Consider the following 57,671-nt stretch of genomic DNA (forward strand, 5'->3'; position numbering starts at 1 on the left):
GGCAGGGTGATGCGGTAGGTGGTGGACTGCTCGCCGACGGTTTTGGTCAGCGACGGTTCGGGGGAAGGTGCGGGGCGTTCGGGCTCAGGGCGCGGTTCGAGTTTGGCTGCAAAGCGCAGTTGGCTGACGGTGGCCACCGACGCCAGCTGCGCATAGTGCTCATCAGATCCGGTGGCGGCGTGTTGGGCGATCACCCCGACCTGATCGGCCGACAACTGTCCCTGGCGTAGTTGTTCGGTGCAGCGGGGAAACTCCTCGATGCGATGCGCGATGGCGGTGATCGTTTTGGCGGTGGTATCGGACAGGCCCAGCTTCCAGGCCACCAACGCTTTGACCGAGCGCGCACCGGTAGCCCCCCACGCCCCCTCCCGCTCGATCTGGGCGACGATGTCCACGATGCGCCCATCGATGGCGTTGCGTTGACCCGCCAACTCCTCCAGCGCAGCGAACTGCGCGCCCAGCCGCTCATCGGGCGACAACTCCTGGGCCTGCCCGGGTGCGGTCAACGTCATAACCGCATCATGACACCACCCACCGACAAATCTCGCCGCCCACCGTCCACCCAGCCAAGATTGGGTCTCGAATGCCGAAAACTTCCGCCACCGACCCGATTCCGGCAAAGCCGTACGCGCCGATGCGGATCTAGCTTGCGGCGCTCAACCCGGCGAGCTTCTGGATGAAACGGATCTCGTTGTCGTCGTGCGCCCGACCGTCGGGGTGGATCAGATCGCTGAACCACGTCTCCGGAAGCGTCGTGTACGGATCGTTCCAGGAGTCCCACGGAAGGTACGTCTGCGTCCGCCCCGCGACGAAGCCCCAGTTGTAGGCACCGACGTTGCGTCGCTTGGCAATCGGCAGGATGCCCTCGACCGTGCTGCCAAGGTTGCGGGCGAGGTACTCGGTGCACAGGATCGGCCGGCCCAGCGGGGCGAGCTCGTCGATGCGGTCCTCGAACTCGGACGGTTCAGCGTAGCTATGGAAGCTGATGATGTCGGAAAGCTCGAGCTGCAGGCTGGCGATCTCACTGCGGCTGCCGGGGTCGCGCCAATGGCCCTGCCACACGCCACTGGTCAACGGCTGAATCGGCTTGACCGCTCGCACCCACTGGAACACGTGCGGCAGGAACGCCGTGACCAGCTTCAGCTTGTCCGCGTGCTCGACCTTGCGGTAGTCCTTCGCGGGGTTGTCCGGCTCGTTCCACACGTCCCACCCGAGAACACGCGGATCGTTGCGGAACTGGCCGACCACGCCGGTGACATAGCTCTGCAGCACGCGGGTGTAGGCCGGGTCCTCCAGGCGGTGAGCGCCGGGGCTTTGCACCCAGCCCGAGTTGTGCACTCCCTTGATCGGCGCGCGTTGGGGGCCGGCCTTGGGCAACGGATCCCAGCACGAGTCGAACAGCACGAACAGCGGTTTGATGTTGTGGCTTGCCGCGATGGAGACGAACTGGGACAGCCGCTGGCTGAATCCGGCTCGGTCCGCCGCCCACAGCTGGTCGTGCAGGAACACCCGCATGGTGTTCATCCCGATCCGCCTGGCCACGCTGAGCTCACCGGCGATACGGCGCGGATCGTAGGTGCCCGCCTGGAACATCTCGAGCTGGTTGACTGCATTCGAAGTGACATAGTTGGCGCCCAGCAGCCAGCCCTGCTCCCCATACCAGGCGTTGGCGCGGTCAGCCGACCACCGCCCCGTCTCGGCCGCAGCGGCGGACGGCAGCTTGGTCAGCGCCGCGGCGGCTGCGAGGTACAGCGGGAGTTTGAGGGCGGTTCGCCGGCGCACCTTGTGAACATAGTGTTCACACCCGAGCTGTTCGGTCCTCGTGTCTCATCTTGCAACGCAACAGGTTTCGAATCGTTATCAATCAGGTGACGCAAGTCACCCTGACGAGACAGGCTCAGACGGTCAGCCCGTCGGCAACCCGTGGCACCCGCTCGGCCTCCGCGCCGTCGAGCACCATCGCCGCGACCCGGTCCCTGTGCTCCTCGGTGCTGCCCAGCAGAACCGCGTTCGTCGCGGCGCGCTTGTAATAGAGATGGGCTTGGTGTTCCCAGGTGAACCCGATGCCACCGTGCACCTGAATGGTGTCGTTGGCGACGTGGGTCAGGGCGCCCGAGCAGACCGCCTGGGCGATGCTGGTGGCCAGTGCAGGATCGTCGGATCCGTCCGCCAGCGCCCAGATCGCATGATAGGCAGCCGACCTCGCGTGCTCGACGTCGACGAGCAGGTTCGCGAGCCGGTGCTTGACCGCTTGGAACGACCCGATCGGCCTGCCGAACTGCAACCGCGACTTCGCATAATCCACTGACAGGTCGAGCAGATGCTGAGCCGCGCCCACCTGCTCCACGGCAAGCAGCGCCGCACCGACCTGCAGCGCATGGTCGATGACCCGGGTGGCTTCCTCGGCCCCGGCGATCACGCGGGCAGGCGCATCGGTGAACGCTACGTTCGCCTCGGAGCGGGTGAGGTCGAGCGTGGCCAGCGGTGTGCGCTGCACTCCGTCGGCGGTGCCGTCGACGGCATACAAGGCGACGGCGTCACCGTCACGCGCGGCGACCAACAGGACGTCGGCGATGCCGCCGTCGACGACCTGAGTCACCGTGCCTGTCAACGCATCTCCGGAAGCCGACACCGAGACGGCGTCCGGATCGAACGTGCCGGCGCGGTCCACCACGGCGAACGCCGCTGTGCGCCGACCCTCGACGAGGTCGCCGAGCAGCTCGTCGCGCACCGGCCCTGACGAGGCGGCCACGAGGGCCGGGATCGCCAGGTACACCGTGCCGAACAGCGGCCCACACGCCAACCGTGCCCCGAGCTCCTCGATGGCCACGGCCTGATCGATGAGCGTTCCGCCGACTCCTCCGTCGGCCTCGGGCACCGACAGACCGAGCACGCCGAGCTCGCCGCCGAGTCGGGCCCAGACCTTGGGATCGAACGGCGGGTCGGACTCCATCAACCCGCGGACGGTCTCTTCGGAGAAGTGTTCGGCGCTGAACTTGCGCACCGCATCGCGTAATTGGCCCTGTTCTTCGGTGAATTTGTACTCGGCCTGCGAGGCTGGGCTGTCAACCACGGGGAATCTCCTTCCATGGCATGCCGGCGTCGGCACGCAGGTCGCCGGGCAGTCCAAGGATGCGTTCCCCGAGGATGTTCCGCATCACCTCAGACGTACCGCCTTCGATGGTGTTGGCCCTGCTTCGCAGGTACCGCTGCTGGATGGGCCCCTGCCAGTCACTGTCCCTTTTTGCGACCGTGTGCCCGCTACCCTGCTGATAGCCGTGGTACAAAATCCCCTCGGGGCCAAGGAAATCCATGCACCACTGGTAGATGTCCTGGTTGAGCTCGGCGCCGACCAACTTGCCGACCGACCCCTCCGGGCCGGGTCCGCCGACCGTCGCGGCCGCGCGTGAGCGTTCGGAGGTGAGCCGTTGCGCCTCCGAGCGCAGCCACAGCTGTGTGAGCCGGTCCCGCAGCACCGGGGTGTGGCGCTCGGGTCGCGATGCCCACAGCCCGGTCGCATCGGCGATGGTGCCTGCGCCGCGCCTGCTGCCACTGCCGCCGAGTGCGGTGCGTTCGTTCATCAGCGTCGTCATCGCGACGGCCCAGCCGTTGTCGACCTCGCCGAGGCGGTGCTTGTCCGGGATGCGGGCGTCGCTGAAGTAGACCTCGTTGAACTCGGCCTGGCCCGTCATCTGGCGTAGCGGTCGCGTCTCGACGCCGGCCCCGTGCATGTCGATGACGAAGTACGTCAGGCCCTTGTGCTTGGGCACATCGGGATTGGTGCGCGCGAGCAGCAGTCCCCAGCGCGCTCGGTGCGCGAGGCTGGTCCACACCTTCTGACCGTTGATGACCCAGTCGTCTCCGTCACGCACGGCCGATGTCGCAAGCCCGGCCAAGTCGGAGCCTGCGCCCGGCTCGGAGAACAACTGGCACCACAGGTCGTCGGTGGTTGCCAACGGGCGCAACCAATTTCGTTTGACGTCCTCGGTCTGGGCGTGTTCGCGGATGGTCGGCGCGGCCATGCCGTAGCCCATCGGGTTGAGCCCGAGGGGCACCGGGCCGCCCGCGCCCTGCAGGATGCGGTCGGCGACGGCCTGCAGACCGCGGGACACCCCGAGCCCACCGAGGCCTTCGGGAAAGTGCACCCAGGTCAGACCGGCGTCATAGCACGCGCCGAGGAATTCGGGAATCGGCACGCTCTTCGGGTCGTGGTCGGCGACGACCCCGCGCGCCAGTTCGGCGACCCGACCGGCATCAGCGTCATTGCTCATGCAGTCACGATAGAAACTCGACGCGCGTCGAGTATCGGCGGGCTCCTCAATTCGGGCTCTGCTTGGGCGCTTGGCGTGTGCGAGCGACCGCCTTTGTACCTCTCGTTACGGCGTGTCGCCGTGCAGACGCGGTCGCTCGCGCTGACTTAGCCGTGCTGACTTAGCCGCGGTACTTGGCGATCTTGTCCGCGTAGTCGTCGAGCAGCCGCAGCGACTCATCGTGCGGTTTGGTGGGTAGCAGCAGGTTTGCCTGCCGGTAGCCGAGGTCCTCGAGCGCGCGCCAATAATCCGGATTCGCAGGCGTCCCGAAGGTCGTCAACGGGACGTCGTGGCCCGCACCCTCGCGCATCTGGTCGATGCGTTTGGCGAGCCTCTCGACCGGCAGTGGATTGGAGATCCAGCCGGCTCCATGACGGATCACCCGCTTGACCGTTGCATCGGAGTCGCCGCCGACCACGATGGGTGGATGCGGTTTCTGCACCGGTTTGGGACGCAGGAATGAGGAGTCGAAGTCGACGAAGCGTCCGTGATACTCGGCGGGTTCATTGGTCCACAGCGTTTTGATCGCCTCGATGCGTTCATCCAGCAGCGCACCGCGGGTCTTGGGGTCGGTGCCGTGGTGGCGCAGCTCCTCGATGTTCCACCCCGCGCCCACACCGAACACGAACCGGCCGTCCGAGATCACGTCGATGCTGGCCGCCTCCTTGGCGGTGGTGATCGGATCGCGCTGGATCAGCAGCGCAATCCCGGTGACCAGTTGGATCTTCGTCGTCACCGCGGCTGCCGCGGCCAGCGTCACGAACGGATCCAGGGTCCGGTAGTAGACCTTCGGCAGGTCCCCGCCCATCGGATACGGCGACTGTCTGCTGGCCGGTATGTGGGTGTGCTCGGCGACCACGAGTGCGTGAAAGCCCCGCTCCTCGATGGCGCGGGCCAACGACACAGTGTCGATGGTGTCGTCATTGACGAATGTCGAAATCCCGAAGTCCATGCCGCTCTCGCTTCCGTCGATGCGCATGCCAACACCGGCGAACGACGCGGCTATTCCTCAGGCCAGCGGTTCACCGAACTTGGTAAGCACATGCCATTCCCCGCCGAACATGTCGAGACCCTGCCCGTTGGCGTCCCTGTCGGTCTGATCGCCCGCATAGCGATAGAGGGGATGGCCGCGGTACGTCACCTGCTCGCGGCCGTCGCGACGCGGCACCGTCCTGGCCGACGCCACGTCGATGCCGACGCCGCCGGCCGGATCGGCGTCCGCCAACAGTGGCAGCCAGGTGTCGGCGCATTCGCCGTAGCACGTCGGTTCGTTCGGAGCGTCCTGCGAGAAGACGTACAGCGTGCGCCCGGTGCTGTCGACGATGATCTGCCCGAGGTCGCCGCGGTTGTCGATCCCAAGCGAGACATCGCCGATCGGCAGCTTGCGCTCGACCGACGGGGGTGGATTCGGTGCCGGGGTGCGCGGCTCGGTGCGCGGAGCGGCCAACGGCGTCTGGATGCCGGACTCTGCCGTCGCCGTACTGTGGGTCTCCTTGTTCTCGAGCGCGGCGCATCCGGACAGCACCATCAGGCTGACCATCAGGATCGAGGCGCACGTCGGCAACGTTCGTGGCGAGGGCATGATCAATCCATTTCCTTCGTTGTCAGCGCTCAAACGTGTCAGCGGCCCGCGTTGCGCGCCAACTCGATCACGTACTGGTTGACGAAATCACCGGCGGGCGGGTCACCCTTGCCGCATGTCCCGTCGGATTCGCCGGGCCGCTTGACCCACAGATAGGCGTCGGCGTGCGGACCCGCAGTGGCCGTAGTGGGCGCGACGCCCAGAGCCCGTCCGCTGGGATTGCACCAATAGAGCTCGCCCTCCGCCGGACCGTTCCCATTGCGGGACGTGTCGATCACGTAGTGCTTACCGTTCGTCAGGCCCGAGATCGCTTCGCCGTAACCGATTTCATCTTCGGTGGTGAAGAAGTTCGCAACGTTGAGGCTGAATCCCCGCGCGCCGGCGACGCCGGCCTGGTTGAGCCGAGACGCCATCTCCTCCGGGCTGTGCCAGCGCAGGTGGCCCGCGTCGACGTACACCGCGGTCGACGGGTTACGGGTCAAGGTGTCCACGGCGTAGCGGATCAGGTCGAAGCGTTCCTGACGCTGATCCCCGGACAGACAGTCGGCCATGGCGAGCGCGTCGGGTTCGACGATGACCGCCGCGGGCACCGGGCCGATGTCGGCGGCAATGCCGTCGATCCACTGCCGATACGCCTCACCGGATCCGTGGCCTCCCGCGGCGAAACTTCCGCAGTCGCGGTGGGGAATCCCGTAGATGGCGAACACCGGTAGGGCACCGGCGGCCTGCGCATCGCCCGCATACTTCGCCACCGTCGACGCCGACGAGCCCGGCACCAGCCAATAGGCCTGCGGTGTGTTGGCGACCGCGGACAGCTCGGGGCTGGGCGGGTCCGCAGCTTGCGCGGCGCGCATCGCCTTGGACGTCGGGTTGACGTAGAAGGGCTTACCCGCCAAGGGGTTGCCCTCGCTGGCCAAGCGCACCGTCGGCGCCGGGCCCTGCGACACCGGGCCGGCGAGAAGCCCCGCGGAGGCGACGACCGCCAGGGTGAGCACGGGTGCGGTCAATCGCGAGACGGCGCGAACAGCTGAGGACATCACCCCAGGGAAATTAATGGCTCTTGATCGGCCTCGCCAATCCGGCCCTGGTAACCGACTGTGCAGCCTGCGGCCATGCTCGCGAGGGTTCGAGGTTTGCGCGCGTTAGTGTGCTGGGGTCGGCCTTACCGACAAACCGGCAGAAAAGATGAGCAGATCTATGACCGCAGCACCTGAAACGTCGGCTATCGAAGCGCGGATCGGCCATTGGTACCGGATGGCCGACCCCTATCTCATCGGCCGCGAGAAGGTGCGCGAATACGCCCGCGCTGTGCAGGACTACCACCCCGCGCACTGGGACGTCGAAGCGGCCGCTGAGCTGGGATATTCGGGTCTGGTGGCACCGCTGACGTTCACGTCGGCCCCGGCCATGTCGTGTAACCGCCGCATGTTCGAGCAGGTGGTCGTCGGTTACGACACCTACCTGCAGACCGAAGAGGTCTTCGAGCAGCACCGCCCGATGGTGGCCGGCGACGAGCTGGTCATCGACGTCGAGTTGACGTCGGTGCGCAGGATCGCAGGGCGGGATCTGATCACCGTCACCAACACCTTCACCGACACCGCAGGCGAGCGGGTGCACACCCTGCACACCACCGTGGTAGGGCTGACCAGCGAAGACGTGGATCCGGACATCATGACCGCCGTTCACGCCAAGATGATGCACGACGTAGACATCTTCGCGGTCAGCGGAGCCGACGGCACATACGAGAAGACTGTCCGGCCCGAGGGCGAGGCCCGAATCGCCGACGGTTCGGACCGCCCACCGGGCACACCGTCGTTCGACGAGGTGAAGGTCGGCGACGAGCTCCCGGTGCGCCACACCCGGTTGTCCCGCGGCGATCTGGTCAACTACGCCGGCGTCGCCGGGGACGCCAACCCGATCCACTGGGACGAGGACATCGCCAAGCTGGCCGGACTGCCCGACGTCATCGCCCACGGCATGCTCACCATGGGCCTCGGTGCCGGATTCGTCTCGGCCTGGTCGGGTGACCCGGGAGCGGTGACCCGCTACGCGGTCCGGCTGTCCGCACCCGCGATCGTCTCCGCCGAGGAAGGCGCCGACATCGAGTTCAGCGGCAGGATCAAGTCGCTGGATCCGGCGACCCGATCGGGTGTGATCGTGGTGGCGGCGCGATCCGCGGGGAAGAAGATCTTCGGCCTGGCGACGATGAACATCCGCTTCCGCTGAGACTCGGCACGGCTCAGCTGTCGGGCCGCGCGTCGCGCCCCGGTGGCGTCCGCAATCCGAGTGTGCGGCGACCGGCAGCGATCAGCTTCTCGCGCAGTGTGTCCTCGTCGACGTCGCCGTAGTCGACGCCCGCGGCGGAGGCGATCCCCGACATCACGAGCGCCGCTTTCACCTGACCGGCCAACCCGGGTTCCACATCCGCGAGCAGGCCCATCTGACGGTCGACGACCGCGGCCCAATCCGTCCGTGCCCGCAGCAATGCGGCGACGGTTGGGTCTCCGGTGAACAGCGGTATCAGTTCACGATTCGCGGCCGCCAGCGCGGCGTATCCACACAGCAGACGGTCGGCGCGAGCACGGGCTGAGCGCTGAGCGTCGGCTGCGGCGACGATCGCGGCGACCTCACCGATGAGCGGTTCCATCACCGCGGTCAGGAGTTCGTCGCGGGTGCGGAAGTGGTGGTAGATGGCGGACTTGGTAAGCCCTAGCTCGTCAGAGATCATCTGCAGCGACGTGCCTGCGACGCTGTGTTGTTTGAACAACTCGATCGCCACGTCGATGAGGCGTTGCCTGGTCGGACCGGCCTCCGAGGAGTGCTCGCTCACACAGATGTCTCTCTGTCGGATTACTTTCAACCGCCCACTCTAGCTGACCAGTCGTACAGGAGACTGCTGTACGGTTGGTCAGGAGTTGCCTTTACGATTGGTCAGGCGGACCCGCCCCGAAACCCGCAACGAGGAGAACCATGTCAACCGACTTTGACCGAAGGGATCGCACGGCGTTCGACCTGTCCGGCAAAGTCGTCGTCGTCGTGGGTGCCGGGCAGAGCGCCGGCCCCGGCATGGGGAACGGACGCGCCATCTCGATTCTGGCCGCGCGCCACGGCGCAGAGATCGTGGCCGTCGACCTGAACCCCACGGCGGTGCAGGAAACAGTTGAGATGATCACCGCCGAAGGCGGCCGGGCCTACGCCGTCGAAGCCGATGTCGCCGACAAAGGCGACTGCCAGAACATCTTCGATACGGCGATGGCGAGCAGCGGCCGTGTGGACGGGATGGTCTACAGCGCCGCCACCAATCCCCCGTTCGACTTCGACTCGAACTCGATGACCGTCGAGAACTTCAACTACGGCATCAACGTCAACATGCTCGGCTGCTACCACTGCAATCTCTTTGCCGCCCAATGCATGGAGAGGAATCCCGGCGACACCACCGGAAGCATCGTCAACATCTCGTCGATCGCCAGCGTCAAGAACGAGCTCGGGCTGAACATCGGCATCATGCCCTACGCACTGGGCAAAAGCGGTCTGAATCACATCACCGAACTGGCCGCCGTTCAGTTCGCCGAGGCCGGAATCCGGGTCAACACATTGATGTTGGGTCCCATCGACTCCGTGCTGGCCAACCGGGAGTCGCAGTCGTTGTTCGGATTGAACGCCGACGAGGCGACCGAACGGCACAGCGAGGTCGTCAAGCTGAAGATGGGCCGCGGCAGCGTATGGGAATCGGCGTATGCCGCCCTGTATCTGCTCGCCGACGAATCACGGTTCATGACCGGACAACAGATCCGCCTGGATGGTGGGGCCACCCTGGTGCGGTGACGCGGGGCCGCGCGTTTCAGCAGAGCCGGAGTAGCGCGCGGCTGACGATGTCCATCGCCGCGCCCGTCGAGATGCCGAGGTCGGCGCTGATCATATTGACCGCATCCGGCGCCAGGACACCGACGCTGGTGGCGGCGCAGGCCCGGTAGCCCTGCGTGAGCAACTCCTCCGCGGTCAGGAATGAATACCGGGGTTGAAGGTCACGCACGAATTCGTCCTCGGTCGCACCGGCCGGTGCGGCCAAGACGACTGCGAGGGTCGCGAGTCCGGCTCCAAGGCGCATCACGGGAAACATGTCGAACCTCCATCGACGGATCCCTTGCTCAGGCAGGTCGATGGTATGCCCGCGACGATGCACCCGTGGCGCTTTCAGCAAACCTCGTTCAGCGCCGCGGCTGGCTTCGCGCGTCCGTCAGGGCAGGACCACCCGATCCCACACCCGGTGTTGGCCGAGCGCGTTGAGCAGTGACTGCACCAGGGTCGCCGTGTCGGAGCCGGAGAACAGCCCGGGCCCATCGGTCGGAACCGCTACGGTGCCAGCAAGCTCGGTCCCCTCGGGCAGCATCGCGATCGCCTTGTGGTGTCGGAACATCTCGTCGACGATCGTTTTCGCCTTCGCGTTGGCCGGCGACCCCGCGATGAGTATCGCGTCGAACTCCACCGAACGAGCGGTGGCATAGGTGCGCGAGATGGGAATGGCACCACCGTCATGCTCGAGGGTGCCGCCGTGCGTGCCGACCACGAACGGCACGTTCTTGGCGTTCGCGATCGCGGCGACGGCGGCCGCCACACCGGCGAGATCGGAGTCCGGACCCGTGAGTATGCCGATCTGGCGGCCCTCGACCGGCCACTCCTGTCCAACTTGCGACAACGCGGGACTGAGCACCTCAGGGTCCGCGGGGACCACGGTGGGAGCCGGCGCCTCGAGGCCCAACCCCTCGGCCACCTTCGCGCACAGTTCGGGGTCGATGTTCGCCAGCGCCACCAGTTGGCGCTCCTTGACCGCCTGCTCGTAGCACTTGCCGAGTTCGAAGGTGTACGCCTCGGCGACGTGCTCCTGTTCGACCGCGCTCAGGCTGCGGTAGAACTGCGTCACCTGGCTGAAGTGGTCGTCGTAGGTGGCCGGGGCGTCGCGGCGTTTCGTCGATTCGGGAACGACGGTCGGCACCTCGATGAACGCGCCGGTATCCGCCCCCGCGAGGAACGGGCAACCGCCGTCGAGGGAGTTCGGCTTGTACGGCGCCACACCGGGATGCACGCCGCTCTGGTGGAACCCGTCGCGGAACATGTCGTTGACCGGAGCGTGCGGCCGGTTGATCGGGATGTGGCTGAAGTTCGGACCCGCCAGCCTGGTGATCTGGGTGTCGAGGTACGAGAACAGCCGCGCCTGAAGCAGCGGGTCGTCGGTGATGTCGATACCGGGCACCAGGTGGCCGGGATGGAAAGCGACCTGCTCGGTTTCGGCGAAGAAGTTCGTCACGTTGCGGTTGAGCTGCATCGTTCCGATGACCTGCACCGGGGCCAGTTCCTCCGGCACGATCTTCGTGGGGTCGAGCAGGTCGATGCCCTCGAACATCTGCTCCGGCGTGTCTGGGAAGACCTGCACGCCGAGATCCCACTCGGGGTAGACGCCCTTCTCGATCGCGTCCGCGAGGTCGCGGCGATGGAAGTCGGGATCCACCCCGGCGGTGATCTGCGCCTCCTCCCAGACCTGGGAGTGCACCCCGAGTCGCGGCTTCCAGTGGAACTTCACGAGCGACGTCGATCCGTCCGACCCGATCAACCGGAAGGTGTGGACTCCGAAGCCCTCCATCATCCGGTAGGACCGCGGGATCCCACGGTCGGACATGTTCCACATGGTGTGCGCCTGGGCTTCGGTGTGCAGCGACACGAAATCCCAGAAGGTGTCGTGCGCGCTTTGGGCCTGCGGGATCTCGCGGTCCGGATGCGGCTTGGCGGCGTGCACGACGTCGGGGAACTTGATGCCGTCCTGGATGAAGAACACCGGGATGTTGTTACCGACGAGATCGAAGGTGCCTTCCTTCGTGTAGAACTTGGTCGCGAACCCGCGGGTGTCACGCACCGTGTCGGCCGAGCCGCGATTGCCGAGCACCGTCGAGAAGCGGACGAAGACCTCGGTTTCCTCGCCGGACTTCAAAAACTCTGCCTTGCAGATCTTTTCGGCGGCCCCATTGCCGCGGAACACACCATGCGCGCCGGCGCCGCGGGCGTGCACCACCCGCTCCGGAATGCGTTCGTGGTCGAAGTGGGTGATCTTCTCGCGAAGGTGATGGTCCTGCAACAGAGTCGGCCCGCGCTCGCCGGCCTTTAGGGAGTGGTCGGTGTCATACAGCCGCGCGCCTTGCGTGGTGGTGAGGTAGGCACCCTGTTGGCCTCGGGCGGTCAATGGTCCCTCGGCGGGAGCACCCGTGGCCGTTCGCAGTTCGGGCGCACCCTGATCGACCTTGGGCGGCAGTGGGTCGCGCGGCGCCGTCGGCTCGTCGATCGACGGGGCCTCCGGACCTGGCGCACCGGGAATGTACGACGGATTGGGTTGTTCGGCCTTGCCCTCGCGCCTGAGCTCTTCGTTCCCGATCAGCGCCCCGGCCGCTTCCTTGGCCTTGCCCTTGGCCTCCTCGACGATGCCTTTGACGGCTTCCTTGGGTGCGCGGTCATCCGCCATCGGTCTTTTCCTCCCGCGGGGTTGTTTCCGGGACCCAACGACTGTCGAATCGCGCCGAGCCCGCTTGCGGCGGCGGGTTTCCACTACGGGGGTACTTGAAACGTGTCAGAACTCAGGTGACGAGACGCGATGCGATGTTTGACCGCGAGCCGGGTGAACGTTGTTGCGGGCCGTCGCACACTTGTCACCGCCGCGCCTGGGTTGGAGCTGCTACTTCGCGACGGGGCGCAACACCCGAGCGCGACTTCACTCGTATGGGTCGCAACCCCGACGCGACGACCGCGTCCGCCACCGGGTTAGGGCGACAGGAGATACTCCACGTGCCTGTACGGGCCGCTGCTTCGCTGAGCGTTCCCCCACGGACGAAATCGCCCCACACCTCTTACCGGATTCAGGTGTGGCACGTGCATGGTGATGCTTCGGTTGGGGTCGCTGCCCGCTCATCGGCGTAACGGCCATCGGGCCGCCAGTCGAAGGGAAAGTGTTTACTCGAGCCGCCGTGGTACTCGTGCGACCACTCGAACCCGACGGCGTGATCACGCCCGACGACGCCCCATGTGGCGACCTGCCCGGGACCGACCTCGGCGCCAGGAGCGTTGACGGTGGTGACACGCCGATTCGGATCGGACGTGGGACCAGTGAGCGCGACAACCCGCACGTCGACCTTTGCGGGGATCTCGGCGCGCCAGTGGGCCAGGTCGTCGGCGGATTCGAACGTGATAGGTGCGTATTCGATGCCCCGCAGATCAGCGATCAGACTTGCAAACTGGGCAGGCCAGCCGCCTTCCTTGCCGGTGAAGATCCGCTCCAGCGCATGACGCTGGACTCCGTCGGCGGCGGCGTCGATATAGAACATCAACCTCATCATGGCGTCCGGATCACCGACCCACATGTTCCCGGTGAATTCCCCCAGAGAGACCACATTCAGCCCGGAGAGATCGGCCTCGCCGTAATGGCCCTCCCGAATATGCCAGACGAGAGTGAACAGGCAGTCGCCGTGCGTGGGTTCTTGAGCAAAACTGCATGGGCAGGGCAACTTACAGCTGCACACATCAAACCAGTCGCCCCGCAGATGCCAGTCGATAGCGGTCGGATTCGTGGACACAGTGGGTTCCCTTCTCTCATACCCCCCGGGGGTATACAGCCGGTCTCAGGGTAACCGCTGAGACCCTGGCGCACAAGTACCCCGGGGGGGTATATTCGGGCGCATGACCGGATCAACTCGGCGCCCGATGATCGTTCGGTGGGGGCCACAATTGCTCACCGCGGTATGGACGGCCGCGGGCGTGATGGCGGTGAGCGCGTGCGTATCGGTGGACGGACCCCCGGCCATCACATCGCCATACGAGCCCGCCAACGTCGCGCGGATTCTCGGGCCCGGCGAGTTCGCCGCGGCGATCGACGAACCCGATCGGTTAACGCTGAATGTCCACGTCCCCTTCGAGGGAGACATCCCCGGCACGGACATGTCGATTCCGTTCGACCAGATCGCCGCCCAAGCGAACCGCCTCCCCGCCGACCGCGACACCGCCCTGGCCGTCTACTGCCGCTCCGGCCCGATGAGTACCGTTGCAGCCGAGGCGCTTAGCGATCTCGGCTACACCGATGTCGTCGAACTCCGCGGGGGCATGCGCGCCTGGCAGGCCGAAGGTCGTCAGATTATCGGCATCTGACCTCACTCCGTGGCGGCGCGGCTTGCTACTGAATTTTGCCCGCGTTGAGCGGCACCCGCGGTTGGAGTCGGCCGGCCCGGTCCAGTCGGTAGAGCACTAACGCCGCCGTCACGCCGATGATGGTCAACACGATCCATGTCAGCTCTGGTCTTCCCGCTTCGGCTGCCTTCTGCATCAGTGTTCCTGTGCCGAGATTGCCGGCCAGGATCCCGATTCCGACGATCGTGTTGTAAAACCCGTAATGGGTTCCCACCAAGCGGCCACCGGCCAGCGACACCACCGTATCCATCTCGAATGGGAACACCGCGGCCGATCCGACCGCCAGTACCGCAGCACCGACGAAAAGTGCGGCCAACGCTGCGATCTCGCCGGCACGGCTTTTGTCGGGCAGCGCGGCCATCGGCATGAACGACAACGCGAGAATCAGCATGCCGGTCACCAGCGAACGTGTAGACCCCCACCTACTGGCGAACCATCGGGTTATCTTCAACTGCCCCGCGACCGCGATCAGCCCGGAGATTACGAAAATACCGGCCACTACGAGTGCTTCGGCATCCGGCATCAGTTCCTTGGCCTGTAGCGGTAACGCGAGATAGACCTGGAAAGACAGCACGTAGGAACCGATCATCGCCGCTGCGAAGAGCAGAAAGGAGCGATTGGCTAAAACCGTCCTCCAGTCATCCAATATCGACGAGTCATCTTGGTCCCGGGTGGCGTTGTGATGAGGGAGCGCGAAGAGTTGCGCAATGGTCAACGCCGCGAAGACAGCGGCGGCCGCAGTCGCAGCGATGCGGAAGTCGAGAACCATCAGAGCCAGGCCGACCAGCGGGCCGGCGAGAATTCCGCCCTGGTAAAAGACGTTGAACAGCGCGAAGGCCTCGATGCGGCGCGGTCCGGCGTCGGCGGCGAGGTAGGCGCGCACTGCCGGATTGAACAGCGCGCCGGCGAATCCCGTTGCTGCTGAGGCGATCAGGATGGCCGGTAGTGAGTCGGCAATGACCAGCAGGCCGAAACCGACGGTCCGCAGCAGGCACCCGGCGACGATGAGCGGTTTGTACCCGACGCGGTCGGCCAATGTTCCGCCGACGATGAACATGCCCTGCTGGGAGAAATTGCGCACGCCCAGGACCAGGCCGATGGCCCATGCGGCCAACCCGAGCGGTCCGGCCAGGTAACCGGCCAAGTACGGCATCAGCATGTAGAAGCCGAGGTTGATGCCGAATTGGTTGATCATCAGCAGCCGGCTCGGCCATCCGAAAGTGCGGAATTCGGTGACGATCCTCCTCATCGCGTCGTCCTCACCGGATCCACCACCGTGGTGCACCGTGTCCACGAGGACACCACACGTCGCGTGGGTTCGTCGATGACCGCCGGTTCGGTGGGAGGCGGTCCGCCCAGGAGGCCGTGCTGGCGGCAGAAATCGTCGTTGTAGACAGTGTCGAAGTAGCGCTGCGGGCCGTCGGGGAAGACCGCAGCGATCGTCATATCTGATGGATAGGTACGGGCTGCCCAGCCGGCGACCAGCGCCACCGCCCCGACACTCCATCCCCCGCTGGCATAGTGGGTGGCAGCCAATGTGCGACAAGCCCATACCGCTTCGGCGGGGGCAACCCAGTGGACCTCGTTGAAAGCGTCGTAGTCGACGTTTCGCGGATAGATGCTCGACCCTAGACCGCGCATGAGCCGTGCTGTCGCCGGTTGTCCGAAGATGGTGGAGCCCACCGTGTCGACACCGATCAATTGCAGGTCTGGGTTGAACTCTCGCAATACCCGAGCCACTCCCGACGAGTGGCCTCCGGTGCCGACAGAGCACACCAGCACGTCGACTTTGCCGAGTTGAGCCTGTAATTCCAGCGCCAAGCCGCGATACGCGTCGACATTGTCGGGATTGTTGTACTGATCCGGATACCAAGCGTGCTCATCGGCGGCCAGAACCTGCAGCACCCGGTCACGGCGCGCCTGCTGCCAACCACCGTCAGGATGCGGCTCGGTCACCAAGTCCACATCTGCGCCGTACGCCCGCAGCATCCGCTGGATGATCGGCTCCATGCCGGGGTCGGTGACGAGGGTGACAGGGTGCCGGTAGACGGTTCCTGCGAGCGCTAGGCCTAAACCCAATGTGCCGCTGGTGGATTCGACTATACGGCCACCGGGAGGGAGGACGCCGCTGGCGCGAGCCCGCTCCACCATGAACATGGCCGGGCGATCTTTCATGCCGCCGGGGCTGAAGCCTTCGAGCTTGGCCCAAAACCCAAGGTGTGCCGACGTGAACGGTTCGGCGATGCGCAGCACCGGAGTGTGACCGACCAGCGTGCCCGGCCGCTCATAGCGACCGAGGCATCTCTGGCCGGGGGCATGCAGGTCAGGAGCGTGAACAGTCAGAACGTGATTCATCGATGCATCGCTTCTGCGTCGAGCCGCGAAAGGTTGCACGCGGCAGCTGAAAGGGACGACGGTCACCGACCGAACCGCAACAAGCGGCATGGTCTGGCGCCACCGGATCAGCGTCGCGCGATGCAGAGCCGAGTGAGAATCACCCGACCTGAGAGAACAGTCGACCGTGCTCGAGGCGGCCCCCGGATCGCGGCCAATGCGGGTTGGTGCCAACACACCGCTACCACCGCGAGGGCGGCGGTCAACCCTAGAGCGATGAGTGAGGTGGACGCCCGCGGGAGAACCGCCTCAGCGAACGCGTCGGGAAGCAGCGGAGTCGGTGCATCACCGATGTGTGGATGGTCGATGACGACGGGATGTTCCCCTACGGACGCGGACGCAAGTGCATGCGGCCCGTGCGGCGGGGCGACGTCGTCGAGCGGCAGCGTCCACTGGGCAGCGACGGCGACCACCCACAACGCCAGGCCCAGCGCGATTACCGCGCGGACCCGTGTCACAGGGACGGCCACCGTGTAGCTCACAATGCCGCCGACTGTAGCAGCGCAGCATCGGCTGGTTCGGCGGCGCGAGGAGTTGACGCAATCTCGTTATCGCCTCGCGACAGCAGCTTCGAGGGCTGCCTAGCGTGGGGTTATCGCGGTCATGGACTGCTCCATCAGCCCGGACAGCTCGGCGCTTTCTTCATCGAATCTTCACAGAACGACTAACGCAGCCCGAATCATTCGGAGAAGGCTTGGTCGCGAATCGATGTGCGATGACGACGAAAGGATCGTTTGGTGACAAGAAGCAGGTATGTGGTGGCCGCCGCGGCGGTCCTGGCCGCGACATCGCTCACCGCTGCTTGCAGCAACTCTGCGAGTAACGAGTCGCCGTCGGCATCGCCCACGAACGCCCAAACCTCGATTGCGGCCCCGACCGCGGCGCACAATCATGCCGACGTGATGTTCGCCCATCACATGATCCCGCACCACCAGCAGGCGATCGAGATGAGCGACATGATCCTTGCCAAGCAGGGCATCGATCCTCGAGTGGTCGATTTGGCGAAGCAGATCAAGGATGCGCAGGGACCAGAGATCAAACAGATGCAGGGTTGGCTCGACCAGTGGGGTATGCCCGAGATGAGCGGCATGCCAGGCGCGAGTGGGATGCCAGGTCAGAACCACACACCGGGGAATATGCCGCCCGGCCACGGAGGTATGCACGGCCCTGATACAAGCGGATCACCTATGCCGGGCGGATCAATGATGCCCAGCGGATCGATGATGCCGGGGATGGGAGGCATGTCCGGCATGGAAGAGATGCTCTCGCCGGCCGAAATGCAAGCCTTGCGGGACTCTCAGGGCGTAGAGGCCAGCAAGCTGTTCCTTTCCCAGATGATCGAGCACCACCAGGGTGCGATCACCATGGCGCAGAACGAGATCAACAACGGACAGTTCCCCGATGCCGTCGCGCTGGCCAAGTCGATCGTGAGCAGCCAACAGAAGGAGATCGACACCATGAACGAGATACTCAAGTCGCTGTAGGCGCTGGGACGGCCCCCACGTGATGATGTCTCGAGTTCCCGGTTACCTGACAGGCAAGTCCCGCTTGTCGGGATCGAGGGCAGCCGCCGGTGGCTGAATCGGCACCGTCACGGTGAAGGTGGTCCCGGTTCCGGGCCCTTGACTTGTCGCGTCGATCTGGCCGCCATGGGCTTCCGTCAGCGCTTTGGCGATCGCGAGTCCGATTCCTGCGCCGCCTCGGTCACGATATCGGGCGACGTCTGCGCGGTAGAAGCGTTCGAAGAGATGTGGGAGGTGTTCGGCAGTGACACCCACGCCGTCGTCGGTGACGGTGAAGACGGCGTCGCTGCCGTGACGTGCGACCGCCAGGGTGACGTGGCCGCCGGCGGCGGTGTGACGCAGGGCGTTGTCGAGTAGGTTCCCCAGTACCTGCCCCAAGCGCTGCCTGTCACCCCACAATCGGGGGGCCTCGTCGACATGGGAAGTCAATGCCACGCTTTCGGCGGCGAAGCGATCTGCGACGGCGGCGATTGCCGCGTCGACCAACTGCCCGGAATCGACCCATTCCAATGTGATGGCCGTGTGCGCCTCTTCGGCTTGCGCGAGGGCGGCGGCGTCAGCCGAGAAACGCACGAGCCGACCGGTTTGCTCACGCAGCGTCGCGACGGTACGCGCGTCGAGAGTCTTCACGCCATCCTCGACGGCTTCCAGATAGGCGTCGAGTACGGCGACCGGGGTACGGATTTCGTGGGCAAGGTCGCCGAACAATCGACGGCGGGTCGATTCCACCGCCCGCAGTCGATGCGCCATCTGGTTGAAAGCGGCTGCTAACCCATCGAATTCAGATCCGAGTTGAGGCGGCGTCACCTGGACGTCGTAGCGGCCCTCGGCGACGGTGATCGCCGCCGCGGATATCTCAGCGAGCGAGTGCTGTACGCGCCGGCTCAGATAGACGGTGACCACGAACGCCGTCAAGGCAGCCACCGCGATCGCGACAGCGATCGAGATGGCGGTGGCGTGCCAGTACGCCTGTTCGGCGTGGAATTGTTCACTGGAGTCATCTGGCACGCCGGCTTGATGGAGGTGGTCGCGGAACAACGGCGGACCGACCAACGAGGCTACCGCCCAAGTGGTTACGCCGACCGCAAGCAACACCAACGCCTGTCCTAGCAGCAACCGGCGGAGCATGCCGGAGCGCGCCGGCGCCCTCATCGCCCCGTCCCCATCCGGTAACCCACCCCACGCACGGTGAACACGAATCTCGGCTCGGCGGGGTCGTCACCGAGCTTGCGCCGAACATGCCCGACGTGGACATCGACGAGGTGGCTGTTCCCCACCCATGGTTCTCCCCAGACCGCGTCGATGAGCTGCCGACGGCTCCACACCACACCAGGACGGGACGACAGTGCAGCGAGAATGTCGAACTCGGTGCGAGTCAGTGTGATTGGCTTGGTGTCGAGATACACCTGTCTGCCGGCCACGTCGATTGACAATGGACCGAACACGCGCGGCTTCGGCACGTCGGCGGCCCTCGGATTGGATGTCGGAACCGGCGTGCCGACGGTACGCGGGCGACGGAGCATGGCCCGGATCCGGGCGACCAACTCCCGCGGACTGAACGGCTTGGTCACATAATCATCTGCGCCGACCGACAGGCCGACGATCGTGTCGACCTCGGTGTCGCGGGCCGTCAGCATCACCACATAGGCATCGGAAAACGTCCGCAACTGACGGCAAACCTCTAACCCGTCAATGCCCGGCAATCCCAGATCCAAGACGACCACATCCGGGTCGACCTCACGTGCCACGTCGAGCGCTTCAACCCCGGTGTGGCGGACCGTAACCTCGAAATGCTCCCGAGCGAGATAACTCGCCACCACTTCGGCCAAAGATTCTTCATCATCGACCACGAGGGCGCGGTATCCAAAATCCGCAGTGCCGGCCGACGATTGCGAGGCACTGTCCATAACCCCATCGTGCCGCCCAACCGCCGGCTTCCCGGCCGTTCAGGAAATCTTCACACAATCATCATCAAGCCGTCCCCGCACGCACGTCCGATGGCACCGGCAAGGAACGCGCGGATGGTCCTCGGCGGAGAGACCTGATGAGAATGGCCGCGTTACCCTGACGGTCACCCGATACACGCTTCCGTCACCGTTGCCCACTCGTCTAGCCTTCGTGTGATCGCGCTGGATTTTTGCGCTGGAGAAGGGCCGCAATGAGCACTTACCTGCCGGATCGCGCCGTCGAAGACAGGACGCTGGCAAAGGTCACCTGGCGCCTCATCCCGTTCCTCTTCCTGCTCTACGTCGTCAACTATCTCGACCGGGTCAACATCGCGTTCGCCGGACCCAACGGCATGAACGACGACCTCGCAATGAGCGCCAAGACGTTCGGCTTCGCCTCGGGAATCTTCTTCCTCGGCTATCTGCTGCTCGAAGTGCCCAGCAACATCGCACTTAACAAGTTCGGCGGCAGGCGCTGGCTGGCGCGGATCATGGTGAGTTGGGGAATCATCAGTGCCGCAATCGCATTCGTACCGAATGCGGAGATGTTGATCGTTCTGCGCTTTCTTCTCGGCGTGGCCGAGGCCGGCTTCTTCCCGGGCATCATCTTGTACCTCACGTTCTGGTTCCCCGAGAAGCAGCGGTCGCGGGCCGTTTCGCTCTTCATGGTCGCCGTACCCGTCTCGACCGCGGTCGGATCGACGATCTCGTCGTTGATCATCGACTGGGGGCACGGCTTTCTCGGGTTGGCCGGCTGGCGGTTCATGTTCCTCGTCGAGGGGCTTCCCGCCGTCATCCTTGGCGTGATCTGCTGGTTCTATCTCACCGATCGGCCCGGTCTCGCGGGCTGGCTGCATCATGACGAAAAAGATTGGCTGCAGACCACATTGGACGATGAGCGGGCGGCCGCCGAGCGCAGCGGTGGCCACTGGCCGCTGAAGAAGGCCCTGACCCATCCGCGCATCCTGGCCCTGGCGTTCATCTACTTCGGGATCACCTACGGGCTCTACGCGGTCGGGTTCTTCCTGCCCACCATCGTCGCCGGGTTTCAAGAGGAGTACGGCGTCCACCTCAACGTCATCCAACGCGGACTGGTCACCTCGATTCCGTACGCCGTGGCCGCGATCGTCATGGTGCCCTGGGCCTGGCACTCGGACCGAACCGGCGAGCGGGTTTGGCACGTCGCCATCCCGGCGATCGTGGGCGGTGTCACCATTCCCGCGGCCCTGTACATGACCGACGTCTACCTTGCGATGGTGGCCGTCACGTTGTGCACGTGCGCCGTCATGTGCGCGTTACCCGTGTTCTGGTCTCTGCCATCGTCTTTCCTCACCGGAGCGGCCGCCGCCGGCGGTATCGCACTGATCAACTCGCTGGGAAACCTGAGCGGGTTCGGTGGCCCCTACATCACCGGCTGGCTCACCGACCTGACCGGTAACAGCAAGGTGGCGCTGTGGGTGGTCGGCACGCTGTCGTTGGTGGCGGCAGCTCTGGTCGTCGCCTTGGGCAGCAGGCCACGATCCGCCGACAAGGAGTGAGGCTCGACGTCAGCAGTCAGTTGCGGGAAGGCCCGCGAGCACACCGTCGATGATCTCCGCTGCGGTCCGCGCGGCCCGCTCGGCGTCACCGGCGGCGATGTGGTCAAGTAGCACACCGTGATCGACGACCTCCACGGCCGCGTCCTGGCCGCTGGCGACGCTGGCCGCGATGGCCTCCATCAATCCCCGATACAGCTCCGTCAGGGTCGCGTTGTGCGAACTCCGGACCACCGCGAGGTGGAATTCGGCGTCGGCGCGGGCGAATTCGTCGGTGTCCCCGTCGGCCAGACAGGCGTCTCGACGCGCCAACAATGCGCGCAGCTCGCCCAGATCGTCCTCGGTTCGTCGGCGCGCCGCTGCCCTGGCGCCCTCGACCTCCAGCGCGCGCCGGACCGCGAGCACGTCGCGCCACTCGGCGCCGCAGAGCCGACGCAGCGCACCCGACACCTCACTGGTGGCCCGGACATAGGTGCCGTCACCCTGCCGCACCTCGAGGATGCCGGCGTGGGCCAGCGCCCTGACGGCCTCGCGCACGGTGTTGCGGCCGACGCCCAGCGACGTGACCAAGACCGTCTCATTGGGTATGCGCTCCCCGACCGGCCATTCGCCGCGCGCGACCGAGTCCCGCAACTGCTCGATGACCTGGTCGACGAGGCCCGACCGGTGCGCGGTGACCAACGGCACAGAGACATCCTTTCAACCAATCATGGGATGTATGGCACATTAGCAGGATGCGTGTCGGGCGGCGGGATGATGAAGTAGACGTCTCGTCGACTCAGCTGAACGTTGGCCTCGAGGACTCCGCCGAGGCCGACCGCGCCCACATTTCGATGGTCGCGGGCGGCGCGCTGCTGGCGCTTGCCGTCGTTTTGACCGCGCTCAACCTGCGCCCGGCCGTGACCAGTGTGGCCCCCCTGCTCGGGGAGATGCGCGCCGAACTCGGCGTCTCGGCGACGTGGGCCGGTCTCCTCACCACAGTGCCCGCACTGTGTTTCGCGGTGGCGGGGCTCACCGCGCCCCGGCTCGCTGCGCGCATCGGGCTCGGTCGCACCATCTCCGCCGCGTTGGTTGCGCTCACCGTCGGTCTGCTCGCCCGCACCGTCGGCGGTCCCCACACCGTGATCGCCGCGACGTTGATCGCCTGCGCGGGGATCGCGTTGGCCAACGTGTTGATCCCCGTGGTGATCAAGGGGTCGTTCCCCGCGCGGGTCGGGCTGATGACCGGGATCTACACCGCTGCACTGCAAGGCGGTGGTGCGTTGGGGTCGGCGGTGACTCCCGGGCTCGAGGACCCGCTGGGAGGGTGGCGCGCCGCGCTGGCGGCGTGGGCGGCGGTCTCCTTCGTCGCGCTCGTGGCGTGGCTGCCCACGTCGCGACGACACGCAGGCACGTGGGCGGCGAGCACCACCCCCGCCGGGGGCAGACGCTCGCTGCTGCGAAACCGGTTGGCGTGGACGGTGACGCTGTTCTTCGGCTGCCAGTCGCTGATGGCGTACATCGTGATGGGTTGGCTGCCAGAGGTTTTCATCGACAACGGTGTTGACAAGACCCAGGCCGGTCTGCTCGTCGGGGTCACATCGCTAGTCGGTGTGCCCATCGCATTGGTGATCGCGCCGCTGGCCGCGCGCAGCCGGGGACAGAGCGCATGGATCGTCGGTCTGGGCGCCGTCGGGCTGGTGGGGACGGTCGGGCTGATGCTCGCTCCGGCGGCGCAGCCCTTGCTGTGGAGCGTGCTGATCGGAGTCGGGATGGGCGTGTTCGCCCTGGCGCTCGCGGTGATCGCGCTGCGCGCGCGAAACGCCGAGGACACCGCGCAATTGTCCGGAATGGCACAGGGATTCGGCTATCTGATCGCGGGCACCGGCCCATTTCTGTTCGGGTTGCTGCACGATGTCACGCACGGGTGGACGGTGCCGTGGATGATGTTCCTGGGTGTCTACGCGGCGCAGATCGCGCTCGGTGCGCTGGCCGGTCGCCCGCGCTACGTCTGATCCCCGCGCTTGAAGGCCGCGTCGAAGAACGCCAACTCCAGCCGCATCGCACGCCGATAGGCCACCCGGGCGGCGGACACATCGACAGCCTGCTGATCGAGCAGCCGCTCCAACAATGACGCCACCTCGTCGAAGCCCGGATCGGCGTAGGTCTGCACCCACTGCGCATACGGGCCTGCGGTCTCGGCGTCGAGTGTGACACCGACGTGCGCGTACAGCCGCATGCACGGCGTCATCGCCGCGCATACCACGCCGACGTCGGCGGTAGCGGCGGTGGCCAGCAGGAACTCGGTGTAGGCCAGCGTCGCCGCGGCGGGTTCGACGCCCGCCATGTCGATCCCCCATGACGCGGCATAAGACGCGTGCAACCCGAGCTCATCGCGCACGCCGGCGAGCAGATCGGCGAAGGTCAACAGGGTGGCGGTATCCGCACTCCTGGAAAGCGCCAAACCATATGCACGAGCGAACGATTCGAGGAAGAACGCGTCCTGCGCGATGTAACCGGCGAACAGGTCGCGGTCCAGCGAGCCGTCTCCGATACCCCGAACGAACGGGTTGGCCAGCACCTCGGCCACCACATCGGCGTTCTCCGTCCACAACTGCGCTGCCAGTGACATGCCCACGGACTCTAGTCGCGGCCGGCTCGGCATGGGTCGGCACCAGCCTTGGCGAGGCCGTCGGGTAGCCCGCGGCGGGGATGGGTACTCCGCAACCCATGACAGACAGGGAATCCCGCGACGACAAATCCGACGGCGGCTCGGCCGTCGTCATCTTCGCCCCGCTGCCCGTGCTCACTGTGACGGTCGAGAACCGCTCCGGAGAGCCCGACATCCACGTCCACGCCGGCGGCCAGGGTGTCTGGCAGTCACGCATGATGTCCTCGCTCGGTGTGCCGGTCGTGTTGTGCTCGGCGCTCGGCGGGGAGACAGGCGACGTCCTCGGCCACCTGCTGCCCGCGCAGAACGTCACCGTGCAGACCGTGCCGGTCAGCGCGCGCAACGGCGCGTATGTGCACGATCGCCGCTCGGGTGACCGTGACGTGATCGCGGAGGCTGCTGGCAGCCCGCTCGACCGCCACGAACTGGACTCCCTCTACGAGCTCACCCTCACCGAGGGTTTGACGCATGGCCGGGTGCTGCTCTCCGGCCCGCAGGAAGACGATGTACTGCCCGCCGACCTGTACCGCCGCCTGTCCACCGATCTCGGCGCCAACGGCTGCAAGGTGGCGGCGGACCTGTCCGGTGAGCGGCTCGAGGCGGTGCTCGCCGGCGGACCGGACCTCATCAAGGTCAGCCACGAAGAGCTGCTCGACGACGGCCGGGCGAAATCGGAGGACGCCAAGGATCTGGTCGCCGCCATGCACAAGATGCGTGACGAGGGTGCGAACATCGTCGTCGTGTCCCGCTCCGGTGACGCTCCGGCTCTGGCCCTGCTCGGTGAGGACGACGATGACGACGTCGTGGAGGTCACGATGCCCACGCTGGAACCGGCCGATTCGGCGGGTGCCGGGGACTCGATGACCGCGGGCATCGTCGCCGCGCTGACCAGCGGCCGCCCGCTGCGCGCGGCTCTGCAGATCGGGGCGGCGTGCGGTGCGCTCAACGTCGTGCGGCACGGGCTGGGCACCGGCGGTGCGCGCGCCGTGGAGACGCTCGCCGAACGGGTGGAGTTGCGCCCGTTGAAGTAGCGGGCATCGCACTGGAGGAGGTTGACGCGTGCCGCGCGCACTGGTGACCAACGACGACGGGATCGACTCGCCCGGCCTGCATGCGCTGGTGAATGCGGCGCTCGAGGCCGGGCTGGAGGTGATCGTCGCCGCCCCCGCCGAGCAGGCCAGCGGGGCGAGCGCCGCGCTGAGCGCGGTCCGCCGCGACGGCCGAACCGTGGTAGAGCCCCGAGAAATACCCGCCCTCGACGGTGTCGAGGCGTGGGCGGTGCAGGCCCAGCCCGGACACATCGTCGCCGCCGCGCTCAACGGCTGGTTCGATCCTCGACCGGACCTCGTGCTGTCGGGAATCAACCACGGCGCCAACGTCGGCCGGGCCATCCTGCACTCCGGCACGATCGGCGCGGCGCTCACCGCGAAAATCAGCGACACCCGCGCCCTGGCGGTATCGCTGGACGTCGCGCTGCATCCGACGGGCGAGCGGTACTGGGAGACCGCCGCAGGTCTGCTGGCGCCGGTGCTGGAACTGCTGCTCGACGCACCCGACGGCACCGTCCTGTCCCTCAACGTCCCCGACCGGCCTGCCAACGAGGTCGGTCCGCTCCGCCACGCGCGGCTGGCGCGGGGCGGGGCGGTGCAGACGCGCGTCGAAGAGGTCCGCGACGGCGGTGTGCGCCTGAGCGAGGTGGAGGTGCCGGACGATCCCGAGGACGACACCGACAGCGCGCTGCTGGACGCCGGGCATCCGACGCTGACCGAGCTGCGATCGGTCGAGGCACACGACGGTGAACTCGTGCGCCAGTGGTTGGCCGACGGACCCTAGGCCGACAGCATCAGGTCCGGTCCGACCACCGGAACAACGCAAGGCAGCCGATCAGCCCGGCGATGCTCCACGCCGCCAACACCAGGAAGATGCGCCAGTGCTCCCAGCTGCCTGCCGGTTCGAACGCGACCATCTCGGCGGGTAGCAGCACCGACCGGAAACCTTGGGCCATCCACTTGACCGGGAAGAGGGAGCCGATCACCAGCATCCACGTCGGCAGGATCATCAGCGGCACGTAGGTGCCCGAAACGAACTGCAGTGCAACCGATGGGCCGTTGGTGATGACTGCCGCGGACACGGCGTTGCTCGCCAGGTTGCTGATGAAGATGCCCAGCAGTGAACAGCTGACGATGCCCAGGACCGACACCCACGCGAGGGTGAACCACCCGTAGGCGTCGGTCGGCAGGCGCAGTCCGAAGACCAGCACCCCCACCCCCAGCAGCAGGACGGCCTCGGCGAGGCTGACCACCGCGACGAGCACGATCTTGCCGACGAAGTACGACGACGCTGTTGTCGGCGTGCCCCGAAGCCGCCGCAACGCGCCGGTGTCGCGGTCGGCGGCGATGCTGGTGCCGAGGTTGACGAACGACGTCGACAGGATGCCGTAGGCGAGCATGCTCGCCGCGATCACCGCACCGGTGCTGGTCTGACTGCCGGGCAACTCCGCGGAGAAGATCGAGCCCAGCAGCAGGCAGATCACCGCGGGCATGGAGAACGTCAGCACCACCTGTTCGGGCCGTCGGTAGAACATCTTCAGTTCGGGAACGACCCGCGACAGTCCGATCCGCAGCGGCGACGGAAGTGCCGGTCGTGCGGTGGCGCGGTGTCGCGGCGGCGATGGGGCGGTGACGTGTTCGATATCGGTCATGGCTGGCCGATCAGGTGGAGGTACGCGTCCTCGAGTGTCGGACGACTGATCGTCAGCTGCGCCAGTTCCGCACCGTCTCTGCTGTGCCGACGGACGAACTCGGTGGGAAAATCCGTTGTCTCGACCCGGATTTGGCCGCCCTCCATCCATCGCACCGTGGCCGCCGAGCTGACGTGCTCGGTCAGCCGGGCCGGCGAGTCGACGGCCACCACCCTGCCGCTCGCGATCACCGCGACGCGGTCGGCCAGAGCGTCGGCCTCTTCGAGGTAGTGGGTGGTCAGCACGATGGTGGTGCCGTCGGCGGCCAGCAACTTGATCAGCTGCCAGAACTGCCGCCGCGCTTCGGGGTCGAAACCCGTTGTCGGTTCGTCCAGGAACAGCAGTTCGGGCTTGCCGATGATGCCGAGCGCGACGTCGAGGCGGCGGCGTTGACCGCCGGACAGCGCCCGCACCCGAGAGTTCGCGACGGTGTCCAGACCGACGAGCTCGAGCACGTCGGCGGGTTCTCGAGCGGCGCCGTAACAACTCGCGAACATCTGCACGGTCTCGCGCACCGACAGCATCCCGGCGTCGCTGACCTCCTGCAGCACGATGCCGATCCTGGCCCGCCAGTTCCGTCCCGCCGTCCCCGGGTCCTCGCCTAGTACTCGCACTCGTCCAGTGTCGCGAGTTCTGTTGCCCTCCAAGATTTCTATCGTCGTGGACTTCCCTGCGCCGTTGGGACCGAGGATGGCAAAGACCTCGCCGGCGGCGACGTCGAGGTCGAGGTCCCGCACTGCCTGGATCGGTCCGTAGGCCTTCGAGAGTCCTCGCACGTGCGCCGCCGTCGAAGCCGCCTCACTCACGCGCCGCGTCACCTTCGAGTTCTGCAAGGAGTTCGCGCAGATCGGCTTCCGACATCTCGCCGATCAGCTGATCGACATCGACCGCTCCGGCCGGGGGTGCGGCCTCCGCAGCGGGCGTCTCACCGTGGATGGTGTGCAGTTCGTCGAGCACGCGAGCGGCCAACGAATCGACGCTGACGCCCTTCAGAATCTCCAGCACCGGCAGGTCGATTGAGAACGTGGTGTTGATCCTGACCCTGAAGTCCATCGCCATCATCGAGTCCAAACCGATGTCGTCGAGCATGTCGTCGTTCGCGAAATCGGTGACCGCACAGTCGAACACCGCAGCGACGAGGCGCTCGACCTGATCGGTGATCACGTTGAGGCGCTCGGGCTCCGGTGTCTTCGCCAGCAGGTCGAGCAACGACCCGTCCGCCCCGGCCTCCGTCGGCGAGGCGGTAGCGGCATCGAGGTCGGCGAACATCCTCGGCAGGTGCCCGCCGAGAAGCTGGCGGGCACGGTTCCAGTCCGCGCTGATCGCGATGACGTTCGGAGTGCTCTGATTGATCAGACGGTCGAGGATCAACGCCCCTGTCGCCGGGGTGATCAACTCGATTCCCCGCAAAGCGTAGACGTTTTCGAGGTTGAGATCCTCCACCATTCCCACCGACCAGGGTCCCCAGCCCACGGTGAGGGCCGGCAGCCCCTGGGCCTGTCGCTGATGTGCGAACGCATCGAGGAACGCGTTGGCGGCGGCGTAGTTGCCCTGCCCGGGTGAGGCGATGACCGAGCCGGCGGATCCGAACATCACGAAGAAGTCGAGCTCCTGGCCGGCGAACGCGGTGTGCAGCGCCCGGGTGCCGGTGACCTTCGGGCCCAGCACATTGAGGAAATCGTCTTCGCTGACGTTGACGAGTAGCTGGTCGTGGACCGCACCCGCGGCGTGGATGACGCCGCGAACCGGTCTGTCTCCGTTGCGGTCGTGGTCGGCCAGCCAGGCGGCCACCGCGTCGGCGTCGGTGATGTCGACACTGGCCGCGCTGACTTGCGCTCCGAGGCGCTCGACGGCCCGAACGGTGTCGACGGCGGTGAACTGGGGGTCGTCGGGAGTGATGCTCGGCCACCGGTCGCGCGGTGGCAGCCCGCTTCTGCTCAGCAGCGCGATGTGTCGTGCGCCGTGCTCGGCCAAATAAGTGGCGACGGTGCGGCCGAGCGCGCCGGTGCCGCCGGTGACGACGTAGGTCGCGGTGGGCGAAAGCTTGGTGGGAAACGGTGTTGTGAGGTTCGTGCTGTGTCGCAACCGCGGAACCAGCGTCACCTCGCCGCGGAAGGCCACCTGATCCTCGGATGTGGGATCGAGGATGTGCCGACAGACACGCGCGGCGGTGTCGGCGGCGCCGTCGGTGTCGTCGATGTCGATGAGACCGCCCCATCGTTCGACGAACTCCTGATGACCGACGACCCTGCCGAGCCCCCAGACGGTGGACTGGTCGACGGCCAGCGGCTCGGTGCCCAGTGCCGGTTGAGCGTTCGCGGTGACGACGTACACGCGTGGCCTCACACTGTCGTGTGCGGCCAGCGCCTTGGCGATGCGTAGCAGCGTGAGGACGCCGAGGTGGTTGGCGCTGTTCCCGTCGGACGCCTGCGGATCGGCGTCGAGATCCATTGACCAGCAGTCGATGACGCCGGTGAGTTCGCTGTCTTCGGCGAGGTGTTGGTCGAACAGCTGGGCCACGTGTTCAGGGCGCCGTTCGTCGATCGTGTATCCGCCGTCGACCGTGGTGACGGTGTCGACGCGGCGGTGTGCGACGGTGTGCACGCGCTGGCCGCCGTGCCGCAGTCGATCGGCGAGCGCCGAGCCGAACCCGGTTTCGTCGACGAAGACCAGCCATGAGGTAGGGACGGGCTCCGTGCCGTCCTTAACGCTCGGGTCGGCCGCGGGAACCCACTGGAGTTCGTAGAGCCCCTTGTCGATTCGTTCCGGCGACATGCGCGTCGAGGCGCTCAGCGATCGCACCGTGAAGCCCTCGAAGACGGCGAGCCGCTCACCGCGATGGTCGCAAATCGTGATGTCGCTTTCGATCTCCTCGGCGGTCGCCGACCTGACGGCCAGTCGTACGGTCATGTCCCCCTTGGGGGTGCCGTACACGGCGCTGCGCCGGATTCGGGTTGGCAGGTATGGGCCTTCGGTGGCGTTCCCGCCGGAAAGCGGTGCGCCGAAGAGTGTTTGAAATGCCCCGTCGATCAGCGCCGGGTGGAACCGGTAGTCGTCGAGCTCGGCGGCGATCGGCGCCGGGATCTCCATTTCGGCGACCACCCAGCCGTCGCCTGCAGTGAGGCCGGTGACGGCTCGGAACGCCGCCCCGTAATCAAATCCGATGGCTTCGGTGAGGGCGTAGAACTCGTCGCCGCTGAGAGCGTTGACCGGCGCCGCCTCGGCGATCGGAGGCGGGGCGCCCGCCGATTTCGGCAGCCTCGTGAGTTCGGCCGTGGCGGTGATCGTCCACTTGAGTTCACCGTCGGGGGTGGCGGTGTGAGCGGCGAACTCCAGGGCGCCGGTGTCCTGGTTGAGGGTGGTCCGCAGGAGGGGGTCGCAGGTGTCGTCGAGGATGAGCGCGCGGTGCAGCACCAAATCCTCGACAGCGAGGTCCACGCCGTAGGTCTCCTTCGCCGCTGCCAGCGACAGCTCGATGTAGACCGCGCCGGGTACGACGACGCTGCCCTGGACCCGGTGGTCGTCGAGGAACGGGACGAGCGCGGTGCTCAATTCGATTTCCCACGTGGGATGCACGGCACTGACCGGCTGGCCCAGCAGCGGGTGCACCGGGTGATAGTGCAGCGATTCGGTGGCCTCCTGGGTTTCGTTCCAGTAGCGCCGGGTCTGCCACGGGTAGCCGGGCAGCTTGAGCAAGCGCGCGTCACCGCGCGGATACATCGCCTCCCAGTCGATGTCGTGGCCGTGGTCGTGAAGCGCGCCGAGGCCGGTCATGAACGTGCGCACGTCGTCGTCGTTGCGTCGCTGGGTGGCCTGAACGAGGGTCTTCTGCGCGCCGGCGATCTCGAAGATCGACGAGGCCAGCACCGGATGCGGCCCCAGTTCGACGAAGTGCGTGTAGCCGTCGTCGAGCATCCGGCGGATGGCCGGCTCGAAAAGGACTGTGGCGCGGGTGTTCTGCCACCAGTAGGCGGCACCGGAGCGGTACTCCTTCAACAGGTCGCCGGTGACCGTCGAATAGAGCGGGAGCGTCGCCGGCTGTGACGACAGATCGTGCAGGGCGTTCTGCATATCCTTCTTGATCGCATCCATGTAATGGGTGTGATAGGGCACCTTGCCGGTCAGGTACCGGGTGAAGACTCCTTCGTCGTCCAACCGGCTGGCGATGTCGTCGAGGACATCGCCGTCCCCGGCGATGGTCACCGCGGAGGGGCTGTTGACCGCCGCCACCGAAACCCGGCCTCCGAACTCCTGGCGCATCTCTTCGTCGAGCGCGGCCATCAACGAGTCAGTGTCCAGGCCGACGGCCAGCATGCGGCCCTGTCCGCTCGTCCGCTGTTGGAGCCTGCTGCGGTGGTAGATGACCTCGATCGCCTGTTCGAAGGTGAGGAGCCCGGCGAGATGGTGGGCGGCGACTTCGCCTGCGCTGTGGCCGATCACGGCATCGGGGCGAATGCCGAACTGGTCGAGTTGTGCGGCCAGGGCGATCTGGATCGCGAAATTGGCCGGCTGGGCGAACTCGGTCTCACTCATCCGGGAATCCGCTTCGCCGCGCCGGAGTTCCTCGATCAGCGACCAGTCGGCGTGGCGCGCCAGCTCGCGATCGCTTCGCGCGATGCTCTCGGTGAAGGCGGGCAGGACGTCGAGGAGCCCGCGGCACATCTTCCACCACTGCGGGCCCATGCCGCTGCAGACGAACGCCAGCTTCGGCGTGGTTGACGACGTGCGCGCCGAGGCGAGCTGGCCCCCGTCGGCGAGGGCACGTAGTTGCTCACGTGCATCGGAGATGTCGGCGCTGACCAGGGTGTGGCGGTGGCTGAGGTGTGAGCGTCGTTGAGTCAGCGTGAATCTCAGGTCGGACAGGTCGATGTTCGGAGCGGCGTCCAGGTGGTCGGCCAACTGGCGCGCGGTGGCCACCAGGGCCTCCTCGCTGCGCGCCGAGATCGGAAGCAGCGTGACGGGAAGGTGCTCGGCCGTGCTCGATGCGGGCGTCTCGACCGCAGTCGGTGGTTCGGCGAGCACCGCGTGGGCGTTGGTGCCGCCGAAACCGAACGAGTTGACCCCGGCGATCCGTCGGCCGGCGGGAAAGGGGCGGCCCGCGCGCGGCACATCGAGCTTGAGCTCGGTGAGAGAGACTTGGCTGGTGGGGTTTTGGAGATGCAGGTGCGCGGGGATGAAGCCGTGCTTGAGCACCAACGCCGTCTTGATCAGTCCGGCGACGCCCGCGCCCGCTTCGAGGTGACCGATGTTGGTCTTGACCGATCCGATGGGAAGGGGGTCTGTGCGCTCTGATGTGAGCGTCGCGGCCAGCGCGCGCATCTCGACCGGGTCGCCGACGGGTGTTCCGGTGCCGTGCGCTTCGACGTAGCCGACATCGGTCGCCCGGACACCGGCCCGGCGCAGCGCCGAGGTGATCGCCGCCGCCTGAGCCTGCGCGCGGGGCACGGTGATGCCGTCGGTACGGCCGTCCTGAGACACCGCGGTCCCGAGGATCTGAGCGTAGATCTCGTCGCCGTCGCGCAACGCCTGCTCGAGGGGCTTGATGACGACGACGGCACCGCCCTCGCCGCGCGCATAGCCATCAGCCGACTCGTCGAAGGCCTTGCAGCGCCCGTCGGGGCTGAGGAATCCGCTTTTGGACTCCGCGATCGCGGTGTTGGGTCCGATCATGATGTTGACGCCGCCGGCCAGCGCGAGCTCGCTCTCACCGTTCCAGATGCTCTGTGCCGCAAGGTGCACCGCGACGAGTGAGCTCGAACACGCCGTGTCGATCGTCATGCTCGGGCCGCGGAAGTCGAAGGCGAACGAGATCCGGTTCGCCAGCATCGTCATCATCATCCCGGCGGCGGAATGCGTCTTGAACTGGTAGCGGCTGCCGCGGCCCTGGTTCTGCAACAACTGGTAGTCCAACGTGAAGCCGCCGATGAACACCCCAACATCGGTTCCGGCCAGGTGGTCGGGCCGGATTCCCCCGTCCTCCAGCGCCTCCCAGGTGGTCTGCAGCATCAGGCGTTGCTGCGGGTCGATCGAATGCGCCTCCCGCGGCGAGATGCCGAAGAACTGCGGATCGAACTGGTCGATGTCGTCGAGGAATCCGCCACGACGGGTGACCATCTTGCCGACCTTTTTGGGGTTGGCGTCGTGGAATCGGCCCGCGTTCCAGCGTGATTCGGGGACCTCGCGGGTGGCGTCGACGCCGTCGGTCAATAGTCGCCAGTAGTCCTGGGCGGAGTTTACGCCGCCCGGTAGGCGGCATCCGATCCCGACGATCGCCAATGGTGCGGGCCGGTCCAAGATATCGTGCGTGTTCATACCTGCAACTCACGGATAGCGGTGTGGATCCAGTCGGGGCTGACCGGATTGTCCTGTTGTTCGCGGCGATACACGGAACGAAGCTCTCTCAACAAGGGGTCGCGCTGCCACGCCTGCACCTGGGCGACGGCGGCGTCGTCGTCGAACAGCGCCGACTTGTCGGCGAGCACAGTCTCGGCCAGCTGACCCGCCAGCTGACGCAACAACCGGCCGTTGGCCTCGAAAACGTCGGCGAAGTAGGTCGCCGGTTCCATCATCGCCACGTGCAGCGTCTCCATGAAGTTCAGCGGCACGTACAGATCGACGAACCGTACCGGCGATTCGCGGCCCTCCACGGCGGCCCACTCGCGGAAGAACCGCTGCACCCGGTTGCTCAGTGCGATCAGGCCTTCCAGGTGCGGGACGACGGCGGGATCGTCGGCGACGCTGACGAAGCGGCCGTTGCGGTAGAGCAATCCGATGAAGCCCCAGTAGAACGCGATGTCCCAGACGACCTTCGCCGCCATCACCGTCGGTGTGCCCATGAGCTTGTATTGCTTTTCGTACACCGCGAGCCACATGTCGGCCAGTGACCGGAACAGGGAGTCGCTGATGCCCGCGCGGGCCACCACGTCTTCACCGTCGAGTTCGCGCGTGATCATGTCGGTTATGAGGCCGTTGCCGATCGCCACCAGGTCCAGCCCCGAGGAGTACAGCGGGTCCAGAAAGACGCCCGCGTCGCCGGTCAGGCACCAGCGCGCGGCACCGTCGAAGACCCTTGTGGCGGCGTGGCTGTAGTGCTTCATGACGCGGAAGTCCATGATCAGGTCGTCGTGTCGGGCGATCTCGTCGGCGCACTGCGGCTCGTGTCGGCGGATCCACGCCTTGGCCTTGTCCAGCGTGTTGAACTCGTCGAACGCGTGGAACTCGGGGTCGGCGACGATGCCGACGCTCGTGGCGCCGGAGGCCAGCCGGATGAGCCAGACCCAATAGCCCTCGCCCATCAGGTGATTCGTCGACAGCGTGCGGTCGCCTTCGACCAGTCGCGCGTGCCAGTCCGGGTCATCGGTCCACTGTCCGATGTCGAGTTCGGCCTTGACGCGAAACCATGCGGCGTTGCAGTGGTGTTCGGTGGCGCGCTTCAGGTTCAGCTGGCGCGACAGCGCCCGGTTGCGACCGGAGGCGTCGACCACCCAGCGTGCCGTCGTGCGGCCGGTCTCGTCGTCGCCCTGGTATGTCACGGTGTGCGCGTCGTCACCGAACTCCACGGTCCTGACGCGGCCGCGAGCGATGCGTATCCCGGCGGCTTGGCATCGGCTGGCGAGTTCGTTCTCGAGCCTGCCCCGGTCGATCTGATAGGTCACCTGCGGCACGAACGCGGAGCTACCGACTTCGACGCGGCTTGCGATGTCGGTGTTGCCGTCGTGTGAGAAGAACATTCGCAAGCCCATCTTGCGGATCTGGGCCGTGCTCAAATGGTCGGCCAGGCCGAGGCGTTCGCGGAGGTATTGCGCGGACACCTCGACCGTCGACTCACCGACCGTGTGGGTGATCTCGGCGACCGGACGCGCGGTCGGCTCGATGATGATGATCCGGGTTCGCGGGCGCGCTGTGCGAAGCTCCAATGCCAATGTCAGGGCCGCGGCACCTCCTCCGATGATGGCCACATCGTGGTCTGCTGACGCGGACCCGTTGGAGGACAGCTGGTTCCGGATCTTGCGGGCGAGGGCGGCACGAGCCTCGGGGTCGAGTTCAGACAGCTTCGATCGCACGTGCGTTACCTTCCCTCTGTCGCCGGAACGGCGGATGTCGCATCGGCGAGGTCTGCTTCCGGCAGCGTGGTGTCCACCGGAGGCCGGTGTCGGCCGTAGACGAATTCGAAGATCGGGGCGGCCATCAATGTCGTGACGATGGCGACCAGCACCAGGATTGTGAACAGCGTCGGGGTGATGATGCCGGCCTCCAGACCGATGTTGAGAAGGATGAGCTCGATCAACCCGCGTGCGTTCATCAACGAACCGAGCGCGATCGATTCGCGCAGCGGCACCTTGCTCAGCCTGGCCGCGGCGGCGCACGCGACGCCCTTCCCCGCGATCGCCACGATGAGCACGCCGAGCGTCAGCGCCCAGAGTCCCGGCGTGTTCACCAAGCCGATCTCGGTGTTGAGACCGGAGTAGACGAAGAACAGCGGCAGCAGCAGCCTCGTGGTGAGTGGCTCGATGGTCTCGGTGAGGCGTCGGGCGAACAGTCCCGACGGCATGGCGACACCGATGATGAAGGCGCCGAAGATCGCGTGGATTCCGATGGTGTCGGTGAGCCAGGCGCCGCTCATCAGGACGATCAGGACGGTGCTCAGCACCCATCCGGGAATCGTCCGCTGTTCTTCGGATTTCGCGCCGAGCACCCGCGCCGCCCGTCGCCCGAGCGTCAGCACCACCGCGGTGTAGAGCAGTCCGCCCACGATGGCCGTGATGGCCGTCGCCGGGGTTCCGCGGTGCACGGCGACGACGACCGCAAGGATGCACCAGGAGATCGCGTCGGCGGTGGCGCCGCACGCGAGCGCCAGAGTGCCGAGAGATGTTCCGGTGAGCCGCTTTTCGAAGATGATCCGGGCGAGCATGGGGAACGCGGTGATCGCGATGGCCGCGCCCATGAACATCATCGCCATGGCGGGACTGACGTCTTCGCCGAAGAATCCACCCGAGGACAGCAGCGGCACCGCGATGACCGCGCCCAACACCAGCGGAGCCAGGGTCCCTGCCGTGGAGACTGCGACGGCGGTGCGGGCGCGCTGTTTGACGTGCTCGACGTCGAAGTTCAGCCCCACGACGAACATGTAGAGCACGAGGCCGATCTGCGCGGCGGTGTAGAGCACGACGTTGGACGTGCCTGTCGGAAACAGGTCTTCCTGCACGCCGGGCGCGATTCTGCCCAGCAGGGAGGGACCCAGGAAGACACCGGCGATCATCTCGCCGACGACCGGTGGCTGGCTCACGCGTTGCGTCAACAGGCCGGCGAGGCGGCACGCCGCGAGGATGACCGCCAGCGCGAGAAAGAAGTGAACTGCCGTTGCCGCGGGCATGTCAGGTCCTACGTTCTGCAGTGCAGGCCGTAGAGGTCCTGTGGGGTTCGGAGCGCAGCGCTGCGCGGGCGGGCTCCACCAGTCCGTCTATGACTCACCTCATCGTTTCCGACTGCCCGTCTCGCCGGAGACGATGCATCTTCGATGCGGTGGGGTATTGACAGATTGAGCGGTCGCTAATCGTAAGAATTCTTTCCGATTGGTGACGCGGGCTGATCGGCTGCCGACCTGCGGTGTCAGGCGCCCGACTCGGCGCCGTTCGCCTCGCCCTCGGCCCGCTCATCAATTTGCTCGTTGATGTAGCGAACGAGCACCGTGAGCATCGCGACCGTCGGCACGGCAAGGAAGGCGCCGACGATCCCGTACAGCGCGCCGCCCGCGGTCACCGCGAGCAGTACCACCGCCGCGTGCAGCTTCATCACCCGGCTCTGCAGCAACGGCTGCAGCACATTCCCCTCGATCTGTTGTACGGCGATGATGACGGCGAGCACCAGCAGCGCATTGACGAACCCGTTGGCCACCAATGCGATCAGCACCGCGAGCGCACCGGCGACGAAGGCTCCGATGAATGGGACGAACGCACCGATGAAGGTCAGCACGGCCAGTGCTGGGGCAAGCGGGACACCGAGTACCACCAGGCCGGCGCCGATGAAGACCGCGTCGATCAGAGCCACTCCGGTCTGCGCACGGATGAAGCCGCCGAGGTTGTCCCACATCCGGCTGAGCACCGTTTCCAGATGCCGGCCTGCGCGCCGCCCGGTCAGTCCGACAAGCCAGGGCAGGAACTTGCGTCCGTCCTTGAGGACGAAGAACGACAGCACGACGGTCAGCACCAGTGTCACCAGGACGCTGCCGACCGTGCTGACCCCGCTGACGACGCCGGTCGCGATCGCCGAGGACCTTTCCCGCATCGCGGTGACCAGTGAGTCGGCGAAGCGGTCCAACTGCTCTTGCCGGAGGTTGAGCGGGGGTCCGGCGGTCCAGTCCTGCAGCCGAGTGATGCCCTCGGTCGCCTGGTCGATCAGCGCAGGCATCTGGCTCAGCAGCGGCGGGATGATCAGCGCGATGAGACCCGACGCGATGGCCAGGAACAGCAGCAGCGTCGTCAACGCCGCGACGGCAGGCGGCAGACCGGCGCGGTCCATCAGCACGCGCGCCGGCGGCCACAGCACCGTGCACAGGATGACGGCGAGCAGGACCGGCAGGAAGATCACCCACAGCTGGGCCACGAGCCAACCGAGCACCACCGCGCCCGCAGCGATCGCCACGATGACCAACGACCACTTCGCCATCCAGAACGCGCCGCTGCCGATCAGGGCTCCACGATCCCGCTCGGGTGCTGCGCCGGGGCTGTGTTCGCTCACGAGCATCCCCTTCTCAGCGTCCACCCCAGTCGTCAGGACCGAGGTCGTCTACCCCGGCCCGTTGTATCGAAAACCGCACCGCTTCCGCGCCGGGTCTCGCTGATCTGGCAGGTTGAGGAACTATCACCCGGGGTTATCGAGTTCCACTCCATCGGCACCCGCGCTGCGCGACGCGGTGGACCCGGCTGGTGCGAGGATGCGCCGGAGGAAGGCGATCTGATCGTTGACGACCCGCTCATGCCAACCCTCACCCGGATATACGTCGAAATGGTCGCAGGGGTAGTGATGAACCGTCGCGCGCATCCGAGTCGCGGCCGCGGTGGCCGCTGCGGGCGGGGCGGTACGGTCCTGATCACCGATCTGCACGAGGGCCGGGCAGGTGACGCGATCGGCGCTCGCGATGGGTCGATGAGCACCCATGACCAACACCAATCGGGCGGCGAACTCGTTGCGCCAGGTGGGTCCCGCGATGCGACGCATGCCTTCGAGGGCCCCGTCGGCGCTCAGACCGGCCACCTCCCCCGGAGCACCCACCACCGGGATGAGCACCGGTGAGCGACCAAGCACCTTCGCCGCCACATCCCTTATGCCCTGGGCCATTACGCGCAGGACGTAGCGCGGCCCGAGTGTGCGCAGCATGTGGGTCACCACGGGTAGCCCGTCGGTGGCCGGCGTGAGTGAGATGACTCCCGCGAGGTGCGGGTCGTCGGCCGCAACCTTGATGACGTGCCCACCCGACAGCGAGACACCCCAGGCCACGATCCGCGCCGCGTCCACATTCTCGAGCCGCCGGGCGTGGTCGATTACCGCGTGATAGTCGGCAACCTGTCCAGACAGCGAGATCAATTGCCTTGGCTGTCCCGAGGATTCGGCGAAATGCCGGTAGTCGAACGTGACGACTTCGGCGCCGGCACCGGCCAGCGCTTCGGCGAACGCGAACAGCCCGCAATCCTGGGTGGCGCCGAGACCGTGCGCCATGACGACGCAGGGCCGCCCCACCGGACCGGTCAGCGCGTCCGTCGTCGCGGCGAAGCGCCGCGCCGCGATGATGTCGCCGCCGACTGGAATCTGAATCCGCGTGCTTGTCATTGTGGCGTCCCTCCGAACAGCGCCGTGTGCCAGACGTGAATAACCGCCGCCAGAAGCGGGCCTGCGGCCTCCGGCCCGTCATCAGAGCGCACGTGGCGGTCGAGGACCCGCTCGTTCATCGAGATCAGCGCGTGCGCAAGCGGTCCGGGATCTCCGACGTCGATGGTGGGCTGGCTGGTGATGAACTCGCAGACGAACTCCTCGTACCGCTGTAGCCACTGGTCCCAGATCGCCCGTGCTTCGGGGTCGGAGTCGCGGGCGTCGAGCATCGCCCGGAACAGGGTTCGGTGGGCGTGCCAGGACTCAAACGTCCGTGTCATCGCGTCGGCCACCGACGCGCGCGGGTCGCCGCCGCCGGCCAGGAAACCGCCGATGGTGAAGACGTCGTCCTGGAAGATGTCCGTGAGCAGTTCGGTGACGACTTCGTGCTTACCGGCGAAGTAGAAGTAGAACGCAGGCCGCTTCAGTCCCGCTGCCCGCGCCACCTCGGCGACGCTGATCTCGGCGAGCGACTGGGTCTGCAGTTGCTCCTCGAAGGCCTCGAGTAGCCGAAGTCGGCTTTCGTCCCCGCGCGGTTGCGGCCGGCGCGCGTTTCGTCGGGACGTCTGCGTCGACTCAGGCGGCACCGGCTGCCTCGCGTGCCCGGCCGGCCAGCTGGACCGGACCGAACTTCTCGACGCGGCGCCTACCTGCCGGCAGCTCACGCTTGCGCATGTCGCGTTCGTAATCCCAGTAGTCCACCTGCTGGGTGTGTCGCGGTTTGTCGGCGAAGTGGCCGACGTACTTGCGTTCGTCGGCGGCGATGACGCGCCACATCTCGGATTCTGACGGCGGCCGGTACGTGCCTGCGAGATAAGCGGCGGCCAACCGGGCCTGGCATTCCACGAAGGGGAACAGCGTGGGCACCGCCTGCGCGAAGCCGAGGAAGAGCAGGTCGTCGATCCCCGGTTTGAGGATCCGCTTGTACAGCGGGAGCCGGTTGTCGGGAGCCTCGATGAAACTGCGGTCGAAGAACGGGAACGTGATGTTGTATCCCGTCGCGTAGATGATCACGTCGGCTTCCACGGTCGAACCGTCGACGAACACCACCGAATTCCCGTCCAGGCGTTCGATATTCGGTTTCGCGGTCGCATCGCCGGATCCCAACCGCATGAGCAGTTCGGCGGATTGGGTCGGGTGCGCCTCGAGGAACCGGTGGTTGGGTTTGGGCAGGCCGTAGTTCTCGGGATCGCCGAACATGAACCGCGCGAACGGCTGCATCGCTCGCCGCTGCCACGACAGCGGGATCACCGGCAGCGAGCGCGCGACCTTGTCGGCGGTCTTCCCGAAGATGTACTTGGGCACGATCCACGCACCCGAGCGGGTGGAGAGATAAACCGTGTTGCGCCACGACTTTTGGGAGAGCTCGGAGACCAGGTCGGCTGCCGAGTTGCCGATACCGACGACGACGATGCGCTTGCCGCGCAGATCGAGCGGTTCGGTGGGGTCGATGTAGTGGTGGGCGTGGATGCTCTCGCCGGTGAACTCGCCGGGAAAGTCGGGTGTGCGCGGATCCCAGTGATGCCCGTTGGCGACCACCAGCGCGTCATACCGTCGCGTGTGCCCGTCTGCGGTGTCGAGCTCCCAACCGCCGCGGGGCAAACGCCGCGCGTGCTTGACCTCGTTCTGGAACTGGATGCGGTCCAACAGGCCGAAGGTTTCGGCGTAGTCGTCCAGGTACTCCTTGATCTGGGAGTGATGCGGGAAGTCGGGGAGGTCGTCGCGCATCGGGAAGTCGCGGAACGACAGGCATTCACGCGAGGTGTCGATGTGCAGCGATCGGTACGCGCTGGAGTGGCCGTTCGGATTGCGGAACGCCCAGTTCCCGCCGATCCGGTCGGATGACTCGAAGCAGTCGTACTCGATACCGGCGTCTGCGAGGTTTTTTCCCGTGGTCAAACCGCTGATGCCTGCGCCGATGATCGCTGTCGTGGGTGATGAAGCCATGTTGCCTACCGTCGTCGTGAACTCCGTCACCGGCAACAGTACCAATTTTCTGACAGCTGTCAAAGAATCTGTGGGCCTCGCCCGCGCCGACCGTGCGGTCGTCCCTGCCTAGACGGTGAAGCCCCCGTCGACGTTCCAGTTCGCGCCGGTCACGAACCCGGACTCGGGGCCCGCCAGAAAGCTCACGATGGCAGCGACATCGCCGACGTGTCCGTAGCGGCCTTGTGCCGTCACCTTCTTCAAGCTCTCGGGAAAGTCACCGCTGTTGTCCGGATTCGCATCGGTGTCGATCGGCCCCGGTTGGACGTTGTTGACGGTGATGCCGCGCGGGCCGAGCTCACGGGCCAATCCTCGGGTGAAGGACGAGACCGCGCCCTTGGTCATGGCGTAGACCGAAAGCCCCGGTCCCGGAACGCGGTCGGCGTTGATACTGCCGATGTTGATGATCCGCGCGTCCTCACCCAGGTACTTCACCGCCGTGCGGACCGCCCAGAACATTCCGCCGATGTTGGTCGCGACCAGACGGTCGAATTGCTCGGCCGGGAAGTCGTCGATCGACGCCAGGTGGGCGACGCCGGCGTTGTTCACCAGCACGTCCAAACCGCCGAGATCGGCCACGGTCTGGTCGACCGCGGCGGCAACTTGTCCGGGATCGGCGGCGTCGGCGTGGATGGCCACGGCCCGCCCGCCGCGCTCGGCGACTTGGGCCACGAGCTTCTCGGCATCCGTCGCCGATGCCGAGTACGTGAAAGCGACCTCGGCGCCGTGAAATGCCAAACGACGCACGATTTCCGCGCCGATCCCGCGTGAACCGCCGGTGACAAGCGCTCGCCGTCCGGCCAAGGGTGTGGTGCTCATGTCTTCTACCTCTCCGGGGAGTTACGAACTCAGTACGTTTGACGTCAAGTCCCGAAGGGCGCGCCGCATTCCCGGTACAGGGAGCCGCGAAGAGTTGGGTTAGGTGGTGATTCGCATCTCGGCATCCGGGTGCGAGCTGAGCGTGACGATGATCGTGCCGCTACCCGTCGCGAACGTGGTGTTCGCATATCCGATGAAGCCGTAGTGCCCGTCGATGGTCGAAACGGCTGTGATGTCGCTGCTTCCCGAGGCGCCGGTGTCGAGGTTCACCCAGTCCGCCGTGACGGTGAGAGAACAGGAGCCGTCATAGGTGCCGGCGTCGTAGCTGATCGCGACGCGGACCCCATTCTCGACGCGATCGCCGACCTGAACCGGGGTCAACTGAGCCTCGGCGCTGACGCTGCCGCCGCATGTCGGCGAGGCCACCACGGGAACGCGATCGAGTTGGGCGAATGGCTCAGCATCGGCCCTCGCGAGCCCCAGCCAGGATGCAGCCAGCACGACGGCCACTGCGCCGGCAGCACGAAGCGAGCTCATGACCGTGTCATCGGCGATCGAAGCGACGGTGTTAGCGGATTTCTCATTCGTGACCGGTTTTCGAGAAGTTGAAGCGCCGATTCGCCCATGATTGAACCCTGAATAGCCAAACGGTCCTATCCGTCGATTCGATCAGCACGTTGCGGCGCTGGTCGATGCTTGTCATGGCTCTCACGGCTACGTTGTGCGCCAACGTGTTCATCAATGGCGCCGCGTTCCTGATCCCGGAGCTGCACCTCGACGACGAGCTTCACCTTGCACAGGCCGGGCTGCTGTCCGCGATGCCCAGTTTCGGAGTGGCGACGACGATGTACGCGTGGGGCCACGTGGTGGACCGGGTGGGCGAACGGATCGTGCTCACAGCAGGTTTGGCGCTCACCGCCGCGGCGGCGTTCGCAGCGGCGGCAGTCGATTCTCTGGTGGCGACGGGGGCGTTTCTCCTCCTGGGCGGGATGGCCGCGGCGAGCAACAGTGCCGCCAGCGGCAGACTCGTGGTGGGGTGGTTTCCGCCGAACCGGCGTGGCTTGGCGATGGGGATTCGGCATACGGCATCCCCGTTGGGCGTAGGGCTGGGGGCGCTGGTCATCCCTCAACTCGCCCAGCACCACGGTGTCGCCGCGGCGCTGTTATTTCCCGCCGTCCTGTGCGCGGCGTCGGCGTTGATCAGCGCGATCGGCGTGGTGGATCCGCCGAGGCCACCGCGCTCGGAGGCGCCGACCGAGCATCTGGCCAACCCCTATCGAGGCTCGACGGTTCTGTTGCGAATCCACGCCGTCTCGATGCTGTTGGTGGTGCCGCAGAGCGTGGTGTGGACATTCACCCTGGTCTGGTTGATGGCTGACCGCGGGTGGTCGGCTACGTCGGCGGGCGTGGTGGTGACCGTCGCGCAACTGCTCGGTGCGGTCGGCCGGGTCGCGGCCGGGCACTGGTCGGACCGCCTCGGTGCGCGGCTGCGTCCGATCCAGATCATCAGTGTCGCCGCCGCGCTCGCCATGTTGGTGTTGGCGGTGACCGACGAGCTGGGCTCTCCGGTGAGCGTCGCCGTGATCGTGATCGCGTCGATGATCACCGTGACCGACAACGGATTGGCCTACACCGCGATCGCCGAATTCGCCGGACCGTTCTGGAGTGGGCGCGCGCTCGGCGTCCAGTACACCGGTCAGATGGTGACGATGGGCGCTACGCCGCCCGTGTTCGGCGCGCTGATCGCGGCCGTCGGCTATCCGGTGGCCTTCGCGGCGTCGGCCATCTTCCCGCTCGTCGCGCCGCTTCTGGTTCCTGTCCACGCCGACCGGGAGATCGCCGACCGCGGTTGACCGAGGGGATCACCGCGAATGACACGATGCCGGAACCCCTGCGACACAAGAGGTTCCGGCATCGTGATCGTATCGGGTGTCAGCTCGCGAGCAGTTCGTCGATCTGATTGATCGCCTGCGCCGTGCCCTCTTCGACGCCCATCTCGAGCACCTTCTGCAGGCCTTCGGCCGACTCGTACGTGCTGACGTAGGTGGCTCTGGTCGCGCCGTCGCCGATCGCCTCGAAGGTGTAGACACTGTGCGCGACCGGCATATTGCTTGCCGGCTTGAGATCCGCGTCGGCGAACCCGTCTTCGAAACTGAAGCTGCGCGGCTCGTCGACGGCCGTGACCTTCCAGTACCCGCCGTACTTCTCGCCTTCGGGTCCAGTCATGTAGTAGGTGACCGTGCCGCCTGGCGTGAGCGCATGCTCGACCACGGTCGCGGGGTAACCCGGTGGGCCCCAAATCTTCTCGAGCTGCCGCGGATCGGCATAGATCTGCCAGACCCGCTCGACGGGCGCCGCGAACTCCGCGATGATCGTCAGGGTGCGGTCGTCGATGTTCTTGCTGATGTTGGTGACAGGCATGGCTATTCCTCGCTGAGTAGGTCGTCAATGCGAGCGATGCGACCGCGCCAGACATCCTCGAGCTCAGTGAGCATCGAGGCGACTGACCGCACCGCCTCCACATCACCACTCGCCAGTTGCTCTCGCCCCTGGCGACGCTTGGAGATCAGGCCTGCCTTCTCCAGCACGGCGACGTGCTTTTGCACCGCGGCGAAGCTCATGTCGTACTGCGCCGCGAGCGCAGTGACCGAATGCTCCCCGGCCAAGACCCGGCGAAGAATGTCTCGCCGAGTCCGGTCGGCCAGGGCGTGGAAGAACGCGTCCGCTCTGTCCTCGTCCTGATCGGTCACCAACAGAATATACAACCGATCGGTTGTATATTGTCAACGGTGTTAGCGCCAATCGCCCGGCGTGTGCCGCGGTCGGCGGCATTGCGACAAGATGGGGTGGTGAATCCGCTGGAGCAGTTGACCGTCGAGCAACTGCGCCTGCGGACCAGCATGAAGTGGCGGACGCATCCTGCAGATGTGTTGCCACTATGGGTCGCGGAGATGGACGTGCCCTTGGCCGAACCCATCGCCGACGCGCTGAATACGGCAATCGCTTTGGGGGACACCGGGTATCCGAGCGGAGCGCGCGCCTATGCCGAGGCGTTGTCCGGGTTTGCGGCGCGTCGTTGGGGTTGGGACGGGCTCGCAGTGCAGCGCACTGCGCTCGTTCCCGACGTGATGCTGGGCATCGTCGAGGTCCTCAAGCTGATCACCGAACCCGGCGACGTCGTGGTCGTCAATGCGCCCGTCTATCCGCCGTTCTACGCCTTCGTCACGCACGCCGGCCGCCGCATCGTGGAGGCGCGCCTCGGCATGGACGGCCGCATCGACATGGAGGCGTTGGATACGGCGTTCGGTACGGCCGCCACGATGAGTGATCGGGTGGTCTACCTGTTGTGCAGTCCCCACAATCCGACCGGTGCCGTGCACTCGGCCGATGAGCTCGCGCGCATCGCGGCGCTCTCCCGCGATCATGGCGTGCGCGTTGTATCCGATGAGATTCATGCGCCATTGGTGTTGGCCGGAGCGGACTTCACGCCGTATCTGAGCGTCGCGGGCGCCGAGGACGCGTTCGCTGTCACGTCGGCCTCCAAGGCGTGGAACCTCGCCGGCCTCAAGGCGGCGGTGGTGGTTGCCGGCCCGGACGCGGCGGCAGACCTCGACCGGATGCCCGAGGAAGTCAGCCACGGCCCCAGCCACCTCGGCGTGATGGCGCACACGGTGGCGTTCGACGAGGCAGAGGCGTGGCTCGATGCGTTGCTGGCCGGGCTGTCGGCCAACCGCGACCTGCTGGGCGAACTGATCGCCGAACACCTGCCCCTCGTCGACTACATCCGGCCGCAAGGCACGTACCTGGCCTGGCTCGATTGCCGCCGACTCAACCTTGAGGAGCCCGGTAGCGTCGACGGCCCCGGCGTCGTCTCCGAACTGGCGGGGCCGGCGCGGGCATTTCTCGACCAGGCACGGGTGGCGCTCAGTTCCGGGCATGTTTTCGGCTCCGGCGGCGCCGGTCACGTGCGGTTGAACTTCGCCGCCTCACAAGCGATCCTCACCGAAGCGGTCAAGCGGATGGGCGCGGTCAGCCGGTAAACCCCTCGCCCTTCGTCGATAGGTCGTGGCTGGTGAAGGTCAGCGGGATCTGCCGTCCGCGGGCGATCTTGTTCAGCATCGCGATCCGCTCGCGCGCGGCGGCGCCGGTCTTCTTTCTCTGTTCGCGGATCGGGTTGGACCACGGCAGCTTGTCCGCCACCATCGCGATGCGGACGTTGAGTTTGGCGATTTCGGTGAAGATCCGGATTCGGCGTTCGTAGTTGTAACCCAGCGGCTCGAAGAAGCTGCCGGCGACCATCGCCTCGATTTGCTGATAACCGAATACCGCGCCCGCGGGGACGAGCGCGAGGGTCGCGGTGAGCTGGTTGGCGTGGCGAGCCACCAACTTCTTGACGACGCCCGGGAGGGTTTCGGTCAGCGTCGTCAGGTGTGCGGGACCCGCGATCGCGTCGACGAGTTCGGCGCGCCACGGCGACGGGTTCCCACCCCGGGCCAGGACGTAGTTCAACGACTTGATCAGGTCCAGACCGGTCGGCGAGTAGAGCCGTTCCGGTGCGCCCCACAGCCGTCCTGAGTACGACGAGTACTCGGCGAGGTCCTCGAGTTCCTGGCTGGTCAGCTTGCGTCCGAACGCGTGGTCGACGAGCCGTCCGAGCAACATCCCACTGCCGAACCCGAGCAGTGATGTCACCGGAATGGGCTCGCCGAACTTCAGGTAGACGTCGTCACCCCATTTCCGGCGCAAGCCACGACTGGCGAGCCCGTGCATCAACCGCACCCGGATCACATCCTGGAAGGCTTCCGAGTGCCGGTCGAAGATGTCGGGCAGCGTGAACTCCGCGAAGACCCGGGCGGTCTCGATGAAGCGCCGCGGGCCGTCGTCGGCGAAACGTCCGGTGGCGCCGGTGGATGCGGAGATGTCGCCGGTCATCGCCGTCTCGTAGAACGCCCACCCCTGGATGATCATGGTCGCCGTCTTCGTCGCCGACATCGCCAGCATGCGGCCGCGTTCGGCGGCCTCCAGGTCGAACTGGCTCGGCAGCTGATCGATGTGCTCGAAGAACTCGACGAACTCCCGGGGCGGATCCTCCAGTGAGTCGATGCCCCGAGTCAGCGCCTGTTCGTACAGTGCGCGGCCCTTCTCGTAGCCGAGGCGCTCGAACGCGTCGACCACGCCGATGATGTGCTCGTCGCCTTGCCAGAAATAATCGTCGCGTAGCCGCGTGAGCTCGTTGGGTTCGACCTCTTTGTCGATGTCGATCCACTGGCCGAACATGAACTCGCGCATCTGCCGCCACTGGGCGGCGAAATGGTCGCAGCCCGGCGGGATAGGGCGCAAGGGCCGATCCGGGTGATCGCGCCGGTTGAATTCGACGTCGTCGAGCCGAATCTCTTGCCGCTCGCCAGTGACAGTCATGTAGCCGGATCCCATCTGTAAATACAGGCCACTGATTTCGACGTTATCGCACAACCCCCGCGTATGTGAATCGCGATTCCGCGCTCGCTACCCCGCTATCGAATCGCGGGTGTCGAGAACTGCCATGTTTGCCGCTGCACGTCCGGCGCCCCACCCGGCGCCGTTGGACGCTGACACCGCACGAGGCACCGTCGACGGAAACAGTCGATGAGCGAGGTCTTCGGCCGCTCTGCTGTTGGCTGCCAGCACGGGAAGCAGACGGACGTCACGTTCCACTTCCGCGGTTACCGATGCGCTGGCGTTGTCGAGTCGCTCGCCGATGCGCTGTGCGTACGCGACAAGAAAAGACTGGCGGAATGTCCTGGAACGTGCTTGTGCAGTTCCGGCGCGCCCCGCGCGCAGCATGGCTCGGTTGGCTTGCACAAGCAGCGACGTGGTGAGCAACTCCACTAACTTGAGATCGGTTTCGCAGCCGATGACGGTGACGAACCCGATGCCCTCCGCCCACACTGCACGGCAACGGTTGGACCGACTCACCACTTGCACCAACGTCGCCTTGGCCGCGGCGTAGGGGTTCTCGATCCAGATACGCCGTGCGGCCGCAGCCGGCTCACGCCCCCGGTTGTGGCGGGCCACCGCTTCGTTCAACGAATACCTGCTCATCAGGTCTTGGGCCTTGGCGGAAAGGGCCTCTGCCTCGTCCGGGAATTCGGTGACTTCGGCTTTTGCGAGTAGAGCGCGGACCCTGCCGAGGACCTTTTCGTCAGCATCGGTCACCGTCGTCGCCGTGTGCCGGTATGTGCCGGGCAGCGGCAGGATCACTTCGAGCGCCGGGAGTCTGCCGAGGAGGTTCAGGAGTTTGAGAACCACGACAAGACCGTCGCGCTGGTCGACGGCGTTCGACGCGGCCCACCGCCACATCTGAGGCGGCTGTGCGCGTGAGCCGACTGAGGCCGACAGCCTGGCGATATCGGCGCGCCAGTCTGGGTGCAAAGTCGCGGCCGCATACCGCCTACACTCACCGACGATCGCCTCGTCGAGGTAACGGATCTCGGCCGGCTTCATTCTGCGGCAGGCGATTTCGTGCAGATCGGACGGTTGCCAACCGTGCGTCCACGCCGCGCTGATGGCCTCGTTCATGGCGAGGTCAGCTGCAACGTCGAGTTCGTGCGCGAAGTCCCGAAACTCGCGCAGCAGTTCGGTGGCGCGATACGGCAGGTGGTCGGCAGGGCCGGATGCGGCCGTGCTCAATGCCACAACGAGGTGTTCGAGGAGCACCGCGCGGTCCGCCGCCGGATCGAAAGCCTCGACGCGCTCTTGCTTGGGCGCCGACCGGCGCCGGTTCCTGTGTTTGGCTGCCCGCTTTTCGCGGTTTCGTCTCCCCATACGCCGAAGTGTTCCGTAGAGGTCCGACACGCAGCGGCAGGCGCGCGGTCTCGGGAGTTCATCACGCTGTGTCGACACCGTGATCACCGCAGGCTCTCAGGTTCCGCGGAGATGTCCGTCGCCCCGTCTACGATTCCTGCGGCCCCCTTCTCAGCATCGACACAAAGGATCTGCAGTGAGTTACACCGCCGCCGACATCACCGAACTCGATGATGTCCAGCACACACGCCTGCGGCCGGCGGTGAACCTGGGGCTCGACGTGCTCAACACCGCGTTGCGTGAGTTGATCGACAACGCCATCGAGGAGGTCGCCGACCCCGGCAACGGTGGATCCACCGTGACGATCACCCTCCACGCGGACGGATCGGTCAGCGTCGCCGACGACGGGCGTGGCCTGCCCGTCGACACCGATCCGACGACAGGAAAGAACGGCATCGTCAAGACGCTCGGCACCGCGCGGGCCGGCGGGAAGTTCTCTGTCCATACCGATGCAGCGAGCACAGGGGCCGGTCTGAACGGGATCGGCGCGGCCGCAGCGGTATTCATCTCCGCACGCACCGACGTGACGGTGCATCGGGGCGCCAAGACCTACGTGCAAAGCTTCGGGCGCGGTTACCCGGGGACGTTCGAGGGCAAGGAGTTCGACCCCGACGCCCCGTTCACCCGGGCCGACACCCAGAAACTGCGCGGCACCGCAAATCGGAAGCCCGCCATGCAGGGCACCACGGTTCGCATCCTGTTCGACCCGGCGGTGGTCCCCGACACCAGCGTCGACATCGGCGAAGTGCTGCTGCGGGCGCATGCCGCGGCCCGGATGTCTCCCGGTGTGCACCTGGTCGTGATCGACGAAGGCTGGCCCGGCGATGAGGTGCCGCAGGCGTTTCTCGAGCCGTTCAGCGGCCCTTGGGGCACCGACACGCTGCTCGATCTCATGTGCACAGCCGCGGGCACTCCCGCGCCGGACGTTCGCGCAGCCGTCGAGGGTCGCGGCGAGTACACCACCGGCCGCGGACCGACCCCGTTCCGCTGGTCGCTGACCGCGGGTCCGGCCGAACCGGCGACGGTGGCCGCGTTCTGCAACACCGTGCGAACGCCCGGCGGCGGGTCGCATCTGACGGCCGCGATGAAAGGCCTGTCCGAAGCGCTTGCCGATCGTGCGTCGCGGATGCGTGATCTGGGCCTGGCCAAGGGCGAAGAAGGCCCGGAGCCACAGGATTTCGCGGCCGTCACCGCTCTTGCCGTGGACACCCGTGCACCGGACGTCGCTTGGGACTCGCAGGCCAAGACCGCGGTGTCGTCGCGGTCGTTGAATGTGGCGATGGCCCCGGACGTCGCGCGCAGCGTCACGGTGTGGGCGGCCAACCCCGCCAACGGCGATGCGGTGACCCTGTGGACCAAGCTGGCGCTGGAGTACGCGCGGGCACGGCGCAGCGCGGAGGGTGCGAAGGCACGTTCGCGCGCGGCTTCGAAGGCCAAGGGGCTGGGCACCAACCTGTCGCTGCCACCGAAGCTGCTTCCCAGCCGCGAGACCGGCCGCGGGTCGGGCGCCGAGTTGTTCCTGTGCGAGGGCGATTCGGCGCTGGGCACCATCAAGGCCGCGCGCGACGCCACCTTCCAGGCCGCCTTCCCGCTGAAAGGCAAGCCGCCCAACGTGTATGGGTTCGCGCTGAGCAAGGCACGGTCCAAAGACGAGTTCGACTCCATCGAGCGCATCCTGGGCTGCGGTGTGCGGGACAACTGCGACCCGGAACTGTGCCGCTACGACCGGATCCTGTTCGCCTCCGACGCCGACCCCGACGGCGGCAACATCAACTCCAGTCTGATCTCGATGTTCCTCGACTTCTACCGCCCGCTCGTCGAGGCAGGGATGGTGTACGTGACGCTGCCGCCGTTGTTCGTGGTCAAAACCGCCAGCGAGCGCATTTACTGCCAGGACGAATCCGAGCGCGATGCGGCCGTGGCCAAGCTGAAGTCCACTTCGAAGGGCCGCGTCGAGGTGCAGCGCAACAAGGGGCTCGGCGAGATGGACGCCGACGACTTCTGGAACACCGTCCTGGATCCCCAGCGGCGCACCGTTATTCGCGTCCACCCCGACGACGGTGAGAAGAAATTGCACCACACCTTGTTCGGTGGGCCGCCCGAGGGCCGACGCATGTGGATGGCCGAGATCGCCGCCCGCGTCGACACCAATTCCCTCGACCTCGACTAAGACTTAGGCAGATACCGTGACCGCCACCCTGGACATACCCGAGCAGAACCCGGACCTGGTCGTCGACCAGAGCGCCGACGACTACTGGAACCTCTATCAGCTGACGTTCGCGCTCTACAGCGTCAGCGACCGTGCGATCCCGTCGGCCTACGACGGTCTCAAGCCGGGTCAGCGTCGTCTGCTCTACCAAATGCACGAGTCGAAACTGCAGCCCGGCAACAAGCCGCAGAAGTCGTCGAAGATCTGTTCCGCGGTCACCGGCAACCTGCATCCGCATGGCGGCACCTCGATGTACGGCGCTGCGGCGCTGATGGCCGCCGAGTTCCAGCGCGTGAAAGTCATTGACGGACAGGGTGCTTTCCCCCGTATCCAGGGCGACATCCCGGCCGCCGACCGCTACACCGAGATGCGGTTGTCGGCACCAGGTGCCGCGCTGACCGCCGAACTCGACAGCCATGCAGTGCCCATGGTGTCGACGTTCGACGGCGAGTGGATCGAGCCGACAGTGCTGCCGGCCCAGTGGCCGGTGTTGTTGTGCAACGGCGCCGTCGGCATCGCCGAGGGGTGGGCCACCAAGGTGCCCGCCCACAACCCGCGCGAGATCATGGCCGCCTGCCGGGCGCTGCTGAAAACGCCGAATATGACCGACGATCGGCTGGTCAAGTTGATCCCGGGTCCCGACTGGGGCTGCGGAGCATCCGTGGTCGGCACCGCCGGCCTGCGCGAGTACATCACCACCGGGCGAGGCCAGTTCACCGTGCGCGGCACGCTCTCGGTCGACGGGAAGAACGTCCTCATCACCGAACTGCCGCCTGGCGTGGCGAGCAACACTGTGCAGGAACGGATTCGGGCCCTGGTCGAGTCGGGAGAGCTCGCTGGTGTGGCGGACATGTCCGATCTGACCGACCGCCGCAACGGGCTGCGCATCGTCGTCACCGCCAAACGCGGCCACAGCGCCGAGCAGATCCGCGATCAGCTGCTGGCCCTGACACCTTTGGAAGGGACGTTCGCCGCCAGCCTCGTCGCCCTCGACGAGAACCGCGTCCCGCGATGGTGGTCGGTGCGCGAGTTGATCAAAGCGTTTCTCTCGCTGCGTGATTCGGTGGTTTTGCACCGCAGTGAGTACCGGCTGGAGAAGGTCACGGCGCGACGTCATCTGGTGGCGGGCCTGATGACCATCCACCTCGACATCGACGCCGCCGTGGCGGTGATCCGCGGCTCCGAAACCGTCGACGAGGCTCGGCAAGGGCTGCAGGACCGGTTCAAGATCGATGCCGTTCAGGCCGACTATGTACTGGCGCTGCAGTTGCGCCGCCTGACCAAGCTCGACGTCATCGAGCTGCAGGCTGAGGCCCAGAAGCTGGATGCGGAGTTCGCCGAACTCACTGAGCTGGTGTCGAATCCGGATGCGCGCCGGAAGGTGATCGACAAAGAACTGGTGGAGACGGCGAAGCTGTTCAAGGGTCCGGAGTTCGATCGTCGCACCGTGCTCGACTTCGAGGCCGCGCCAGTCACTTCCAACGGCGACGACGGGCCCCGTGAGCGCAAGGTCAACACCGCCTGGCGGCTCGACGACCGAGGCGTGTTCTCCGACAGCCACGGCGAGTTGCTCACCTCAGGTCTGGGTTGGGCGGTGTGGACCGACGGCCGGGTGAAGTTCACCGCCGGTGGGGGTCTGCCGTACAAGGTTCGCGACATTCCCGTCGCCCCGGATATCACCGGGCTGGTGCGCTCGGGTGTGCTGCCGGACGGTTACCACCTGGCGTTGGTGACCCGACGAGGAAAAGTCCTGCGCATCGACCCGGCGGCGGTCAACCCTCAGGGCGTTGCCGGCAACGGTGTGGCCGGGGTGAAGTTGGCGGGTGACGACGACGAGGTGATCGCCGCGCTGCCCGTCTCGTGCGCCAACGGCGAGGCCATCCTGTCGCTGGCTGAAAAGAGCTGGAAGGTCACCGAAGTCGCCGACATTCCGGTGAAGGGTCGCGGGGGTGCCGGCGTCGGCTTCCACCCGTTCGTCAAGGGCGAGAGCGCGCTGCTTGCGGCGTCGATCTCGGCGGCCGGGTTCGTGCGAGGGAAGAGGGCGGTCCGGGCCGAGAATCGAGCCAAGGCGTCGATCAAGGGCTCAGGATTAGATGTGACGCCGGCCGGATAGGGGCAGGCCGGTGTGTCGAACCGAACCCCGCTCGGGTTGCGCAACGAATCGAACACGAATCGACATCGCCCGGCGTGGTACGACTATTCACGCCAGTCACTTTGGTAACTTCGCGCGGTGCAGTTATCCCGGCGTGACGCACTGCGCTACGCCGCCGCGGTGTCGGCACTGGCCGGACTCGGTGCGGCATCGGCGGGTACGCACGCGCCGAGGGCCGAGGCCGCCCGCCCCACGCTGATCGACTATGCGATGCGTCAGATCCCGGCGCAGGACATCCGGGCCGCCGGCCACTCCGGCGTCATCAACTACGTCTCGACGTCACGGCCCGGCTCCTCGTTCGGCGCCAAGCCGATCACCCTGCCTTACGCCAAGACGCTGGCCGCGGCCGGTTTGGTGATCGTCAGCAACTACCAGTACGGCAAACCGGGCGGGACCGCGCCATCGGACTTCACCCGCGGGTACGCCGGTGGCGTCGCCGACGCGAAAACCGGTTGGCACCTGCACACCGCCGCCGGTGGCGGACGCACCGCGCCGATCTTCTTCAGCGTCGACGACGACATCGACCGCCAGACCTGGAACGACCTGGCGCTGCCGTGGTTCCGCGGTATCAACTCGGTCATCGGCGTGCAGCGCACCGGCATCTACGCCGGTATCCGACCGTGCCAGTGGGCCGCCGCCGACGGAGTCATCGGAAGATCGGGTTCCGCCGGTCACGTCTGGGCCTGGCAGACCCGATCCTGGTCCAACGGACAGCTTTACCCCGCCGCGGTTCTCTACCAACGCATCATCGACACGGCCTCGAACCCCGGACCGGTGGTCGGCGGCATCCGCGTCGATGTCAACGACGTGCTGGCCCAGGACTGCGGCCAATGGAACCTGCACCCGTGACCGCCTCTGCGGTCAGCGGCGTGGTGTCGTGGTGACGTGCACGTGGTCGTAATGGCCGTACCCTGAGCCCGCCGGACCGCTCGGCGTGTAATACGTGCCGCGCCAGATGACGTCCTGTAACCCGAATCGGCTCGAGTTGCTCAGCATGAAGTCGCGGATCGCGTCGCCGAGCGCGATGCCCTCGGCGCTCTCGGGATTGGGGATCATGATGTCGATCGCCAAGCCGCTCGGATGCCACGGCTTGGAGTCGGGCCGAACGCCGTCGATGTCGGCGATCTGGGGGAATCTTGCGCTGATGGCGCGGGCGGCGAGCACGGTGTTGACCTGTAGGCCCGCCTCGTTCGCGACGCCGGCGGGCAACGCCTCCGGGACGTCGACGCGGGCGGCCGCCAGAGCTTGAGCAGGGTCCACGGGCGGCTGGCCGGGCAACGCGAGGATCGCCGGGTCTGGCGGGGTGGGCGCGGCGGGCGGCGGAGGCGGTGGTGCTGCTGGCGGGACGGCGTTGTCGACGACCGCTTGCTGTTGCGGTGTCAACGCCGCGTACTGCGCCTCCGCGGCCGCGATCTTGCGCAGCAGATCATTCCATTTGGCCTGCAGGTCCGCGCGCACCGCGGCGGCCTGCTCGGTCGCAGCGCGGGCGTCGGCGGCCGACTTCTCGGACGCCTGCGCGGCCGACCCCGCGCGGTCACGCTTTGCGTGGTACGTCTTCATTTGCTCAGCGGTCGTGGCGCCGACCACCCGCTGCAGCGACAGCTTGTCGAGCAACTGCTGCGGCGAAGACGCGGTCAGCAGCGCCGCCGCCTGACCGTTGCGGCCACTCATGTAGTCCATCGCCGCAATGCGGTCGACCGCTGCCTGGTAAGGCGCAAGCTCGGCGTTGACGGCGGCAAGGACATCGAGGTCGGCGCGGTGGCGCTCGTCGGCAGCCTTCTGAGCGGCCTCTTTGGTGTCGACATCGCGCTGCGCCGCCGTGACGGCCTCGCGAGTCTGCAGCGCCTGAGCGGACAACTCGTTGAGCTTGGCCAGCGCGTCGTCCGCCGGGTCCGCATTGACGGCGCCGATCGAGGCGACCAGCACGAGAACTGCGGTTGCAGCACCGCACACCGTTCGTCGGAGTGAGTGGCGCATGCCGGTCACGCGGATTGTCACGATCCTTTTATTGCAGGGACCAACACTTGGTCCGGCCACGTGTGTCTCGGACAGGTTAGAAACTGGCGTCGACAATGTCTACTCGTCCGTCAGTGTGAGCCCTTCCATTCGCCGACTTCTGACTCGCGACTGGGGTTCCCCGGCGGGCTCGTCGATCCGACGGTGTTGGGCGCCACCGCCCGAGCTCTTCAACCGTCGGTCCCGGTATGCCGTCGTCGGCAGGCCCGCTGAGTGCGCCTCCGCACCTCAAGTGGATGCCGCGGGCGTGGAGACGCCTCGACTTTGCTGAACGTGTTTACTCAGCGTGGGAGGGGGCATGGGGTCACCATGAGTCACTTCCCAGCTCCACGGCGGGCGATGGCTTTCTGAACAACCACTGGAGAAACGCCTGATGTGCTCGAGGGCAGGTTCCCGTGACACCCGGTGCCCCGATGGCACCGGCGGTTACTGATCTTGCTAGCCAGAAGCCAACCGTGCAGGCCCGAGAACCGGAGCACACGAGATGAACATCCGAAAGATTCTGCTTCTGGTAGCCACCTGCCTGGCCGCCACACTCCTCATTGCACCGGGTGCAGCAGCAGTACCGCGGCCGACGATCCCGGGAGCCGATGCCGCGATCGCCAAGGCCGAAAGCCTGCTCGGGACAGACCAATTCGGTCAGTATGGGTGTGAAGCTCTGGTGGCCTACGCATTCGGGGTGCCGCAAGAGCGATACGGTTGGGACGGCGCTTCTGAAACCATGTACCAAACGCTGCTCGAGCAGGGGAAGATCCATACCGACATGAACCCCCCGCGTGGGGCACTTGTCTTCAGCGTGGGATCCATCGGCCCACATATCGACATCGCGCGCGGGGATGGGACCTACATATCCGGCGGCGTTCAGGGTCTCTCACCGGGATACGGCGACGGGCACAACATCCAAATTCTGCCCAGCCCGAATGTGGCAAGCGACTGGACCTACCGAGGCTGGAGTCTGGGCTACCCGGAGTAAACCGGGTTCCGGGAACAGGATGCCGGTGCGATCGGGACGGTGAATCGCTCAATCGTCGAGAATCGCGACGGCCCGTGTCCACCCGGCCGACGCAGCGTGCACCTTCACCGGGAAACAGCTGATCTGAAATCCGCTGTCCGGGAGCGACTCCAGATTGTGGAGCTTCTCCAGGTGGCAGTACCCGATTTCGCGTCCCGCGCGGTGCCCCTCCCAGATGATCGAGGGATCCCGCTCGCGGGAATACCGTTGTGCCGTATAGACAAACGGCGCGTCCCAGCTCCAGGCGTCGGTGCCGGTCAGGCGCACACCTCGCTCCAACAACCACAGCGTCGCCTCACGACCCATGCCGCAGCCGGATGAGACGTAATCCGCCTCGCCGTAGCGGGTTCCGGCCGCGGTGTTGACCACGACGATGTCGAGGGGCTGCAGCTGGTGGCCGATACGATCGAGTTCGTCGGCGACGTCAGCGGCGGTGACCACGTAGCCCGCTTCGAAGTGCCGGAAGTCAAGCTTTACCGCTGGCTGCAGACACCATTCGAGCGGAACCTGGTCAATGGTGATCGCCGGCGCGCCACCGTCCATCGTCGATGCGTAGTGATAGGGAGCATCGAGGTGGGTGCCGTTGTGGGTGGTGATCCGGACCCGTTCGATCGCCCAGCCCTCGCGATCCGGTAGGTCTTCGACCGTCGCGCCCGGGAAGAACGCGACGACTTCAGCCGCCGTGTCGGCGTGGCTGTAATAGTCGATCTCCGGAAGATGTCCCGGCGGATCGGATGCGATCCCTGCCTGTAGGGGCACCGAGATGTCCACGAATCTACGCATCTGGTTCTCTCCCAATCACTTTTGTCGATGGCCGTCTGTCACGCGACGTTGTTTCGGCGGCGATTTTCAATCCGGTGCGTTGCCGATGAACTCGACGCCGGCGCGAATCGCGGGACGGTGCCTCAAGATTCGGAAATGCGCCAGCCTGCCGAGGCCTTTGGTGGTCAGCAAGCGTGCACCCGGCCATGCCGCGACGATCTTTTCGCTGGTCACATAGGGAGTCTCGGGGTCGTCGGGGTCGTGGATGAGCAGCATCGGTGGATGGCCGGTTCGGCCGGCGATCCGGACCATGTTGGTGTCCTCCAGCGGCATCCCGATCCGGCGTTCAAGACGTCGATGCAGGCCGGCGCGTATCCGTCGGCCGAAGCCGTGGCGCGCGGCGAACAGATCCAGATAGATCGGGAACTCGCCCATCGGCGCGAGAAACACCAACCGCCCGACCGTCGTGCCCCATGCGGCCGCGAGTGCGGTCGCGTTGGCCCCGAGGGAGTGGGCGACAACGGCGCGGGCAGGCCCGTGTGTCTCGATCATGGCTGCAACCGCTTCGGCGCACTCAATGGCTGTGGTGCGACCGGGTGCGAGCGCGCCCGCATCGGACTCGTTGTGGCTGGGCAGGTCGAATGCGATGACACGATGCCCGGTCTCGACGAGAGGTTTGATGAACATGCCGAGGTGGTGGCGGCGCCCGCCCCAGCCGTGCACAAGATAAACCGGTGGCCCATCGCCCCAGGCCTCACCCACGATCCGGTGCCCGCTCCAGTGTGCTTCCAATGGTTGACCGGGCGGGACACCGGGCGGCATACGGAGACTGGACTCGATGACCGGTGGCGTGCACCACAACTCGGTCGCCCACCGGGCCCCGATTGCGGGCGCGACTCGCTCCAGCAGCCAGAACATCCGGCGCACCCAGGTGGCGACCGGGGGTTGCACACCGGAACCCTTCACATCGAGAACGGTTGGGCTTGGAGAACCGCCGCCACCTGAAGCAATGGTGTTCACCTTGGGTGCTCTGATGTGCGGGGCACTACCACCGTCGTCAGAAGTAGCCCGACCTCGGCGAGCGGGCGGGCGGTTCGTCGGGTCCGG

50 protein-coding genes are annotated in these 57,671 nt (G+C 66.4%); 14 read left to right on the forward strand and 36 right to left on the reverse strand.

All coding sequences use genetic code 11. The features are described 5' to 3' along the window. The 7 genes from AU192_RS07075 to AU192_RS07105 all read right to left on the reverse strand — a co-directional run. On the reverse strand, nucleotides 1-512 hold a 512-nt coding region (locus tag AU192_RS07075), incomplete at its 3' end, for a DUF222 domain-containing protein (RefSeq protein ID WP_120275482.1). Between the two features lie 130 nt (nucleotides 513-642). Beyond that, entirely contained in the window at nucleotides 643-1,782 is a 1,140-nt protein-coding gene (locus AU192_RS07080; protein ID WP_064395092.1) for a glycoside hydrolase 5 family protein, read from the reverse strand. Between the two features lie 115 nt (nucleotides 1,783-1,897). Next, on the reverse strand, nucleotides 1,898-3,073 hold the full coding sequence (locus tag AU192_RS07085; RefSeq protein ID WP_064395093.1) for an acyl-CoA dehydrogenase family protein: 1,176 nt from the start codon (nucleotides 3,071-3,073) through the stop codon (nucleotides 1,898-1,900). Beyond that, nucleotides 3,066-4,271, reverse strand: a complete 1,206-nt coding sequence (locus AU192_RS07090) for an acyl-CoA dehydrogenase family protein (protein WP_064395094.1) — start codon at nucleotides 4,269-4,271, stop codon at nucleotides 3,066-3,068. Before AU192_RS07090 ends, AU192_RS07085 begins: the two co-directional genes overlap by 8 nt. 160 nt (nucleotides 4,272-4,431) lie before the next feature. After that, entirely contained in the window at nucleotides 4,432-5,262 is an 831-nt protein-coding gene (locus AU192_RS07095; RefSeq protein WP_064395145.1) for an LLM class F420-dependent oxidoreductase, read from the reverse strand. 57 nt (nucleotides 5,263-5,319) lie between these two features. Continuing rightward, complete coding sequence (locus AU192_RS07100; RefSeq protein ID WP_064395095.1) at nucleotides 5,320-5,892, reverse strand: COG4315 family predicted lipoprotein; 573 nt, start codon at nucleotides 5,890-5,892, stop codon at nucleotides 5,320-5,322. A 38-nt stretch (nucleotides 5,893-5,930) separates the two neighbouring features. Next, nucleotides 5,931-6,929 (reverse strand): glycoside hydrolase family 6 protein, encoded by a 999-nt coding sequence (locus AU192_RS07105; protein ID WP_064395096.1) that lies wholly within the window; start codon nucleotides 6,927-6,929, stop codon nucleotides 5,931-5,933. Nucleotides 6,930-7,089: 160 nt separating this feature from the next. Here AU192_RS07105 and AU192_RS07110 point away from each other — a divergent pair, with 160 nt between their 5' ends. Then, nucleotides 7,090-8,118, forward strand: coding sequence for a fused (3R)-hydroxyacyl-ACP dehydratase subunits HadA/HadB (locus AU192_RS07110; RefSeq protein ID WP_064395097.1), 1,029 nt, complete (start codon nucleotides 7,090-7,092; stop codon nucleotides 8,116-8,118). 13 nt (nucleotides 8,119-8,131) lie between these two features. On the opposite strand, the gene AU192_RS07115 is transcribed toward AU192_RS07110, so the two are convergent. Next, nucleotides 8,132-8,722 (reverse strand): TetR/AcrR family transcriptional regulator, encoded by a 591-nt coding sequence (locus tag AU192_RS07115; protein ID WP_064395098.1) that lies wholly within the window; start codon nucleotides 8,720-8,722, stop codon nucleotides 8,132-8,134. Between the two features lie 140 nt (nucleotides 8,723-8,862). On the opposite strand from AU192_RS07115, the gene AU192_RS07120 reads away from it, so the two are divergent. Continuing rightward, nucleotides 8,863-9,717 carry an SDR family NAD(P)-dependent oxidoreductase gene (locus AU192_RS07120; protein WP_064395099.1) on the forward strand — a complete coding sequence of 285 codons (855 nt, stop codon included), beginning with the start codon at nucleotides 8,863-8,865 and terminating at the stop codon, nucleotides 9,715-9,717. Between the two features lie 16 nt (nucleotides 9,718-9,733). Here AU192_RS07120 and AU192_RS07125 read toward each other — a convergent pair whose 3' ends face one another. From AU192_RS07125 to AU192_RS07135, 3 genes are all read right to left on the reverse strand, one after another. Further along, the gene (locus tag AU192_RS07125) at nucleotides 9,734-10,012 is read right to left on the reverse strand and encodes a DUF732 domain-containing protein (RefSeq protein ID WP_064395100.1); all 279 of its coding nucleotides are present in this window, start codon (nucleotides 10,010-10,012) and stop codon (nucleotides 9,734-9,736) included. A gap of 117 nt (nucleotides 10,013-10,129) precedes the next feature. Next, the gene (locus AU192_RS07130) at nucleotides 10,130-12,400 is read right to left on the reverse strand and encodes a catalase (protein WP_064395101.1); all 2,271 of its coding nucleotides are present in this window, start codon (nucleotides 12,398-12,400) and stop codon (nucleotides 10,130-10,132) included. A 391-nt stretch (nucleotides 12,401-12,791) separates the two neighbouring features. Continuing rightward, complete coding sequence (locus AU192_RS07135) at nucleotides 12,792-13,505, reverse strand: DUF1326 domain-containing protein (RefSeq protein ID WP_318255017.1); 714 nt, start codon at nucleotides 13,503-13,505, stop codon at nucleotides 12,792-12,794. 103 nt (nucleotides 13,506-13,608) lie between these two features. Between AU192_RS07135 and AU192_RS07140 the strand changes: the two genes are divergently transcribed. Beyond that, a complete protein-coding gene (locus tag AU192_RS07140) occupies nucleotides 13,609-14,073 on the forward strand; it encodes a rhodanese-like domain-containing protein (protein WP_233151502.1) in 465 nt (154 codons plus the stop codon). 25 nt (nucleotides 14,074-14,098) lie between these two features. On the opposite strand, the gene AU192_RS07145 is transcribed toward AU192_RS07140, so the two are convergent. The 3 genes from AU192_RS07145 to lpqS all read right to left on the reverse strand — a co-directional run bounded on the left by AU192_RS07145 (nucleotide 14,099) and on the right by lpqS (nucleotide 16,988). After that, the gene (locus tag AU192_RS07145) at nucleotides 14,099-15,361 is read right to left on the reverse strand and encodes an MDR family MFS transporter (RefSeq protein ID WP_064395147.1); all 1,263 of its coding nucleotides are present in this window, start codon (nucleotides 15,359-15,361) and stop codon (nucleotides 14,099-14,101) included. Further along, nucleotides 15,358-16,467: a PLP-dependent cysteine synthase family protein gene (locus AU192_RS07150; RefSeq protein ID WP_064395103.1), complete on the reverse strand. Its 1,110-nt coding sequence runs from the start codon at nucleotides 16,465-16,467 to the stop codon at nucleotides 15,358-15,360. The genes AU192_RS07145 and AU192_RS07150 overlap by 4 nt, the downstream gene beginning before the upstream one ends. A 107-nt stretch (nucleotides 16,468-16,574) precedes the next feature. Further along, nucleotides 16,575-16,988, reverse strand: a complete 414-nt coding sequence (gene lpqS, locus AU192_RS07155; RefSeq protein ID WP_064395104.1) for a putative copper homeostasis (lipo)protein LpqS — start codon at nucleotides 16,986-16,988, stop codon at nucleotides 16,575-16,577. A gap of 273 nt (nucleotides 16,989-17,261) precedes the next feature. Here lpqS and AU192_RS07160 point away from each other — a divergent pair, with 273 nt between their 5' ends. After that, entirely contained in the window at nucleotides 17,262-17,990 is a 729-nt protein-coding gene (locus AU192_RS07160; RefSeq protein WP_242656918.1) for a DUF305 domain-containing protein, read from the forward strand. Nucleotides 17,991-18,032: 42 nt separating this feature from the next. Here AU192_RS07160 and AU192_RS07165 read toward each other — a convergent pair whose 3' ends face one another. Together AU192_RS07165 and AU192_RS07170 are read right to left on the reverse strand one after the other, a co-directional pair. Beyond that, nucleotides 18,033-19,181 (reverse strand): sensor histidine kinase, encoded by a 1,149-nt coding sequence (locus tag AU192_RS07165; RefSeq protein ID WP_064395106.1) that lies wholly within the window; start codon nucleotides 19,179-19,181, stop codon nucleotides 18,033-18,035. Further along, nucleotides 19,178-19,936: a response regulator transcription factor gene (locus tag AU192_RS07170; protein WP_064395107.1), complete on the reverse strand. Its 759-nt coding sequence runs from the start codon at nucleotides 19,934-19,936 to the stop codon at nucleotides 19,178-19,180. Before AU192_RS07170 ends, AU192_RS07165 begins: the two co-directional genes overlap by 4 nt. Before the next feature lie 251 nt (nucleotides 19,937-20,187). On the opposite strand from AU192_RS07170, the gene AU192_RS07175 reads away from it, so the two are divergent. Next, nucleotides 20,188-21,513 (forward strand): MFS transporter, encoded by a 1,326-nt coding sequence (locus AU192_RS07175; protein WP_064395108.1) that lies wholly within the window; start codon nucleotides 20,188-20,190, stop codon nucleotides 21,511-21,513. A 9-nt stretch (nucleotides 21,514-21,522) separates the two neighbouring features. Here the strand turns inward: AU192_RS07175 and AU192_RS07180 are convergent, their stop codons facing one another. Next, nucleotides 21,523-22,197, reverse strand: coding sequence for a FadR/GntR family transcriptional regulator (locus tag AU192_RS07180; RefSeq protein ID WP_064395109.1), 675 nt, complete (start codon nucleotides 22,195-22,197; stop codon nucleotides 21,523-21,525). A 146-nt stretch (nucleotides 22,198-22,343) separates the two neighbouring features. Between AU192_RS07180 and AU192_RS07185 the strand changes: the two genes are divergently transcribed. Further along, entirely contained in the window at nucleotides 22,344-23,504 is a 1,161-nt protein-coding gene (locus AU192_RS07185; RefSeq protein WP_064395148.1) for a CynX/NimT family MFS transporter, read from the forward strand. Here the strand turns inward: AU192_RS07185 and AU192_RS07190 are convergent. After that, nucleotides 23,495-24,121 carry a TenA family protein gene (locus tag AU192_RS07190; protein ID WP_064395149.1) on the reverse strand — a complete coding sequence of 209 codons (627 nt, stop codon included), beginning with the start codon at nucleotides 24,119-24,121 and terminating at the stop codon, nucleotides 23,495-23,497. The genes AU192_RS07185 and AU192_RS07190 overlap by 10 nt on opposite strands. A 98-nt stretch (nucleotides 24,122-24,219) precedes the next feature. On the opposite strand from AU192_RS07190, the gene AU192_RS07195 reads away from it, so the two are divergent. Beyond that, on the forward strand, nucleotides 24,220-25,191 hold the full coding sequence (locus AU192_RS07195) for a 1-phosphofructokinase family hexose kinase (RefSeq protein ID WP_064395110.1): 972 nt from the start codon (nucleotides 24,220-24,222) through the stop codon (nucleotides 25,189-25,191). 28 nt (nucleotides 25,192-25,219) lie between these two features. Beyond that, on the forward strand, nucleotides 25,220-25,993 hold the full coding sequence (gene surE / locus AU192_RS07200; RefSeq protein ID WP_064395111.1) for a 5'/3'-nucleotidase SurE: 774 nt from the start codon (nucleotides 25,220-25,222) through the stop codon (nucleotides 25,991-25,993). Nucleotides 25,994-26,003: 10 nt separating this feature from the next. Here surE and AU192_RS07205 read toward each other — a convergent pair whose 3' ends face one another. The 11 genes from AU192_RS07205 to AU192_RS07255 all read right to left on the reverse strand — a co-directional run bounded on the left by AU192_RS07205 (nucleotide 26,004) and on the right by AU192_RS07255 (nucleotide 42,107). Continuing rightward, nucleotides 26,004-26,861 (reverse strand): ABC transporter permease, encoded by an 858-nt coding sequence (locus AU192_RS07205; RefSeq protein ID WP_064395112.1) that lies wholly within the window; start codon nucleotides 26,859-26,861, stop codon nucleotides 26,004-26,006. Continuing rightward, nucleotides 26,858-27,706, reverse strand: a complete 849-nt coding sequence (locus AU192_RS07210) for an ABC transporter ATP-binding protein (RefSeq protein WP_064395150.1) — start codon at nucleotides 27,704-27,706, stop codon at nucleotides 26,858-26,860. Before AU192_RS07210 ends, AU192_RS07205 begins: the two co-directional genes overlap by 4 nt. Next, complete coding sequence (locus AU192_RS07215) at nucleotides 27,699-33,212, reverse strand: type I polyketide synthase (RefSeq protein WP_064395113.1); 5,514 nt, start codon at nucleotides 33,210-33,212, stop codon at nucleotides 27,699-27,701. The genes AU192_RS07210 and AU192_RS07215 overlap by 8 nt, the downstream gene beginning before the upstream one ends. Beyond that, the gene (locus tag AU192_RS07220) at nucleotides 33,209-34,963 is read right to left on the reverse strand and encodes an NAD(P)/FAD-dependent oxidoreductase (RefSeq protein WP_064395114.1); all 1,755 of its coding nucleotides are present in this window, start codon (nucleotides 34,961-34,963) and stop codon (nucleotides 33,209-33,211) included. Before AU192_RS07220 ends, AU192_RS07215 begins: the two co-directional genes overlap by 4 nt. A 5-nt stretch (nucleotides 34,964-34,968) precedes the next feature. Then, nucleotides 34,969-36,273, reverse strand: coding sequence for a cation:proton antiporter (locus AU192_RS07225; protein WP_064395115.1), 1,305 nt, complete (start codon nucleotides 36,271-36,273; stop codon nucleotides 34,969-34,971). Between the two features lie 236 nt (nucleotides 36,274-36,509). After that, nucleotides 36,510-37,565, reverse strand: a complete 1,056-nt coding sequence (locus tag AU192_RS07230) for an AI-2E family transporter (RefSeq protein WP_235629693.1) — start codon at nucleotides 37,563-37,565, stop codon at nucleotides 36,510-36,512. 195 nt (nucleotides 37,566-37,760) lie between these two features. Then, entirely contained in the window at nucleotides 37,761-38,726 is a 966-nt protein-coding gene (locus tag AU192_RS07235) for an alpha/beta hydrolase (RefSeq protein WP_082694937.1), read from the reverse strand. Further along, entirely contained in the window at nucleotides 38,723-39,352 is a 630-nt protein-coding gene (locus tag AU192_RS07240; protein WP_064395117.1) for a TetR/AcrR family transcriptional regulator, read from the reverse strand. The genes AU192_RS07235 and AU192_RS07240 overlap by 4 nt, the downstream gene beginning before the upstream one ends. Further along, entirely contained in the window at nucleotides 39,342-40,712 is a 1,371-nt protein-coding gene (locus AU192_RS07245; RefSeq protein WP_064395152.1) for a flavin-containing monooxygenase, read from the reverse strand. The genes AU192_RS07240 and AU192_RS07245 overlap by 11 nt, the downstream gene beginning before the upstream one ends. 108 nt (nucleotides 40,713-40,820) lie before the next feature. Then, nucleotides 40,821-41,570 (reverse strand): 3-oxoacyl-ACP reductase family protein, encoded by a 750-nt coding sequence (locus tag AU192_RS07250; protein ID WP_064395118.1) that lies wholly within the window; start codon nucleotides 41,568-41,570, stop codon nucleotides 40,821-40,823. Nucleotides 41,571-41,669: 99 nt separating this feature from the next. Continuing rightward, entirely contained in the window at nucleotides 41,670-42,107 is a 438-nt protein-coding gene (locus tag AU192_RS07255; protein ID WP_064395119.1) for a hypothetical protein, read from the reverse strand. A gap of 164 nt (nucleotides 42,108-42,271) precedes the next feature. Between AU192_RS07255 and AU192_RS07260 the strand changes: the two genes are divergently transcribed. Then, on the forward strand, nucleotides 42,272-43,423 hold the full coding sequence (locus AU192_RS07260; RefSeq protein WP_233151510.1) for an MFS transporter: 1,152 nt from the start codon (nucleotides 42,272-42,274) through the stop codon (nucleotides 43,421-43,423). 79 nt (nucleotides 43,424-43,502) lie between these two features. Here AU192_RS07260 and AU192_RS07265 read toward each other — a convergent pair whose 3' ends face one another. Beyond that, nucleotides 43,503-43,991, reverse strand: coding sequence for an SRPBCC family protein (locus AU192_RS07265; RefSeq protein ID WP_064395121.1), 489 nt, complete (start codon nucleotides 43,989-43,991; stop codon nucleotides 43,503-43,505). A 2-nt stretch (nucleotides 43,992-43,993) separates the two neighbouring features. Beyond that, nucleotides 43,994-44,320: an ArsR/SmtB family transcription factor gene (locus tag AU192_RS07270; RefSeq protein WP_064395122.1), complete on the reverse strand. Its 327-nt coding sequence runs from the start codon at nucleotides 44,318-44,320 to the stop codon at nucleotides 43,994-43,996. A 150-nt stretch (nucleotides 44,321-44,470) separates the two neighbouring features. Here AU192_RS07270 and AU192_RS07275 point away from each other — a divergent pair, with 150 nt between their 5' ends. Beyond that, entirely contained in the window at nucleotides 44,471-45,610 is a 1,140-nt protein-coding gene (locus AU192_RS07275) for a MalY/PatB family protein (RefSeq protein ID WP_064395153.1), read from the forward strand. Here AU192_RS07275 and AU192_RS07280 read toward each other — a convergent pair. Then, nucleotides 45,600-46,988: an oxygenase MpaB family protein gene (locus AU192_RS07280; protein ID WP_064395154.1), complete on the reverse strand. Its 1,389-nt coding sequence runs from the start codon at nucleotides 46,986-46,988 to the stop codon at nucleotides 45,600-45,602. The genes AU192_RS07275 and AU192_RS07280 overlap by 11 nt on opposite strands. Before the next feature lie 87 nt (nucleotides 46,989-47,075). After that, the gene (locus AU192_RS07285; protein WP_064395123.1) at nucleotides 47,076-48,374 is read right to left on the reverse strand and encodes a DUF2786 domain-containing protein; all 1,299 of its coding nucleotides are present in this window, start codon (nucleotides 48,372-48,374) and stop codon (nucleotides 47,076-47,078) included. A 175-nt stretch (nucleotides 48,375-48,549) separates the two neighbouring features. Between AU192_RS07285 and AU192_RS07290 the strand changes: the two genes are divergently transcribed. The 3 genes from AU192_RS07290 (at nucleotide 48,550) to AU192_RS07300 (ending at nucleotide 53,623) form a co-directional block, all read left to right on the forward strand. Then, a complete protein-coding gene (locus AU192_RS07290; RefSeq protein ID WP_064395124.1) occupies nucleotides 48,550-50,583 on the forward strand; it encodes a toprim domain-containing protein in 2,034 nt (677 codons plus the stop codon). Between the two features lie 16 nt (nucleotides 50,584-50,599). Next, the gene (locus tag AU192_RS07295) at nucleotides 50,600-52,735 is read left to right on the forward strand and encodes a DNA gyrase subunit A (RefSeq protein ID WP_064395125.1); all 2,136 of its coding nucleotides are present in this window, start codon (nucleotides 50,600-50,602) and stop codon (nucleotides 52,733-52,735) included. Nucleotides 52,736-52,852: 117 nt separating this feature from the next. Beyond that, nucleotides 52,853-53,623, forward strand: coding sequence for a DUF1906 domain-containing protein (locus AU192_RS07300; protein ID WP_064395126.1), 771 nt, complete (start codon nucleotides 52,853-52,855; stop codon nucleotides 53,621-53,623). A gap of 12 nt (nucleotides 53,624-53,635) precedes the next feature. Here the strand turns inward: AU192_RS07300 and AU192_RS07305 are convergent, their stop codons facing one another. Then, the gene (locus tag AU192_RS07305; RefSeq protein ID WP_064395155.1) at nucleotides 53,636-54,760 is read right to left on the reverse strand and encodes a coiled-coil domain-containing protein; all 1,125 of its coding nucleotides are present in this window, start codon (nucleotides 54,758-54,760) and stop codon (nucleotides 53,636-53,638) included. Nucleotides 54,761-55,274: 514 nt separating this feature from the next. On the opposite strand from AU192_RS07305, the gene AU192_RS07310 reads away from it, so the two are divergent. Beyond that, complete coding sequence (locus tag AU192_RS07310; RefSeq protein ID WP_064395127.1) at nucleotides 55,275-55,763, forward strand: hypothetical protein; 489 nt, start codon at nucleotides 55,275-55,277, stop codon at nucleotides 55,761-55,763. Between the two features lie 48 nt (nucleotides 55,764-55,811). Here the strand turns inward: AU192_RS07310 and AU192_RS07315 are convergent, their stop codons facing one another. Both AU192_RS07315 and AU192_RS07320 read right to left on the reverse strand, forming a co-directional pair. Next, nucleotides 55,812-56,585, reverse strand: coding sequence for a cyclase family protein (locus AU192_RS07315; RefSeq protein WP_064395128.1), 774 nt, complete (start codon nucleotides 56,583-56,585; stop codon nucleotides 55,812-55,814). Between the two features lie 66 nt (nucleotides 56,586-56,651). After that, complete coding sequence (locus AU192_RS07320; RefSeq protein ID WP_064395129.1) at nucleotides 56,652-57,584, reverse strand: alpha/beta hydrolase; 933 nt, start codon at nucleotides 57,582-57,584, stop codon at nucleotides 56,652-56,654. Nucleotides 57,585-57,671: the final 87 nt, after the last annotated feature.

The sequence above is a fragment of the Mycobacterium lehmannii genome (assembly GCF_001499925.1).
GTDB classification, from domain to species: Bacteria; Actinomycetota; Actinomycetes; order Mycobacteriales; family Mycobacteriaceae; genus Mycobacterium; species Mycobacterium lehmannii.

Bases quoted from the DNA above. Each gene is read 5' to 3' on its own strand.
- AU192_RS07195 (WP_064395110.1), top strand. From the start codon at position 24,220: ATGACAGACAGGGAATCCCGCGACGACAAATCCGACGGCGGCTCGGCC.
- AU192_RS07230 (WP_235629693.1), bottom strand. From the start codon at position 37,565: ATGGCGAAGTGGTCGTTGGTCATCGTGGCGATCGCTGCGGGCGCGGTG.
- AU192_RS07130 (WP_064395101.1), bottom strand. From the start codon at position 12,400: ATGGCGGATGACCGCGCACCCAAGGAAGCCGTCAAAGGCATCGTCGAG.
- AU192_RS07090 (WP_064395094.1), bottom strand. From the start codon at position 4,271: ATGAGCAATGACGCTGATGCCGGTCGGGTCGCCGAACTGGCGCGCGGG.
- AU192_RS07110 (WP_064395097.1), top strand. From the start codon at position 7,090: ATGACCGCAGCACCTGAAACGTCGGCTATCGAAGCGCGGATCGGCCAT.
- AU192_RS07255 (WP_064395119.1), bottom strand. From the start codon at position 42,107: ATGAGCTCGCTTCGTGCTGCCGGCGCAGTGGCCGTCGTGCTGGCTGCA.
- AU192_RS07150 (WP_064395103.1), bottom strand. From the start codon at position 16,467: ATGAATCACGTTCTGACTGTTCACGCTCCTGACCTGCATGCCCCCGGC.
- AU192_RS07235 (WP_082694937.1), bottom strand. From the start codon at position 38,726: ATGACAAGCACGCGGATTCAGATTCCAGTCGGCGGCGACATCATCGCG.
- AU192_RS07245 (WP_064395152.1), bottom strand. From the start codon at position 40,712: ATGGCTTCATCACCCACGACAGCGATCATCGGCGCAGGCATCAGCGGT.
- AU192_RS07310 (WP_064395127.1), top strand. From the start codon at position 55,275: ATGAACATCCGAAAGATTCTGCTTCTGGTAGCCACCTGCCTGGCCGCC.
- AU192_RS07225 (WP_064395115.1), bottom strand. From the start codon at position 36,273: ATGCCCGCGGCAACGGCAGTTCACTTCTTTCTCGCGCTGGCGGTCATC.
- AU192_RS07175 (WP_064395108.1), top strand. From the start codon at position 20,188: ATGAGCACTTACCTGCCGGATCGCGCCGTCGAAGACAGGACGCTGGCA.
- AU192_RS07265 (WP_064395121.1), bottom strand. From the start codon at position 43,991: ATGCCTGTCACCAACATCAGCAAGAACATCGACGACCGCACCCTGACG.
- AU192_RS07285 (WP_064395123.1), bottom strand. From the start codon at position 48,374: ATGGGGAGACGAAACCGCGAAAAGCGGGCAGCCAAACACAGGAACCGG.
- AU192_RS07100 (WP_064395095.1), bottom strand. From the start codon at position 5,892: ATGCCCTCGCCACGAACGTTGCCGACGTGCGCCTCGATCCTGATGGTC.
- AU192_RS07260 (WP_233151510.1), top strand. From the start codon at position 42,272: ATGGCTCTCACGGCTACGTTGTGCGCCAACGTGTTCATCAATGGCGCC.
- AU192_RS07275 (WP_064395153.1), top strand. From the start codon at position 44,471: ATGAAGTGGCGGACGCATCCTGCAGATGTGTTGCCACTATGGGTCGCG.
- AU192_RS07165 (WP_064395106.1), bottom strand. From the start codon at position 19,181: ATGAGGGCGCCGGCGCGCTCCGGCATGCTCCGCCGGTTGCTGCTAGGA.
- AU192_RS07190 (WP_064395149.1), bottom strand. From the start codon at position 24,121: ATGTCACTGGCAGCGCAGTTGTGGACGGAGAACGCCGATGTGGTGGCC.
- AU192_RS07140 (WP_233151502.1), top strand. From the start codon at position 13,609: ATGACCGGATCAACTCGGCGCCCGATGATCGTTCGGTGGGGGCCACAA.
- AU192_RS07095 (WP_064395145.1), bottom strand. From the start codon at position 5,262: ATGGACTTCGGGATTTCGACATTCGTCAATGACGACACCATCGACACT.
- AU192_RS07250 (WP_064395118.1), bottom strand. From the start codon at position 41,570: ATGAGCACCACACCCTTGGCCGGACGGCGAGCGCTTGTCACCGGCGGT.
- AU192_RS07315 (WP_064395128.1), bottom strand. From the start codon at position 56,585: ATGCGTAGATTCGTGGACATCTCGGTGCCCCTACAGGCAGGGATCGCA.
- AU192_RS07280 (WP_064395154.1), bottom strand. From the start codon at position 46,988: ATGACTGTCACTGGCGAGCGGCAAGAGATTCGGCTCGACGACGTCGAA.
- AU192_RS07125 (WP_064395100.1), bottom strand. From the start codon at position 10,012: ATGTTTCCCGTGATGCGCCTTGGAGCCGGACTCGCGACCCTCGCAGTC.
- AU192_RS07145 (WP_064395147.1), bottom strand. From the start codon at position 15,361: ATGAGGAGGATCGTCACCGAATTCCGCACTTTCGGATGGCCGAGCCGG.
- AU192_RS07205 (WP_064395112.1), bottom strand. From the start codon at position 26,861: ATGACCGATATCGAACACGTCACCGCCCCATCGCCGCCGCGACACCGC.
- AU192_RS07215 (WP_064395113.1), bottom strand. From the start codon at position 33,212: ATGAACACGCACGATATCTTGGACCGGCCCGCACCATTGGCGATCGTC.
- AU192_RS07185 (WP_064395148.1), top strand. From the start codon at position 22,344: ATGGTCGCGGGCGGCGCGCTGCTGGCGCTTGCCGTCGTTTTGACCGCG.
- AU192_RS07120 (WP_064395099.1), top strand. From the start codon at position 8,863: ATGTCAACCGACTTTGACCGAAGGGATCGCACGGCGTTCGACCTGTCC.
- AU192_RS07105 (WP_064395096.1), bottom strand. From the start codon at position 6,929: ATGTCCTCAGCTGTTCGCGCCGTCTCGCGATTGACCGCACCCGTGCTC.
- AU192_RS07170 (WP_064395107.1), bottom strand. From the start codon at position 19,936: ATGGACAGTGCCTCGCAATCGTCGGCCGGCACTGCGGATTTTGGATAC.